The sequence below is a fragment of the Delftia sp. Cs1-4 genome (genome assembly GCF_000214395.1).
GTDB lineage: Bacteria > Pseudomonadota > Gammaproteobacteria > Burkholderiales > Burkholderiaceae_C > Comamonas > Comamonas acidovorans.
Map to the genome: position 1 here is coordinate 4512315 of NC_015563.1, position 57254 is coordinate 4569568.

The following is a 57254-nucleotide window of genomic DNA, read 5'->3' on the forward strand; positions in this document are numbered from 1 at the left end:
CGCCGCTTTGCGAGACCACGCCTATCGCGGGCCGCGCGGCATCGACATGCTGCGCGTCGATATTCACCTCGACAAAGGTCAGCGGCACGCGCTGCAGGTAGTTGATGCAGCCCAGGCAGTTGGGGCCTTCCACCACCATGCCGGCCTCGGCGGCAATGCGTGCGATCTCGCGCTGCTCGGCCATGCCGCGCTCGCCCGCCTCGGCAAAGCCTGCCGAGAAGATCACCGCCGCGCCCACGCGGCGCGCCGCCAGTGCGCGCACCGTGTCCAGCACAAAGGGCTGGGGGATGGCCAGCACGGCCACATCCACGCCTTCGGGCAGCTGATCGACCGAGGCCAGGCAGGCCCGGCCGGCGATCTCGCTGCGCTTGGGATTGATCAGGTGGATGTCGCCGGCAAAGCCGTTGCGCTCCAGATTGCCCAGCACCGATGCGCCCAGCGCACCCGGCGTGGCCGAGGCGCCGACGATGGCGATGGAACGCGGCCTCAGCAGCCTGCCGATGTCGGGCCGCAGGGCGGCCGCCATCTCTGTCGTTGTCATTCTTGTCTCCAATGATTAAAGCTGGGAGGCCTACCGCGCGTGGTGGACGCTGCCCAAGCGAGGGACACCGAGGAAGGGCCGCCCCGCACTGAGGGTGTCGTCCCCCTCCCTCGCGAAGCGAGTTAGAGAGGGGGAAGGCGCGAAGCGCCTCAGGGGGTGACTTGCTTGCTCAAGTCGTAGGTGCCCAGGCCAGGCTTGTAGGTCTTGTCGTCCAGGAACTGGCGCATGCCTTCCTTGCGGCCTTCGTTGTCGTAGCTGTTGGCGGCTTCCTGGGCGCGCACCAGGTAGTCCTCGGCGTTGTCGTAGCTCATGTCGCGCACGCGGCGGATGGCGTCCTTGGTGGCCTTCAGGGCGCTGGGGTTCTTCTGCAGCAGGGCCTCGGCCACTTCGGTGACGCGGGCCTGCAGGCGATCGGCCGGCAGCGACTCGTTGACCAGGCCCCACTCGGCGGCCGTGCGGCCGTCGATGTTCTCGCCCAGCATGGCGTGGTACATGGCACGGCGAAAGGACAGCAGCTCCACCGCCACCTTGGAGGCGCCGCCACCGGGCAGGATGCCCCAGTTGATTTCGGACAGGCCGAACTTGGCGTCATCCGAGGCAAAGGCCAGGTCGCAGGCGAACAGGGGGCCGTAGCCGCCGCCGAAGCACCAGCCGTTGACCATGGCAATGGTCGGCTTCTGGAACCAGCGCAGGCGGCGCCACCAGCCATAGCTCTCGCGCTGGGCCTTGCGGGTGCCGGCCAGGCCGGTGGCCTCGGTCTCGCGGAAGTACTCCTTCAGGTCCATGCCGGCCGTCCAGGCCGTGCCTTCGCCTGCAAGCACGACCACGCCCACGTCGTCACGGAACTCCAGGTCGTCGAGCACACGCATCATCTGGCGGTTGAGCTGGGGGCTCATGGCGTTGCGCTTTTCGGGGCGGTTGAATTTCACCCAGGCCACGCGGCCTGTGACGGTGCAGGACACGGTCTGTTCTTCGGTACGTTCGGTGCTCATTGCGCTTCCTTGTGCAAAGGGGAAATGGGGTTTTGGACACCGATGCTTCGGCTCCATAATCGTTATGATAAATAACTATTATTGAAGCCCGCAATACAGCGTTTACCCTAGCCCCCTCCCCCCCGCCAGCCTGCCGCGATGCGAATGCTTCTGCGTCGCGCATGCATGCAATGCGCCGTCCACGGGGAATTGCAGCGCGCGCTTTGGCCCAAGGGCCGGTTCACGCGATACTTGCGGCGTTCACACAGTCAGGAGAAGAAGAACATGCAAGGCCAACCAGAAGTCATCGAATGCCTCATAGAGTTGCTGCGCGGCGAGCTTGCCGCGCGCGACCAGTACTTCATCCACTCGCGCCAGTACGAAGACCAGGGCCTGCTGCGCCTGTTCGAGCGCATCGGCCATGAGATGGAAGAGGAAACCCAGCACGCCGACGCCATCCTGCGCCGCATCCTGTTCCTGGGCGGCCGCCCCGACATGCGCCCGCACGAATTCACGCCCGGCGAGACCGTCGAAGAGATGCTGCGCAAGGACCTGGCCACCGAATACCGCGTGCGTGACAGCCTGCGCTCGGCCATGGCCCTGTGCGAGCGCCACAGCGACTTCAACAGCCGCGACCTGCTGCTGGCACAGCTGCGCGATACCGAGGAAGACCACGCCTACTGGCTGGAGAAGCAACTGGGCCTGATTGAAAAAATAGGCCTGCCCAACTACCTGCAAAGCAAGATGGGCGAGCCGGCCTGAAGACAAGTCGCCCCACGATGAAAAGCAAACCGGCAGCCACGATGAAACGGCAAGCCGGTCGCCCCGCGATGAAACAAGAGCCCTCAAGGGCCTGAAAGAAGAGAAAAGAAAAAGGGATGGAAAGCCGCAAGGCCTTCCATCCCTTTTCATTTTCATCGGGTGCGCACCGCCGGGCGGCGGTGCTGCCCGGTGTCAGTCGTCCAGCAGGGACAGGTCGCGCACGGCGCCCTTGTCGGCCGACATCACCAGCTTGGCATAGGCCTTGAGCGCGGCCGAGACCTTGCGCGGGCGCGGCTCGGCGGGCTTCCAGCCCTTGGCATCCTGCTCGGCACGGCGGCGGGCCAGCTCCTCGTCGGAGACCAGCACGTTGATGCTGCGGTTGGGAATGTCGATGCGGATGCGGTCGCCGTTGCGCACCAGGCCGATGGCGCCGCCAGCGGCAGCTTCCGGCGAGCAGTGGCCGATGGACAGGCCCGAGGTGCCGCCCGAGAAGCGTCCGTCGGTCAGCAGTGCGCACTCCTTGCCCAGGCCCTTGGACTTGATGTAGCTGGTCGGGTAGAGCATTTCCTGCATGCCGGGGCCGCCCTTGGGACCTTCATAGCGCACGACGACGATGTCGCCGGCCTTGACCTTGTCGTCCAGAATGTTCTGCACGGCCTCGTCCTGCGACTCGGTCACGTGGGCCGTGCCTTCGAACACGTGAATGCTTTCGTCCACGCCGGCCGACTTGACCACGCAGCCGTCCAGGGCGATGTTGCCCGTCAGCACGGCCAGGCCGCCTTCCTTGGAGAAGGCGTGCTCGTAGGAGCGGATGCAGCCTTCTGCACGGTCCAGGTCCAGGCTGGGCCAGCGCGTGTTCTGGCTGAAGGCCACCTGGGTGGGAATGCCGGCCGGGCCTGCCAGGTAGAAGTGCCTGACGGCCTCGTCCTGGGTGGTGGTGATGTCCCACTGCGCCAGGCCTTCGCCCAGGGTCTTGGCGTGCACGGTGGGCACGTCGGTGTGCAGCTTGCCGGCGCGGGCCAGCTCGCCGAGGATGGCGAAGATGCCGCCGGCGCGGTGCACATCCTCGATGTGGTATTTCTGCGTGTTTGGCGCCACCTTGCACAGCTGGGGCACGGAGCGCGAGAGGCGGTCGATGTCGGCCATGGTGAAGTCGATCTCGGCTTCACGGGCAATGGCCAGCAGGTGCAGGATGGTGTTGGTGGAGCCGCCCATGGCGATGTCCAGCGTCATTGCGTTCTCGAAGGCCTTGAAGCCCACGGAGCGCGGCAGCACGGAGGCGTCTTCCTGCTCGTAGTACTCGCGGGCCAGTTCGACGATGCGGCGGCCGGCGCGCTTGAACAGTTCCTCGCGGTCGGCATGCGTGGCCAGCACCGTGCCGTTGCCGGGCAGGGACAGGCCCAGCGCCTCGGTCAGGCAGTTCATGGAGTTGGCGGTGAACATGCCCGAGCAGGAACCGCAGGTCGGGCAGGCCGAGCGCTCGACCTGGGCGACCTGCTCGTCGGTGTAGTTGGAGTCGGCCGCGATCACCATGGCATCGACCAGGTCCAGCTTCTTGAACTCCAGCTTGTGCGTGTTGGGATTGGCCAGCTTGGTCTTGCCCGCCTCCATGGGGCCGCCGGAGACGAAGATCACCGGAATGTTCAGCCGCATGGCGGCCATCAGCATGCCGGGGGTGATCTTGTCGCAGTTGGAGATGCACACCAGCGCGTCGGCGCAGTGGGCGTTGACCATGTACTCCACCGAGTCCGCGATGATGTCGCGGCTGGGCAGCGAATACAGCATGCCGTCGTGGCCCATGGCGATGCCGTCGTCCACGGCAATGGTGTTGAATTCCTTGGCCACGCCGCCTGCGGCCTCGATCTCGCGCGCCACCAGCTGGCCCAGGTCCTTGAGGTGGACGTGGCCCGGAACGAACTGCGTGAAGGAGTTGGCGATGGCGATGATGGGCTTGTCGAAGTCGCCATCCTTCATGCCGGTGGCACGCCACAGGGCGCGCGCACCGGCCATGTTGCGGCCGCCGGTGGAAGTCTTGGAACGGTATGCGGGCATGGGGAATCCAGTTGTCTGTCGTCTCGGTCCATCCCTGGTCCTGTGGGGAAGGCCAGGGTCTGGGCGAAGATTATGGCGCAGCGCCCGCCGCACCGCTGGGCCACAGGAATGCCCCGGCCGGCATGGGCCGCCCCTTTGCAGACCCCAGGCATCGCCTGCGGCGAAGCCTGCGCCGCCGTTCAAGGCCCCTCAGCGGCGCGAACGCGAGCGCGTGCCCGTGCCCATGGCTTCCTTGTTCTTTTCGATGCGCTTCAAGCGCCGCTGCTCGATCTTGTCGGCCGCGCGCCGCTTGGTGTAGCCAGAGGTGTCGGCCCAGGCCCACCAGGCTGCCGTCACGCCATAGGCGCCCAGGATGACGTACCAGGACCAGGAGGCCACAGGCTCGATATCGGCCAACTTCAGCAGGGTGAGCAGGACCGCGATTCCCAACAGATACATAACTTCTCCTTCACCAGACGGTGCTTCACACGAGGTAACGCATCAGGCATGCGCGCCCACTACAATGTTTCGCATAATTATTCCCGACAACCCCCAGGAACTCATGATGAAGCAGACATTGATCGCATTGGCCTTGACCGTCGTCACCGTGGCTCCCGCCATGGCCGACCAGGCTCTTGCCGCCTCCAAGAACTGCATGGCCTGCCACGCCGTGGACAAGAAGCTGGTGGGCCCGTCCTACAAGGATGTGGCCTCCAAGTACGCAGGCCAGAAGGACGCGGTGGACAAGCTGGCTGCCAAGATCATGAAGGGCGGCAGCGGCGTCTGGGGCCCGGTTCCCATGCCCGCCAACCCCCAGGTCAACGATGCCGACGCCAAGAAGCTGGCCGCCTGGGTGCTGTCGCTGAAGTAAGTTCCGCCGGCCTCCCGCCTCGGGGCCCGCAACGAAAAAACCGCGCAACGCAAGTCGCGCGGTTTTTTTCATGGTCCTCCCGTGAATCCGGGCGCGGGCCGCCTACCTGTAGTCCGGAGCGCCTGCGCCGGGCTGCTGGTACAGGCGAACCTGCTGCTCCAGCTGCCCCACATAGGCGGCCGTGCTGTTGTCCGACTCCTGGGCACGCTGCACCAGGTGCGCCTCCAGCCCGTCCAGCCGCGCCATCAGCACTTCCTTGTCACGCGCATGCAGGTCTTCCAGCACGGTGCGCAGTTCGGTGAAACGCGAGGCCTCGGCCTTGTCGGCCAGGTCCCGCTGGGCCTGCATTTCCTTGGCGTGGCGGCGCGCCTCCATCAGTACCGAGCCCTGCAGCCACAGCACATAGGCGACGAAGAACACGCCCAGCAGGCAGGTCAGCGCCAGCATCAGCACGCCCAGCGGCGCCTGGACTTCGGTCACGCCCAGCGACACGACGGAAGGCGCGGCCAGCGTGTTCCAGTTGAATGCCGCCAGCAGCGCAATCAGGGCCACGGTGATCAGCAGCGACAGGGTTCTCAGATTCATGGTGCAACGCCTCCCTCGGCAGTGGTGAAAACAACAGCTTCGGTTGTACTGCAACCATCATGCCTGAGCTGTCGGCCCACACAAAATAGGACTGCAAGACAGCGCGCCGCCCGCAGTCCAGCCAAGAAAAAACCGGAGCCTGTGCTCCGGTTCTTCATGGCGGGCGTGTCCGCCCTCAGTTCGTCTCGGCCAACTGGTCGAGGATGGCCGGGTTCTCCAGCGTGCTCGTGTCCTGGGTGATGGCCTCGCCCTTGGCAATCGAGCGCAGCAGGCGGCGCATGATCTTGCCGCTGCGCGTCTTGGGCAGGTTGTCGCCAAAGCGGATGTCCTTGGGCTTGGCGATGGGGCCGATTTCCTTGGCCACCCAGTCGCGCAGCTCCTTGGCGATCTGCTTGGCCTCCTCGCCCGTGGGACGCGAGCGCTTGAGCACCACGAATGCGCAGATGGCCTCGCCCGTCAGGTCATCGGGGCGGCCCACCACGGCGGCTTCGGCCACCAGGTCGGTCTTGGACACCAGGGCCGACTCGATCTCCATCGTTCCCATGCGGTGGCCCGAGACATTGAGCACATCGTCGATGCGGCCCGTGATGCGGAAGTAGCCACGGTCCTCGCTGCGCACGGCGCCGTCGCCGGCCAGGTAGGTCTGCCCGCCCAGCTCGGCCGGGAAGTAGCTCTTCTTGAAGCGCTCGGGGTCGCCCCAGATGGTGCGGATCATGCTGGGCCAGGGCTTGGTGACCACCAGCAGGCCGCCTGCGCCGTTGGGCAGTTCATGGCCGGTCTCGTCGACGATGGCAGCCATGATGCCCGGCAGCGGCAGCGTGCACGAACCCGGCACCAGCGGCGTGGCGCCCGGCATGGGAGCGATCACGTGGCCGCCGTTCTCGGTCTGCCAGAAGGTGTCCACGATGGGGCAGCGCTCGCCGCCCACATTGCGGTGGTACCACATCCAGGCCTCGGGATTGATGGGCTCTCCCACGCTGCCCAGCAGGCGCAGGCTGGACAGGTCCGAGTTCTTCGGATGCACGGCGGCATCGCCGTCGGCGGCCTTGATCAGCGAGCGGATGGCCGTGGGCGCCGTGTAGAAGATGGTGCAGCCGTGGCGCTCGATCATCTGCCAGAAGCGGCCCGCGTTGGGGAAGGTGGGCACGCCCTCGAACACGATCTGCGTGGCGCCAGCGGCCAGCGGGCCGTAGGCCACGTAGGTGTGGCCGGTGATCCAGCCGATGTCGGCCGTGCACCAGAATACGTCGCTGGGCTTGAGGTCGAAGGTCCACTCCATGGTCTGCTTGGCCCACAGCACATAGCCGCCCGTGCAGTGCTGCACGCCCTTGGGCTTGCCCGTGGAGCCGCTGGTGTAGAGGATGAACAGCGGGTGCTCGGAATCCACGGCCACGGGCGCGCACTCGGTGCTCTGGCCGGCCAGGATCTCGCCGAAGGTCTTGTCGCGGCCTGCCGTCATGGCACAGGCCGTGGCCGTGCGCTCGTAGACGAAGACATGGCGCACGGCCTCGCAGCCGCCCAGCGCCAGCGCATCGTCCACGATGGCCTTGAGCGGCAGCTCCTTGCCGCCGCGCATCTGGTAGTTGGCGGTGATCACGGCCACGGCGCCCACGTCCACGATGCGCTCCTGCACCGCCTTGGCCGAGAAGCCGCCGAACACCACGCTGTGCGTGGCGCCGATGCGCGCGCAGGCCTGCATGGCGATCACGCCCTCGATGGTCATGGGCATGTAGATCAGGACACGGTCGCCCTTTTGCACGCCCTGCGCCTTGAGCGCGTTGGCGAACTGCGAGACGCGCTCCAGCAGTTCGCGGTAGCTGACCTTGGTGACCTCGCCGCCATCGGCCTCGAAGATGATGGCCGTCTTGTGCTCGACGTCCGTGCCCATGTGCTTGTCCAGGCAGTTGGCGCTGGCGTTGAGTTCACCGTCGGCGAACCAGCGGAAGAACGGGGGATTGCTGTCGTCCAGCACCTGGGTGAAGGGCTTGGACCAGACCACGTTCTCGCGCGCCAGGCGGGCCCAGAAGCCCTGGTAGTCGTTCTCTGCCTCGGCGCACAGCGCCTTGTACTGCTCCATGCCGGAGATGCGGGCCTTGGCGGCGAAGTCTGCCGGCGGCGGGAAGACCCGGTTCTCCACCAGTACCGATTCAATGGGGGATGCTGTTGCGGTGCTCATGCTTGCTTGTCTCCTGGGCTGGCCAAATAAAAATTGTGGTGTGACTGTCGGGGGCCGGTCTTACATGCCACTGACTGAAACCCCCTTGGGCGCGTCTACCTGGGGATTCCCCGCAGTTCCCGGCTGCCACTGGCAATGGCCTGTTTCGCCGCTAAAATCGCGCGCCCGTTTTCCACGGCCATTGTCCCCTCCCATCCACGCTCCCACACCAGACAAGCGCGACCGACCACCATGGCCCGCCAGCAAAACTCCAATCGAGCCCCCGGCTCCCCCCTGCGTCCCCTGCCTTCCCTGATCTTCGCCAGCCGCTGGCTGCAGCTGCCGCTGTACCTGGGCCTGATCGCCGCCCAGGGCGTCTACGTCTGGCACTTCCTGCTCGAGTTGTGGCACCTGATCGAGGCCGCCTTCGGCAACCAGGAGGCGCTGCAGGCCCTGATCACCAGCATCGGCTACAAGCATGATGCGCCCATCGGAGCGCTCAACGAAACCATCATCATGCTGGTGGTCCTGGCGCTGATCGACGTGGTGATGATCTCCAACCTGCTGATCATGGTCATCGTGGGCGGCTACGAAACCTTCGTCAGCCGCCTGGGCCTGGACAGCCACCCCGACCAGCCCGAGTGGCTGGGCCACGTGAACGCCTCCATCCTCAAGGTCAAGCTGGCCCTGTCCATCATCGGCATCAGCTCCATCCACCTGCTCAAGACCTTCATCAACGCAGGCAGCTACGACGTCAAGGTGCTGATGTGGCAGACCATCATCCACGTCACCTTCCTGGCCAGCGCCCTGGCCATCGCCTATACCGACAAGCTGATCAACAGCACGGCCAGCAACCACTGAGCCGGCGGCATCCCGCACCGAAGCCCCGCAGCGCCAGCCGCTGCGGGGCTTTTTTCATGGGCGGGCGGCAGGCAACGGGTCGGACACCTGCTGGCGCCCGGCCGGCCAGCGCGCCGGGCACGCTTTTTGCCGCAGATCGGGCCTGAAGCTTTCCTCAAGCTGACGCTTGACCGATTTTATTCATCGATGACAGCATATGCCTTGTGAATAATGGCTCATCCGCTCTCATTAAGTGAGCAAATCCCGGCTGGATTGCAGTCCTCAAGGGCGTGAAACAGGCCAAAACAGGCCTTCTTCGGCTCATGCGTTTTGACGCAGTAAAACCTGTTTTATATAATTTCGGCTTCTTTACAACCTGCCAAGCAGGTCATCGGCACCGTCTTCACGGCCTGCCGATACACCCCGGCGGATCGTTGTGCTCCCGGCACAACCCCGTCAACCGGGCCGAAACTCGGTCCTGATGTTGTGGGGCATCGCGCTGGCTGATCTTCAGCCACGATGCCCGACTGAGACACCGCGCGCCTCGCCGCCGGCTGCTCTCGACTTCTGGCTCTTGCGCACCGCTTCGCGTGCCATCCGAGCCGCCTCGGGTGCTTTCGCACCTGTTTGAATCCCAGCAACGGGGGACGGCAGTCCTCTGCAGCGAACGGCATCAGGGCTTCATTTTTGGCTTGCGCGCCAGCGTCTTCGCCTGTCGAGGACGCTGGACTGTGTTCCATCTCACCCAAAAGGAGAACGCCACAGTGGCCAAGCAGATCATCATCGATCATGTGTTCAAGGTGTTCGGGGACGACCCCAAGACCGCACTCGACCTCGTCCAACAGGGCCTGAGCAAACAGGAGATCCTGGAGCGCACGGGCCAGTCCATCGGCGTGTTCGACGCCAATTTCACCATCGAGGCCGGCGAGATCTTCGTCGTCATGGGCCTGTCGGGCTCGGGCAAGTCCACCCTGGTGCGCATGCTCAACCGCCTCATCGAGCCCACGGCCGGGCGCATCGTGGTCGATGGCCAGGACATCAATGCCCTGAGCGAGCGCGATCTGCGCGCGCTGCGCCGCAAGGACATTTCCATGGTGTTCCAGTCCTTTGCGCTGATGCCGCACATGACGGTGCTGGACAACACGGCCTTCGGCCTGGAGCTGGCCGGCGCCGACAAGGCCGAGCGTCAGAAGCAGGCCCAGGCCGCGCTGGAGCAGGTGGGCCTGGGCGCCTGGGGCGCCAGCTACCCCGACGAGCTGTCGGGCGGCATGCAGCAGCGCGTGGGCCTGGCCCGGGCGCTGGCGTCCGATCCGTCCATCCTGCTGATGGACGAGGCCTTCTCGGCCCTGGACCCCATCATCCGCACCGAGATGCAGTCCGAGCTGCTGCGCCTGCAGCAGATCCAGCGCCGCACCATCGTCTTCATCTCGCATGACCTGGACGAGGCCATGCGCATCGGCGACCGCATCGCCATCATGAAGGACGGCCAGGTGATCCAGGTCGGCACGCCCGACGAGATCCTGCGCAGCCCTGCCGACGACTATGTGCGCAGCTTCGTGCGTGGCGTGGACGCGGCCTCGGTCTTCAAGGCCGGCGACATCGCGCGCCAGGCGCTGACCGTGGTGTCCGAGCACAGCGACCGCGGCTGCCGCGCAGCCCAGCGCCTGCTGGAAGACTCCGACCGCGACTACGCCTATGTGGTCAACGCGCGCCGCCGCTTCCTGGGCGTGGTGTCCTCGCAGTCGCTGCGCGACGCACTGCATGGCCGCCCGGGCATGCTGGGCCTGAGCCACGCCTTCCTGCCCAACGTCGAGCCGCTGTCTGCAGGCACGCCGGTGGCCGAGCTGTTCGGCCCCGTGGCCGCCGCGCCCTGCGCGCTGCCGGTGACCAGCGACGACGGCCAGTTCATGGGCGTGGTCAGCCGCACCACCATGCTGCGCTTCCTGGACCGCGACACGCCGCCCGTGCCGCCGCCGCAGGAGATCGTGCCGCCGGTCACGCTCAACCCGCATTTCCCGGCCTCCAACGCCCCCACCGTCGCGCCGACCGTGGAGCCGATCGAACAACGACAAGGAGATGCCGCATGAGCGATGCAACCAACAGCCTGAACCCGAACACCGCCGCTGCCGCCACCGATCCCTGGGCCAATGCGAGCGCAGCCCCTGCTTCCACCGATTCCGCAGCCTCTGCAAGCGCCGATCCCTGGGCCACCGCCGCCACGCCGGCACCCGATGCCTCGGCCGATCCCTGGGGCGCCGCCAGCGGCGGTGATGCCGCAGGCGGTGACTGGCTGGGCGCCTCGGCCGGCTCGGGCGTTCCCGACGACGCCCATGCCAGCCTCTGGCACCAATTGACCACCGACGGCCTGCCCGTGCAGGGCTGGATCAACAGCGGCCTGGAATGGGTGGTCCACCATTTCCGCCCCTTCTTCCAGGCCGTGCGCACGCCCATCGACGGCACGCTGTCGGGCATCACCGATGCCATGCTGGCGCTGCCCTGGCCGCTGCTGATCCTGATCCTGACCCTGGTGGCCTGGCAGTTCGCGGGCCGCGCCATGGCCATTGGCGCAGCCGTCTCGCTGGTGGTGGTCGCCATGCTGGGCATCTGGCCCGAGGCCATGGTGACGCTGTCCCTGGTGCTGACCTCGCTGGTGTTCTGCATGGTCATCGGCCTGCCCGCGGGGATTTTGCTGGCCTCCAGCGACCGTGCGCAGCGCTGGACACGCCCGCTGCTCGACGCCATGCAGACCACGCCGGCCTTCGTCTACCTGGTGCCCGTGGTGATGCTGTTCGGCATCGGCAACGTGCCCGGCGTGATCGTGACCATCATCTTCGCGCTGCCGCCGCTGATCCGACTGACCAACCTGGGCATCCGCCAGGTGCGCCCCGACCTGATCGAAGCCAGCCGCGCCTATGGCGCATCGCCCTGGCAGTTGCTGTGGAAGGTGCAGCTGCCGCTGGCCATGCCCTCCATCATGGCGGGCGTGAACCAGGCGCTGATGCTGTCGCTGTCCATGGTGGTGATCGCCTCCATGATCGCCGTGGGCGGCCTGGGCCAGATGGTGCTGCGCGGCATTGGCCGCCTGGACATGGGCCTGGCCACCGTGGGCGGACTGGGCATCGTGCTGCTGGCCATCGTGCTGGACCGCATCACCCAGGCCATGGGGCAGACGACCCGTGGCGGTGCGCGCTGGTGGCACAGCGGCCCCGCCGGCTGCATTGCCCGCCTGCTGGGCGCCGGCAACAAGCCGGTCCATCGCGGCAGCACCAGCTGAATGCCTTCACTGCGGCGCGGATGGGCCCACTGCCGCGCCGCCTTCCCGAAAAGCGGCCAGCCACGCTGGCCGCCCACTCCCCTTTCATCACACAACGGAGGAACCCGAGGATGAACCAAGCCCTGAACCACAATCGACTGCCAACTGCCGCTGCCAGCCACTGGCTGCGCACCGCCACGATGGCTGCCGGCATCGCACTGGCCTGCGCAGGCGCATCGGCCGCCAGCGACCAGCCCGGCAAGGGCGTGAAGGTGTCGCCGCTCAAGAGCTCCATCGCCGAAGAAAGCTTCCAGACCCTGATCGTCATGAAGGCCCTGGAGAAGCTGGGCTACGACGTGCAGCCCTTCCAGGAAGTCGAGTACCCCACGGCCCACGTGGCGATTGCCAATGGCGATGCCACTTTCTTGGCCACGCACTGGAACCCGCTGCACGCCGACTACTACAAGAACGCGGGCGGCGACGCCAAGCTGTTCCGCAAGGGCGTTTACTCGGACAACGCCGCCCAGGGCTACCTGATCGACAAGAAGACGGCCGACGAATACAAGATCACCAATATCGGCCAATTGAAGGACCCCAAGATCGCCAAGCTGTTCGACTCGGACGGCGACGGCAAGGCCGACCTCACCGGCTGCACGCCGGGCTGGGGCTGCGAGGCCGTGATCGAGCACCACCTGACGGCCTACAAGCTGCGCGACACCGTGACCCACAAGCAGGGCACGTACTCGGCGCTGATCGCCGACACCATCTCGCGCTACAAGGCCGGCAAACCCATCCTCTACTACACCTGGACGCCCTACTGGGTGAGCAACGTGCTCAAGCCCGGCAAGGACGTGGTGTGGCTGGAGGTGCCGTTCTCCTCGCTGCCCGGCGAGCAGGCCAAGTTCGATACCAAGCTGCCCAACGGCAAGAACTACGGCTTCGTGGTGAACAAGCAGCAGATCGTGGCCAACAAGGCCTTCACCGACAAGCACCCCGACGCCGGCAAGCTGTTCGAGCTGATGCAGCTGCCCGTGGGCGACATCAGCGCGCAGAACCACATGATGAGCCAGGGCCAGAACAAGCCCTCGGACATCAACCGCCATGTGGACGGCTGGATCAAGGCCCACCAGAAGACCTTCGACGGCTGGCTGGAACAGGCCCGCGCCGCAGCCCGCTGAACGCTGCGGGGGGGAGCCGCTACAGGCGTTCCCCCGGCTTCCTGCTTCAAAGGCCCGCTTCGGCGGGCCTTTTGAACATGCGCAGGGCGATGGCCGTGACCACCACGCCCGCCACCAGCGCCACCGCATACATGGCCACATGGGTCACGGCGTTGGGAATGGGCGCGACGAAGATGCCGCCATGCGGCACCTTCAGCTCCACACCCGCCAGCATGGACACGGCGCCGGCCACGGCCGAGCCCAGCACCAGGGCCGGAATCGTGCGCAGCGGATCGCGCGCCGCGTAGGGAATGGCCCCCTCGGTGACAAAGGCCAGGCCCAGCACGCCGGCCGAGGCGGCGCTGCCGCGCTCCTCGCGCGTGAAGCGGTCGGCAAACAGGCGCGTGGCCAGGGCCAGCCCAAGCGGCGGCGTCATGCCGGCGATCATGGCTGCAGCCATGGGCGTGTAGACCTGGCTCGCGATCATTCCCGTGGAAAACGCATAGGCGGCCTTGTTCACCGGCCCGCCCATGTCAAAGGCCATCATCGCGCCCAGCAACAGGCCCAGCAGCAAGGCGCTGGCACCCTGCATGCCGCGCAGCCAGGCGCTCAGCCACTGCAGCAGCTCGGCCACGGGCGCACCGACCAGATAGAACATCAGCAGCCCCGTGAACAGGCTTCCCAGCACAGGCAGGATCAGCATGGGCAGCAAGCCCTTGAGCGCCTGCGGCAGCCGGATGTGCGCCGCCATGAAGGCCACGCCGTAGCCGGCGATGAAGCCGGCCGCGATGCCGCCGATGAACCCCGCGCCCATGCTGGACGCGATCATCCCACCGATCATGCCCGGCGCAATGCCGGGCCGGTCGGCAACGGAATAGGCGATATAGCCGGCCAGCGCCGGCACCATCAGCGCAAAGCCGCCCTTGGCGCCGATCTGGAACAGCGTCCATCCCAGCGTGCCCTGGTGCGCATCGTCATGGACATAGATGCCGCCCAGCGCAAAGGCCATCGCGATCAGAATGCCGCCCGCCGTGACGAAGGGCAGCATGAAGGACACGCCGGTCATCAGGTGGCGATAGGCGCCGCCCCCCTGGGTCCGGGCCGGTGTGGGCGCGGCGCCGCCTGCAGCAGCGCCTACGGCGGCACCATGCACGGTGGCTTCGGCCAGCGCCCGGGTGATCAGCCCCGAGCCGTCGCGTATGGCCGGCTTGGTGCCGCTGCGCAGCAGCGGCTTGCCCGCGAAGCGCGAAAGATCGACCTCGCGGTCGGCGGCGATGATGACCAGGTCGGCCTCGGCAATCTCCTGCGGCGTCAGCGCATCGAGCGCGCCCACCGAGCCTTGCGTCTCCACGCGCATGGCATGGCCCAGCGCCGCCGCGCCGCGCTGCAGTCCCTCGGCCGCCATGAAGGTATGGGCGATGCCAGTGGGGCAGGAGGTGACAGCCACGATCCGCTTGCCCGTGCGCGTTGCTGCGGGACTGGCGGCAGCGCAGCGCGCAAGCACGCCGGCCGGATCGTCGAGCGCCTCGCGCAGGCTGCAGCGCTCGACGGCGGCCTGCACGAAGCGGGAGGCATCGGCGGCGGTATCTGCATCGTCATCGGTGCCGGCATCCCCCACGATCAGCAATTGCCCGGCCTGCGCGGCGGCATCGGCCGCATGCAGCCCGATCACACCGCCGCTGGCACGCACTTCCACGGCCAAGGGACGCTGTCCGGCCGCATGGCGCAGGGCCTCGGCGGCCAGCAGCGCTTCGGCGTCGTGCCCGGCGGCTGCGATCACCACAAAAAGAGGGTTCATGAGAGCTCCTGAAGAATGGGGGATCACGGCCACTGGCATGGCTCCAGCAGCACGCTGGCGGCCAGGGCCTGGACGCGGTTGGCATCGACTTCGCGCGCGGGCGCGGCCTGCAGCCAGGCCAGCGCGCTGGCCGTGGACAGGCGTGCGGTGTCCGCCAGATCCAGTCCGCGCAGCCGCGCGGCCACCATGCCCGCGACCATGGCATCGCCCGCGCCCACGGAGCTGCCGCGCGCGCGCTGCGGCGGCCGCGCAATCACCGCGCCTTGCGCGCTGGCAAACAGCGCGCCCTCCTCGCCCATGGACACCACGGCCAGCCCCAGCCCCCTGTCCAGCAGGCTGCGCGCGGCGGCCAGCAGCGCGTCGCGGCCGTCCAGGCGCTGGCCTGTGGCGGCCTGCAACTCCTCCCGGTTGGGCTTGATGGCCCAGGGCATGGCCGCATGGGGGGCCGTCGCCAGGGCGGCGGCCAGGGGGGCCTCGCTGGTGTCCAGCAGCACATCGGCACCGGCGGCCACGGCCTGGGCCTGGAGCCGGGCCCAGCTGTCCGCAGGCAGGCCGGCCGGCAGGCTGCCCGAAAGCACCACGGCCAGGCCGGGCCGCAGATACCGGGCCAGCGTGGACATGACGGCGTGCAGATGCGCTTCGGTCAACACCAGGCCCGGCAGGTTGATGTCCGTGGTCTGGCGCCCGCTGTCGGCCACCAGCTTGATGTTGGTGCGCGTCTGGCCCGGCACGCGCAGGCAGGCGTCGGCAATGCCGCGCTGGGCGAACAAGGCCTCGAACATGCCGGCGTTGTCACTGCCCAGCACGCCCAGCGCGGCCGTGGAAACGCCCAGGCCCGCCAAGGCGGCGGCAACATTGATGCCCTTGCCGCCCGGCGCCTGCACGCTGCCCAATGCGCGCTGCACCTGGCCGGGCAGCAGCGCATCCAGGGTCACAAGCTGGTCTATGGCCGGGTTCAGGGTCACGGTGATGGCTTGCGGGGCGTTCATGCCGTCACCTCCTTGGCCAGTGCCCGCACCTGCGCGGCATCCTCGCAGCCGAGCGCCCTGTCTGCGAGCGCCTGCAACTGCCGCAGGCTGGCCGCGCGCAGGCCTGCCTTGACACCGGCGATGTCGTTGGGCGTCATGGACAGCTCGCCCACCCCCAGCCCGGCCAGCAGCAGCGCACCGAACGGGTCGCCGGCCAGTCCGCCACAGACGCCCACGGGGCGCGCGCGGGTGGCAGCGCCCTGCACGGTGGCGCGCACCATCCGCAGCACGGCCGGATGCAGGCTGTCGGCCTCGGCCGCCAGCTGCGGGTTCTGGCGGTCCATGGCCAGCACGTACTGGGTCAGGTCGTTGGTGCCTATGGAGAAGAAGTCCGCATGGCGGGCCAGTGCGTCGGCCTGCACGGCGGCGGCGGGCACCTCGATCATGATGCCCAGCGGCAGGACCGGGGCGTCCAGTTCGGCACGCAGCCGTTCGCAGGCCGCGCGCAGCGCCAGCAGCTCCTGCACGCTGGTGACCATGGGAAACATCACGGACAGTCTTGCGCCATCGCGGGCCGCCCGGTACAGGGCGCGCATCTGGGGCTCCAGCAGGTCGGGGCGGCGCAGCAGCAGCCGCGCGCCGCGCACGCCCAGGAAGGGGTTGTCCTCGCGCGGCAGCTCCAGGTGGGCGACCTGCTTGTCGCCGCCGATGTCCAGCGCGCGAACGATCAGCGGCCGGCCCTCCAGCGCCTGCGCCATGGCGCGGTAGGTTTCGTACTGCTCGTCCTCGCCGGGCGTGCTGCCGCGCTCCAGGAACAGGAATTCCGTGCGCATCAGGCCCACGCCCTCGGCGACCTGGGACAGGGCCAGCGGCACCTGCTCGGGCAGGTTGACGTTGGCGCAGACTTCGATGCGCACGCCATCGGTGGTGATGGCAGGCAGGCTGCGCTGCGCGGACACGCGTTCCTGCAGCGCCCGCTGCTCGGCCATGTGGGCACGCGCCGAAGCCAGGTCCTGCTCCGAGGGATCAAGGTAGATGCGGCCATTGGCGCCATCGACGATGGCCAGGGCCCCATCGGCCATGCCCAGCACGCCGCCGCCTGCCGCCACGGCGGCCGGCAGCCCCAGCGTGCGCGCGAGTATGGCCGTGTGCGAGGTGGGACTGCCCTGCGCCGTGACCAGCGCGGCCACGCGCGCCGTGTCCAGCCGGGCGGTTTCCGAGGGCGAAAGATCGGCCGCGACCAGGATGCAACCGCTGTCGGGCAGGCCATCCGGTCCCGCCGCTGCCAGCGAGGGCTGCAGTTGCAACAGCACGCGCCGGCCCACGTCGCGCAGATCGGCGGCACGCGCAGCCAGCGCAGGGTTGTCCAGCGCCTGGAGACGGGCAGCGCCCTCCTCCACGGCCTGGTCCCAGGCCCAGGCCACGCCGTGGCCCTGGACCATGAACTGGCAGGCGCGCGTGATGAGTCCGGTGTCGCCCAGCCACTCGGCCTGCGCGCTGAAGATGGCCGCATCGCCTTCGCCCAGGCGGCGGCGGGTGTCGTCATGCAGGGCGCGCAGCTGGCCCTGTGTCTCGGCCAGCGCCGCATGCAGCCGCGCACCGCCCACGCTGAGCGGCTCAGGCAGGTCGGGAGTCTCGGCGGCCTCCACACGCCACTGGTGGATGCGCGCCACGGCCAGCCCCGGGCTGGCGCCCAGGCCCACAAAGGCAGGCCGCGCCAGCGGCGGCAGCCAGCCCGTGGCGGGCGATTCGGCCGCCTTGCGCGCAGCGGCGTCGGCATCGGCACGTTCCTGGGCCACCAGGGCCTGGGCCACGGCACACAGGCGCTGGACCGCGGCCCTGGCATCGGGGCCCTCTGCCGAGACGGTGACCTTGTCGCCTTCGCGCAGTCCCAGCTGCAGCAGGCTGGCCATCTGCCGCGCATCGGCCACCTCGTCGCCATGGCGCACCTGGATGCGCGAGGCAAAGCCGCGCGCCGCCTCCGCCCAGCGCGTGGCAGGCCGCGCGTGCAGGCCGTTGGGATAGGCAATGGTCCATTCGCGCGCCTCGGCCAGATCCACTGCCGCCGGGCGGGCGGCAGGCGGCGCCGGGTCCGCCTGCCCCTGGAGCACATCAATCACCTGCTGCGCATCGCCCGTGGTGAACAGCGCCTGCAGCCGCGGTGTCTGCAGCAGGCCGGCCAGGCGGCGCAGCAAGGTGATGTGGGCATCGGAGCGTGCCGCCACCGCCACCACCAGATGCACGTTCTGCCCGGCATTCCAATCCAGGCCCTCGCGCACCTGGAGCACGGCCACCGCGTCGCGCAGCACCAGGGCCCGGTCTTCGGCGCGGCCGTGGGGAATGGCCACGCCGTGGCCCAGAAAGGTTTCGGCCTGGGCCTCGCGCGCCTGCATGCCGGTGGCATAGCCAGGGGCCACGCAGCCACGGTCCTGGAGCAGCCGGGCCGCCTGGGCAATGGCGTCGGCCTTGTCGCGCACCCTGGCGTCCAGGCGCACGGCGATCTGCAGGCCCGCAGGGGCGGTGGGTGCAACCGCCGGGAGGGATGAATGGGCATTGATCATGGCGCGGATTGTGGGAACGTTCCCAACCATCAGTCAATCTGCACTGCAACATAACCCGGCCATAATCCGGCCATAACTCGGCATTTCTTTGGAGTTATCCTCTGCGGCAGACCATAACCAACGGGAACGATTGCATTGAGCATCAGCATCAACGATGTGGCCCGTGCGGCCGGGGTTTCCAAATCGACGGTATCGCGCGCGCTGGCGGGCGGCTCGGTCAGCGAGGAGGTCCGGGCGCGGGTCGCGGCCGCCGTGCAGGCCACGGGCTACCGGCCCAATCTGATGGCGCGCCGGCTGCGCGCGCGCGACGCTGGCCCCATGGGCGTGCTGGTGGCCGACATACGCAACCCGTTTTTCACGGCCCTGATCCGCGCGGTCGAGGCCGAGGCCTATCGCCAGGGCCGGCGCGTGCTGTTGTGCAATACCGACGAAGACCCGCAGCGCGAAGCCATGTACCTGCAGCTCATGCAGGAAGAGCGCATCGCGGGGCTGATCTTTGCACCCACCCAGGCCAGCCTGCACAAGCTGGAGCGCATGCAGCTGGAGTTTCCCGTCGTCCTGGTGGACCGGGCGGGCGCCCCGGCCTTCCATGACAGCGTGGTGCTGGACAACGCCCAGGCCTGCGCCACCCTGGTCAGGCATCTGGTGGACCAGGGCCGCCGCCGCATTGCAGGCGTCTTCGGCAGCACCAGCAGCACGGCGCGCGAGCGCTGCGACGGCTATCTGGCCGCCATGCGCGATGCGGGCCTGGAGCCCGACTTGCGCCAGTTGCCCCCAACCAGCGATGCCGCCGAGGCCGAGGTCGCGCAATGGCTGCGCCAGCCGCAGCGGCCCGATGCCTTCGTGGCCAGCAACAGCCTGCTGCTGGAAGGCTGCCTGCGCGCGATACGCGCCGCAGGCCTGCGCATCCCCGGCGATGTGGCGCTTGCCGGTTTCGACAACGAGCGCTGGACAGAACTGGTGGCCCCCGCCATCACCGTGATCGAGCAGCCGGTGGAGGCCATGGGCCGCGCCGCATTCGGCCTGCTCATGGAGCGGCTGCACACGCCCGACCTGCCGCTGCGCAAGGTGATCATGCAGGGGCGCTGCATCGTGCGCGAGTCCACCCAGGCGGCGGGCTGAGGCGCTGCGCCGGGGCGGGGATCACGCAGGGATCTGCAACTGGCGCACGGCGTCGTCCACGCTCCAGCCCGCATAGCTGGCGTGCGGCAAGGCCGGATTGCCCACGCGCGCCAGCAGGTCGCGCACGGGGTCCTTGACGCGGGCCAGGGCCAGCGGCACGCCCAGTTGCCGCAACTGGGCCGCGAAGTCGCACAGCGCCTCGACACTGGTGGCATCCAGATCGGCCGAATCTTCCAGGCTCAGCACCACGCCGCGGGCCGAAGGCAGGGATTGCAGCCGCTCCCGGATGGCCGCAAACACCGGGTCGGCATTGCCGAAGAACAGCGGCGCCTCGGGCCGCGCGATCAGCAGGCCGGCCGGCACCACCGCGTCGGGGTGGCGTGCGGCATCGACAAAGTCATGCGTGTCCCCCAGCCTGCCCAGCCAGCTCACATGCGAGCGCGACAGCGTTTGCAGCAGCATGAGCAGGCTGGCCGCAATGGCCAGCAGCAACCCGTCGAGCACGCCCAGCGCCAGCACGGCAAAGAAGGCCAGCACCACGATCAAGCGATCCCGCCGCCAGGCGAAGTAAAGGCGCAGCGCGGCAGGGTTCAGCGTGTGGCCCACGGCGTGGATGACGATGGCGGCCAGCAGCGGCTGCGGCGTGCGCTCTATCCAGGGCAGCAGCAGCCAGACGGCCAGGCCCACCACGGCGCAGGCCACCAGGCCTGCAGCGCGGCTTTGCGCGCCCGCCACCTCGTTGGCCGAGGTGGCCGAGTAGCCCGCGCCCACGGGCATGCCATGGAACACGCCCGACAGCAGGTTGGCCGCGCCCAGCGCCATCAGGTCGCGGTTGGCATCGACGCGGTCGCCATGGCGCAGCGCAAAGCTGCGGATGGAGCCGTAGGACTCGGCATAGAGAATGAGCGCCATCGCAAAGGCCAGCTCGCCCAGGCGCAGCCATTCGGCGCGCGACAGCGAGGGAATGCCGGGGTTGGAGAAATCCAGCCGTATCGGCCCCACGGCCGCAATGCCCCAGCGTGCGCACCAGCCGCCCGCATCCAGCGCAATGCCGGCCGCAATCACCAGCAAGGCCGCAGGCAGGCCACGCCAGCGGGCCAGCGCACGCATCAGCAGCAACGCCGCAACGGCCATGGCCAGACCCGCTCCATTCCAGTGCCGCCAGCCGGCAAGCAGCTCCCAGACAAAGCGCGGCAGATCGCCATGCACGGGCTGGAAGGCGACGGCATACGGGATCTGCTTGACCACGATGGTCAGCGCCAGCCCCAGCGCAAAACCGCGCAGCACGGGCTTGGCAATGAAATTGGAGACCGCGCCCAGCCGCGCCAGCCCCGCCACCACGAAGAACAGGCCCGTCAGCAGCACGATGCCCACGCCCAGCAGCATGCGCTGCTGCGGCGAGGTGCCGGCCATGGACGCCGTGGCCGCCAGCAGCACGGCGGCAGAGGAGGATGTGGCCGAGACGATGGCGAAGCGGCTGGTCCCCAGCAGGCCATAGGCCAGCAGCCCGGCGAACAGCGCAATCACCCCGGCCTGCGGCGGCAGGCCGGCGATGCCGGAATAGGCCACGGCCTCGGGCAGCAGCAGGCCGGCGATGGACAGGCCGGCGCCCCAATCGGCCAAGGCAGGCAGGCCAGGGGCACGCATCAGGATTGCGGGGCAACGACGCCGGACCAGCCCGGCAGGTAGCGCGCCTCGGCGCCGTGCGCCAGGCCCAGGGCCTCATGCAGGGCCTGATCGGGCAAGGCGACATCGCTCTTGCCACTGCGCAGGTCCTTGGGTGCAAAGCGCGTGCGGAAAAAATCGGCCCAGAGGAATTCGACGAAAGGCGCCGTGTCCTTGGCATAGCCACCGGCCTTGCGCACGGCGCCGGCCAGGCTGCGGTAGGGGTCGTCGCGCAGGCTGTCCAACTGCTCGGGCATCTTGGCCCAGTCGCAGCGGCGGCCGCGCTCGTCATCCGGATGGGCCCATTGGTGGAACTCCATCAGGCGCCAGAACATCAACGGATCGGCCTCGCTGAAATCGGCCAGCTGCATGACCCAGACCTGCTCCACGGACTCCTGCGTCAGCGCCAGCCCCAGGTGGTGGTGGTCAACGATGTAGTGCAGGCCACGCGGCCCCAGCACGGCCGGAAACCAGTGCGAGGCCAGAAGGCCTTCGCGCTCCTTGCGCCTGAGACGGCTCCACTGGGCGCGCTTGGTCTGCACTTCGGCGGCGCCTATGGTCATCTGCGTGGGACGCAGTGCGTCCAGCGGAACCCGGGTCAGATGCTGCTGTGCTCTCATCGTCCAACCTCCGTTGCATCAAAGGTGCGGACCCAGCGGGCTGCCCGGTCCGGCATCCAGAATACGCCTTCGGAGTTACAAATGGTCGCAACAACGGACTTGCACCCATAATCGCTCACAATTTTGTCCCGTTGACCTCATGAACCAGCCCCAACATCCCATCGTCCATGGCACGGAAGACGTGCTGATCAGCCTCTGCAACTCCGTCTCGCGCGTGCTCCAGGTGGCCACGCAGTGCCAGATCCAGTATTCGGGCATGGTGCAACGCATCACCAAGACCAGCCTCAAGCCCGACATCGGCTGCTTTGTCCTGGTGGACGGCGGCTTCTCGGGCCTGGTGATCATCAACTTCTCGGCCGCCGCCGCCATGGAGCTGTACCGCAGCTACATGCTGAGCATGGGCATGGGCGAGGACGACCTGGCCACCTCCTATACCTCGGACGATGTCAGCAACGTCATGGGCGAGCTGATGAACCAGGTGGTGGGCGACTTCACCAGCAAGGTCCAGCGCGAGCTTCAGACCTACATCACCCAGAGCCAGCCCAAGATGATCCGCCTGAACAAGCAGGTCAACCTCAGCGTGGACGCCAACCTCGACTCCCCCGAGGCGCGCCGCGTGACCTTCTACACGGGCAACAACAACATCTTCTATCTCGAACTGGCCATGGACCGCACCGAGTTCATCAAGGTCGTGGACTTCGAGCCCCAGGAGCGCCCCGATCCCGATGCGCTCATGGCCCAGACCGCCGCCAGCGCCCCGGCCGCAGCGCCCGCGCCGGCCGCCAGCACCGACACCGACGAACTGCTCAAGTCGCTGGGCATGTAACTGCCGGCACACGCCCCGGCTTACAACCCAGGCACACAGCCCCGGCACTGCGGGCAAGACCCTGATGCATGCGGATGTATCAGGGCAGCCCCGCAAACGACATCGTTGATATGCAGATAATTGGGATGCCAACTATTTGAATATCACCCGATGTCGTCCCCTTCCGCCCCCTTCCCGCTCACGCAGGCCGACCCCACCGCCGTGCAAAGGCATTTCATGTTCACGCTGGGGCAGGTGAACAAACAGTGGCGCCGCACGCTGGACCGGCTGCTGGCGCCCATGGGACTGACCCAGGCACTGTGGATGCCGCTGATGCACCTGGCGCGCTCGCCCGAGGCCATGCGCCAGAAGGATCTGGCCCACTCCCTGGCGCTGGACAGCTCCTCCGTCGTGCGGCTGGTGGACGGCCTGGCCGCCCAGGGCTGGATAGAGCGCGTGGACGACAGCGACCGCCGCGTCAGGAAAATCCAGCTCACGCCAGCCGGCCATGCCCAGGTCGAAGCCGTGCAGGGCCTGCTGCAGCAGGCGCGCGCCCAGGTGCTGGGCGCCGTGCCGCCCGAGGAACTGGGCGCGGCCTATGCCACGCTGCAGCGCCTGCTGGAGGCCATGGCCGCCGAGCCCGCCTGCGACACGGACCTGCCCGACGAGCAGGCTGCCTGAGATGGCGGCCGAGCACTCTCCGCTGCCACCCGCCCAGGGCCATACAGCGGCCAGCCGCAAGGCGCCGCTTTGGCTGCTGGTGATCGTGACCATCGTCGGCACGCTGGCCATGCACATGTTCCTGCCCGCCCTGCCCGATGCGGCACGCCAGCTCCAGGCCGGCGCCAGCCAGATGCAGCTGACCATCACGGTCTACATCCTGGGCCTGGGCGTGGGCCAGCTGATCTACGGCCCGCTGTCGGACAGCCTGGGTCGCCGCCCCATGCTGCTGGCCGGGCTCATCCTCTATGCGCTGGCCAGCCTGGCGGCCTTTCTCGCCCCGTCCGCCCCCTGGCTGATCGGCGCGCGGCTGCTCCAGGCGCTGGGCGGCTGCGCGGGCCTGGCCCTGGGCCGCGCCATTGCGCGCGATTCAAGCACGCCCGAGAACGCCGTGGGCAGCCTGGCGCTGCTCAACCTGATGATGATGATCGGCCCCGGCATCGCGCCGGCCATCGGCTCGGCCATCGACGACGCCCTGGGCTGGCGTGCCATCTTCGGCACGCTGGCCGTGGTCGGCGGCGTGACGGCCTTCGCCATCTGGAAGCTGCTGCCCGAAACCGGCCAGCCCACGGGCCGCCTGCACCTGGGCACCATCCGCGACGACTACCGCAGCCTGCTGCGCTCTCCTGCCTTCGTGGGCTTTGCCGTGGGCGGCGGCTGCGCCACCACGTCCATCTATGCCTTCCTGGCCGCGGCGCCCTTCGTCTTCATCGAGCAACTGCATTCCACCAAGCATGAGGTGGCCATCTACCTGGGCCTGCTCATGGGCGGCATGGCCGTGGGCAATGCGCTGGCCCGCCAGCTGATACGCCACTGGCCCCTGGAGCGGCTGATGCTCAACGGCAATCTGCTGAGCCTGGCCAGCGCGGCCATGCTGCTGTTGCTGGCCCTGTTCAACCAGCTCACGCCGGCCATCGTGGTGGGGCTGATGGTGCTGTTCGCGCTGGGCTCGGGCCTGACCAGCCCTGCGGCGCTGGCCAGCGCGCTGAGCGTGCATCCGCGCCTCACGGGCTCGGCCGCCGGGGTCTACGGCAGCACCCAGATGGCCGTGGGCGGCCTGTGCACGCTGGGCGCCAGCCTGGGCAGCAACCCGGCGCTGTCGGCGGCGCTGGCCCTGGTGGTGGCCTGCGTGCTGGGGCAACTGGGCTTTCGCAGCGCGCTGCGCCACGCGCAGCGGGCGCCCGGCTGAGGGGCGCCCGGGCGAGGGCCGCCCGGGCTGAAGACCACAGTCGCCCAGGCGACGGTCCGGCCGACTGCGGGTGCGAGGTGCGCAGGCCCTCGATTACATTGGCGCAGCCGTGGCCAGCCGCCACGGCCCACAGGAGACAAAAAACCATGCGCCAACTTTCCTTTTCCATCGTCCTGCGCCAGGCCGCCACCGGCACGCTGGCAGCCGCCGCGCTGCTGGCCGGTACAGCCGCCCAGGCCGGCTCCATCGAGGCCGCCGAGTTCAAGAGCGCCACGCTGCAGCGCAGCTGGACCTACAACGTCTACCTGCCCACGGGCTACGACGCCCAGTCCAGGCTGCGCTATCCCGTCATGTACCTGCTGCACGGCAATGACGGCCAGCGCAATGACTGGCCCGTCAAGGGCAATCTGCTGCGCACGGTGGACCAGCTGATCCAGAACGGGGAGATCCCGCCCGCCATCATCGTCATGCCCGACGCGGGAACGACCTGGTACGTGGACCTCAAGGAGCCCATGGAGACGGCCTTCTTCCAGGACCTTGTCCCCCATGTCGAGAAGAAGTACCGCACCCTCACCAGCCGCGATGGCCGCGTGATCGGCGGCCTGTCCATGGGCGGCTACGGCGCGCTGCGCTACGTGCTCAAGTACCCCGAGAAATTCCAGGCCGCCGCCCTGCTGAGCCCCGCCATCTACAACCCCGAGCCGCCCGCCGATTCCTCGGCACGCTCGGTCAAGGTCTTTGCCGAACCCAACACGGGCGGCCAGTACAGCACCACGGTCTGGAAGAGCTACAACTACCCCGTGCTGTGGGACAGCTTTCTCGCCCGCAAGATCAGCGTGCCCATGTACATCAACTCGGGCGACGACGATGAATTCATGATCGAGTCCGACGCCGCCCAGCTCTACGCCCAGCTGCGCAGGAGCAAGCAGCCTGCCGAGCTGCGCATCGTCAACGGCAAGCATGAATGGCCGGTCTGGGAAAGCACCATCGGCGACGCGCTCAAGTACGTGTTCCGCACCGTGCGCCGCCCGCAGGCGGACAACTGAGCCAGGCCAGGCGGTGAAGAAAAAAAGGGGAGCCGATCGGCTCCCCTTTTTGATTGCATCAGCAGGTCTTACAGATTGCCGACCATCTTGGCAGGGATCACCCAGGCGTCGAACTGTTCGCCGGTCAGGTGGCCGGAAGCCACGGCGGCTTCACGCAGGCTGGAGCCTTCCTTGTGCGCCTTCTTGGCGATGTAGGCCGCCTTGTCGTAGCCGATGTGCGGGTTCAGCGCCGTCACCAGCATCAGCGAGCGCTGCACCAGTTCGGTGATGCGCTCGCGGTTGGGCTCGATGCCCACGGCGCAGTGGTCGTTGAAGCTCTTCATGCCATCGGCCAGCAGGCGCACGCTCTGCAGGAAGTTGTGCGAGACCATGGGACGGAACACGTTCAGCTCGAAGTTGCCCGAGGCGCCGCCGAAGTTGATGGCCACGTCGTTGCCGAAGACCTGGGCCGCCAGCATGGTCACGGCTTCGCTCTGCGTGGGGTTGACCTTGCCGGGCATGATGGACGAGCCGGGCTCGTTCTCGGGGATGGAGATCTCGCCCAGGCCGCTGCGCGGGCCCGAGGCCAGCCAGCGCACGTCGTTGGCGATCTTCATCATGCTGGCGGCCAGCGTCTTGAGCGCGCCGTGGGCGTGGACCAGGCCGTCGCACGAGGCCAGGGCCTCGAACTTGCTGGGCGCCGTCACGAACGGGTAGCCGGTGAGCTGGGACAGCTCGGCCGCCACGCCCTCGGCATAGCCCTTGGGCGCATTCAGGCCCGTGCCCACGGCCGTGCCGCCCAGCGCCAGCTCGTACAGGTGCGGCAGCGCGGCGCGCACATGCTTTTCGCCATGGGCCAGCTGGGCCACCCAGCCCGAGATTTCCTGGCCCAGCGTCAGCGGCGTGGCGTCCTGCAGATGGGTGCGGCCGATCTTGACGATGTCGGCATAGGCCTCGCTCTTGGCCTGCAGCGTGTTGCGCAGCAGGGCAATGGCGGGCAGCAGCTTTTGCTCGATGGCCGTGACGGCAGCCACGTGCATGGCGGTCGGGAACACGTCGTTGCTCGACTGGCTCTTGTTCACGTCGTCATTGGGGTGGACCAGGCGCGATTCGCCGCGCTCGCCGCCGAGGATTTCGCTGGCGCGGTTGGCCAGCACCTCGTTGACGTTCATGTTGGTCTGCGTGCCCGAGCCGGTCTGCCAGACCACCAGCGGGAACTCGTCCGGGTGCTTGCCGGCGATCACCTCGTCGGCGGCGGCCAGGATGGCCTGGGTCTTCTTCTCGTCGAGCAGGCCCAGCTTGTGGTTGACGGTGGCCGAGGCCTTCTTGACCTGGGCCAGCGCGTGGATGATCTCGCGCGGCTGCTGCTCTCCGCTGATGTCGAAGTTCTGCAGCGAACGCTGCGTCTGCGCACCCCAGAGCTTGTCTGCGGGGACGGCTATGGGTCCGAAAGTGTCTTTTTCCTGGCGGGTCGCGGTCATTGGTGTGGACTCCTTGGTGAAAACAACGCGGCGCAGTTGGCTGGAGGCAGGTCGGCGGGCCGCGCAGGACGTGGCTCGGGGATATCTGGCTGGCAGGGCCGCAATGGCAAAAACCCGCTCATGGTAACTCCGTAAATGGGAACCTCTCGCATCCGTCCCCCACTGAGGTGTCGCCGAGGCGGGCTTGTCCAGGCAAACCCCTCGACTCTTGTACAAGACTGCGCCCATTGCGTGCACTTTTCCCCCTGCAGCGCCGATAATCGCCCCCGGGATTCCCCTCCCCTGTTCCCCCGATCAAAAAGACACCCCACCGATGACCACCACGATCCGCCAGCAGGACCTGATCGATTCGATCGCAGGCGCCCTGCAGTACATCAGCTACTACCACCCCGCCGACTACATCGCCCACCTGGCCCGCGCCTACGAACGCGAGCAGAGCCCGGCGGCCAAGGACGCGATGGCCCAGATCCTGACCAACTCCAAGATGTCGGCCACCGGCCACCGCCCGATCTGCCAGGACACCGGCATCGTCAACGTGTTCCTGAAGGTGGGCATGGACGTGCGCTGGGAAGGCTTCACGGGCGGCCTGGAAGACGCCATCAACGAAGGCGTACGCCGCGGCTACAACCACCCCGACAACACGCTGCGTGCCTCGGTCGTGGCCGATCCGCTGTTCGCCCGCAAGAACACCAAGGACAACACGCCTGCCGTCATCAACGTGCAGATCGTGCCCGGCGACAAGCTGGACGTGACCGTGGCCGCCAAGGGCGGCGGCTCGGAGAACAAGTCCAAGATGATCATGATGAACCCCAGCGACAACCTGGTGGACTGGGTTCTCAAGACCGTTCCGACCATGGGCGCGGGCTGGTGCCCGCCGGGCATGCTGGGCATCGGCATCGGCGGCACCGCCGAGAAGGCCGTGCTGCTGGCCAAGGAAAGCCTGATGGAAGACCTGGACATGTACGAGCTGCAGGCCAAGGCCGCGCGCGGAGAAAAGCTCGACCAGGTCGAGGAACTGCGCCTGGAGCTGTATGAGAAGGTCAACGCCCTGGGCATCGGCGCGCAAGGCCTGGGCGGCCTGGCCACCGTGCTGGACATCAAGATCAAGATGTACCCCACGCACGCGGCCTCCAAGCCCGTGGCCATGATCCCCAACTGCGCGGCCACGCGCCACGCGCACTTCGTGATGGACGGCTCCGGTGCGGTCTACATGGACGCCCCCTCGCTGGACCTGTGGCCCAAGATCGACTGGGAGCCCGACTACAACAAGTCGCGCCGCGTGGACCTCAACGCACTGACCAAGGAAGAAGTGGCCAGCTGGAAGCCCGGCGACACCCTGCTGCTCAACGGCAAGATGCTCACGGGCCGCGATGCCGCCCACAAGCGCATCCAGGACATGCTGGCCAAGGGCGAGAAGCTGCCCGTGGACTTCACCAACCGCGTGATCTACTACGTCGGCCCCGTGGACCCGGTCAAGGACGAAGCCGTGGGCCCCGCAGGCCCGACCACGGCCACCCGCATGGACAAGTTCACCGACATGATGCTGGAGCAGACCGGCCTGATCGCCATGATCGGCAAGGCCGAGCGCGGCCCGGTGGCCATCGAGTCCATCAAGAACCACAAGTCGGCCTACCTGATGGCCGTGGGCGGCGCCGCCTACCTGGTGTCCAAGGCCATCAAGAACGCCAAGGTCGTGGGCTTCGAGGACCTGGGCATGGAAGCCATCTACGAATTCGACGTGGTGGACATGCCCGTGACCGTGGCCGTGGATGCCGGCGGCACCAGCGCCCACATCACGGGCCCTGCCGAATGGCAAAAGCGCATCGCGTCCGGCGAGTTCAAGACCATTGAGATCGCCTCGGCCTGAGGCCGGCACCAAGCGCAAAGGGACCGCCTTCGGGCGGTCTTTTCATTGGTGCGGGCATTTGTGACAGACTGCCCGCTGCCTGCAACACTGCCCATTCAACATGACCATCGCGCTCGTCCTCATCGCCCTGCTGGCCGTGACCAGCCTGGCCTGGCGCCTGTCCTCCCGCCGCCATGTCCTGCCCTGCCCGTCCTGGCTGCGCTGGATGGTCGAGCTTGACAATCCCTTCGCGGCCAGCAACAAGGCCGCCTTCATCGTCGGGCAACTGCAGATCCAGCCGGGCATGAAGGTGCTGGACGCGGGCTGCGGCCCGGGCCGCGTCACCCTGCCATTGGCGCGTGCCGTTGGCGCGCAGGGACAGGTGCTGGCCGTGGACCTGCAGCCGGCCATGCTTGAACAGGTGGCTGCCAAGGCGCGCGCCCAGGGGCTGGAGAATGTGCGCACCCAGGCGGCTGCGCTGGGCCAGGGGCAGCTTGAAGCGCAGCAGCACGACCGCGCCGTGATGGCCGCCGTACTGGGAGAGATCCCGGACCGTCAGGCCGCGCTGGCCGATATCTTCCAGAGCCTGTGCCCCGGCGGCCTGCTGGCCGTGGCCGAACTGGTCTTCGACCCGCATTTCCAGCGCCGCACCAGCGTGGAAAAGCTGGCAGGCGAGGCAGGCTTCATCCCCCACTCCTTTCACGGCCATGCAGCCGCGTATCTGCTGGTACTGCAGCGCCCTCTCCAACCATGACCACCACACATTCCCCTGTAGCGACCCTGCGGACACCGCGCCTGATACTGCGCCAGTGGCAGGCCGGCGACCGACAGACCTTTGCCGCGCTGAATGCCGACCCACAGGTCATGGAGCACTTTCCGGCACTGCTCAGCCGTGAACAAAGCAATGCCATGGCAGACAGGATCCAGGCACTGATCGAGGAACGCGGCTGGGGCTTCTGGGCGGCAGAGCACCTTGCCAGCGGCGAGTTCATGGGCTTCATCGGGCTGCATACTCCCGCCGCGTCTTTGCCGTTCTCGCCCTGCGTGGAAATCGGCTGGCGGCTCGCCCGGCCTTTCTGGGGCCAGGGCCTGGCCAGCGAAGGCGCACGGGCGGCGCTGGAGCACGGCTTCGGCGCGTTGCATCGGGAGTCCATCGTCTCGTTCACCGCGCTGTCCAACCTGCGTTCGCAGGCCGTGATGCAGCGCCTGGGCATGGAACGCGACGCCCATGACTTCGACCATCCGGAGGTGCCGGCAGGCCATGCGCTGCGCAGGCATTGCCTGTACCGCCTGACACATGCCCAATGGCTGCAGCAGCAAGCCATGGCCGCAGCATGAACGCGCCCGAGCGGGCATACTGGGCGCCGCCTCCAAAAGCCTTTATCCGCATCTCCACATGACCTCCCCGGCCTCTCCCATCGGCGTCTTCGACAGCGGCATCGGCGGCCTCAGCGTGCTGCAGGCGCTGCGCCATGAACTGCCGCATGAGCGCTTCGTCTACCTTGCCGACAGCGGCAATGCACCCTATGGCGATGCGCGTGGCGATGCCTTCGTTCAGCAGCGCACGCGCACCATTGCGCGCCATCTGCGCGAGCAGCACCAGATCAAGGTGCTGGTGATCGCCTGCAACACGGCCACGGCAGCGGCCGTGGACATGCTGCGCGCCGAAATGCCCGAACTGCCCCTGATCGGCGTGGAGCCCGCCATCAAGCCCGCTTCGCTGTCGAGCCAGACCGGCCACGTGGGCGTGATGGCCACACGCGGCACGGTGAGCAGCGCACGCTTTGCGCGCCTGGTGGCCGACCATGGCCAGCGCGTGCAATTCCATGTCCAGCCCTGCGACGGACTGGCCAAGGCCATCGAGGAAAGCACGGAGCAACCCGTTCCCGCCGACCCCATGGCCACCGAGGTCGCGCAACTGTGCACCAGGTATGTGAATGCCCTGGGCAGCTTCGGACAGAAGACGGGTGAGATGGATTCCCTGGTGCTGGGCTGCACCCACTACATATTCGCCCGCGAGCAGTTGCGCACGCTGCTGGGGCCGGACATCCAGTTCATCGACACAGGTGCCCCGGTAGCCCGCCAGACGCGGCGCGTGCTGGACCGCCTGGGCACCCTGGCCAGCGAATCAGGCCCCTTGCCCGCAGCAAAGGGCCAGGTCCAGCTGATGACCACGGGATCGCTGCAGGCCCTGCAGTCCGCCGCATCGCGCTGGCTGGAGCTGCCTGCGCAATGCTGCTCGTCCGTTCAGGTCGGCGAATCCAGCGCCATTCCCACGGCCGCTTGAATCACGGCTGCGCCTGCCACAGGCGCCGGCCCGAGTGGTCCATCCAGCTCAGGTACAGGCGCAGCTCGAACTCCAACTGGTGATAGTCGGGTTCCATGTGCGTGCACAACTGGTAGAAGGCCTTGTCGTGGTCGGGCTCGCGCAGATGGGCCAGCTCGTGGACGACGATCATGCGCAAGAACGCCTCGGGCGCCTGCTTGAACAGTGCGCCGATGCGGATCTCGTGCCGTGCATTGAGGCGGCTTCCTTGCACCACGGTGCGGCGCGTGTGCAGGCCCAGGGCGTTGTGGACCACGTGGATGCGGCCGTCGTAGGCCACCTTGTTCAGCGTGCCGGCATTGCGCATGTGCCGGCCCTTGAGGGCATCCACGTAGTCATAGAGGCTCTTGTCCGTGCGCACGGCATGGGCCTCGGGATGCTTGCGCAGCAGCCAGGCCTCAGCCTTGTCATCGGCCAGCCAGCCACGCACCTGTGACTGCAGCGCGGCCGGGTAGGCGGACAGGTAGGGAAGCGGCAGCACGCCACCGGCCACCTCGCGCCGCTGCTCGCGCTGGCGGCGCACGGTCTCGGTGACTGCTCCGGAATACTTGGGCGTGCTGGCCTGTGCCGCCATGGCTGTACGCTGCGCGGGGCAGCGCCTTGCGCTCAATGCAGGTGGCGTGGGCGGCGGTTGCCGCCGTGGCCCGAACCCGATCCACCCATACCGCGCGGCGGCTTGCCGATCTCCAGCGAACTGACCAGGGCATCGAAGCGCTGGGAGAACAGCTTGTCGATCTCCTGCACCACGCCACCCAGCTCGGAGCCGTCGAAATGGCGCTCCATCAGGTTGACCACGTCCTGCACCAGCAGATCGCGCTGCACCTGCATGATGGCCGCGGGCGTCGGACCAACGAAGAGCATGACGAAGTCGTCGCGCGACTCGGCCTCTTCGGACTCCTCTTCCTCGTCGAACTCGGTGTCGTAGAAGGTCACCTCGATGGCCGCGCCCTGCTCGGCCAGCTCGTTGATGCCCATGCACATGTCGTCCAGCGACTGGCGGAAATCCTCGTCACCACGCACGGTCCAGCACACCTGGAGCAGGCGCTCCTTGGTATCGAACTGGATGCCTGGCTCTTCCTCATAGACGCTGCCAGCGCCATCGGCCAGGGAACGGGCCCCCGCATACTTCCACAGCGGACCCAGCGCTTCCTGCAACTGCTCGTAGGTCGTGTCGGGGCGCAGCAGCACTTGGCCGTGCACGTGGATTTCAAATGGAGCGTTGTAATTCGACATGTTCTCGTCTGGGATGAGTTTGGCCACACCTGTCACGCCGCACCATGTGCCACGATCAACGTCAACGGAACGCATGCAGGCATCGCCATCACTGTCTGCCCGAGCCGCGCCATCCAGGCAAGCAGCCCGGGGCCTGATGAATGGATTCTCGCACGTTATGCCAACGGGCAAGGTCTTGGCAAGGCATGGACACCGTGCAGCGCAGCAAGCGGGCAGGACCGTCGATGCACGTTGCGGCACGACGCCTGAATTTGCGGAACAGCAGGCGCCTTGGCTGCTTCAATCCGCTACCGTATAGATAGCAACAATGCCTAGTAGGTATTGGGTTGTGGTGCCCCGAGCCGGGATCGAACCGGCACGCCCCTGTTCGGAAGCGGCGGATTTTAAGTCCGCAGTGTCTACCAATTTCACCATCGGGGCCCTGCACCGCAGCGTCACAGGTCAGCGCGAACTGCTCACACCTGCAACTGCAGCACCAACGAAAAAGGGAAGCGTTACCGCTTCCCTTTTTCTGAATTGGAGCGGGAAAACGGGTTCGAACCGTCGACCTCAACCTTGGCAAGGTTGCGCTCTACCAACTGAGCTATTCCCGCGTATCTGTAAAGCTATGTGCTTCACAGAGCAGACTTGAATTCTAGCGCAGATTTTTGGTGCTACGGAAGAAGCCCGCAAAAAATCTGCACCAAGGCAGATCGCAGCCTGCCTTGCACCTTGCGGCGGCAGGCTGTTTCACCGTCGACGCCTACTTGCCGTCGATGCGATCCTGCATGCGCTTGGCACGCTGTTCGGACGGCGGATGGGAGCTCAGGATGGAGCTGCCGCCGCTGCCAGCGCTGAGCTTGGCCAGCTTCTGGAACGATGTGACCAGCCCCTGGCGGCTCATCTTCTTTTCCGTGAGCAGATCGAAGGAGTAGTCATCGGCCGCCGATTCCTGCGACTGCGAGAACTGGGCATTGATGAACTTCTCACCCAGATCACCCGCCTGCGAACGCGACAGCGAGGCCAGCGCCGAATTGCCGCTATTGGCCGCAATAGAGCGTGCAGCCGACGCCGCATAGGCCGTCTGCATGCGCTTCTTGCTGTGACCCAGTGCCACGTGCGGGCCTGTCTGAATTTTTGTGTGCAAGGCTCTCATTGACTTGCCCTGGTCAGCCGGAGTTGCATGAGACAACGACGGATACCTGGGCAAGTGGAGACTGCATCTTAAGCAGTCCTCCTGGTGAAGCGGTCCTCGTAGAGGATCGCGAACTGGTTCATTGCCTCCTTCCAATCCTTGGCCGCGCGGCCCCAGTCAGCCGTGATGTTGCGCAGGGCCAGCCAGATCAGCTTGGTGGCCGCGTCATCGCTGGGGAAGTGCCCGCGCGTCTTGATGATCTTGCGCAGCCTCGCGTTGATGCTCTCAATGGCGTTGGTGGTGTAGACCACGCGGCGCACGGCTGGCGGGAAGGCGAAGAAGGGGATCACCTTGTCCCAGGCCCGACGCCAGGCCGCCACCACGGTGGGGAACTTGTGACCCCAAGGGCCTTGCTCAAAGGCCTCCAGCTCGGCTTGTGCCGCCTCAGCACTGGGCGCCGTGTAGATGGGTCGGATGGCCTGCGCAAGCAGCTTGCGATCCTTCCAGCTCGCGTAGTCCAGGCTGTTGCGGATCAGGTGCACGATGCAGGTCTGCAGCGTGGTGGCCGGGAAAACCGCCCCCAACGCCTCGGCCATGCCCTTGAGACCATCGGTGACAGCAATGAGGATGTCGTTGACGCCCCGGGTCTTCAGGTCGTTGAAGACCTTCATCCAGAACTTGGCCCCCTCGGTGCCTTCGATCCACAGGCCCAGGATGTCGCGGCTGCCATCGGGCAGCACGCCCAGGGCCAGGTAGATGGCCTTGTTGCGCACCACCGCGTCCTCTCGGATCTTCACGCGCAGCGCGTCGAAGAACACCACCGGGTACATCGGTTCAAGCGGGCGGGCCTGCCAGGCGGTGACCTCGGCCATGACGGCGTCGGTGACCGAGCTGATGAACTCGGCCGAGACCTCTGTGCCGTAGCTCTCCAGCAAGAAGCCCTGGATCTCGCGCATGGTCATGCCGCGCGCGTACATGGCCACGATCTTGTCGTCAAAGCCGGTGAAGCGTCGCTCGTGCTTGGGGATGAGCACTGGCTCGAAGCTGCCAGCGCGGTCACGCGGCACCTCGATGCGCAGCGGGCCGTCGTCGGTGAGCACCGTTTTGCCCGTGCTGCCGTTGCGGTGGTTGGCCCCGGCCTCGGGCTTGGCACCCCCGGGGGCATAGCCCAGGTGATGGCTGAGCTCAGCGCCCAGCGCACGCTCGATCAGCGCCTTCTTGAAGGCCACCGTCGCGGCGTTGACCGCCTCGCCCGTCATCGGCCCGGTCACGAACTGGTCAATCAGTTCCTTGGGAATGGGCGGCAGCTTCGCCGCCGCAGCAGCGCTGGCCGCCGCCTTCTTCGTCGTCTTGCTTGGCATACATGCTCCTGATCGTCATGCTATGCCTCGCACACAAAATTCGGGACAGGCTCCCACGTGCCCGATCTCATGGCCAATCACGCCACGCAACTCGTCATCGTTCATCAGATCCATCAGGCCGCTGTAGACACGGATGCAGCCATTGGCCATGGCCCAGGCATTCACGTCCTGCGTCATATAGACCTTGTAGACAGCCTTCTTCCCATTGACAGCCTGCGGCATGCCGGCAATCACCTTGTTCAGCCGCAGCGTGTACTTGCTCTTTGCATCTGCCACCTTGTTCTGAGCATCCATGGCTGCGCAGGAATCATTGGACAGCGTGACCACGTCGTCATCCGTGAGCGTCATGGCCTTCATGGCCGTGGAGCCCGAATCCAGCAACCCGCCCACATCGGCAGACTCCATGGTTTTACAGCCCGCCAGCACCACGCCGCTGGCAACAATCGCCGTCAATAGCTTGATCTTCATAATCCCTCCCGATAAATGAAGCGCGCATCATATCCACGACCCGCCAATTCAATCTACCGGCAATGACAACCCATTTGCAATTTCTTGCAATTTCTCAATGGACAAGCAATGCCAAATTTCAATGACGACTGCTCATTAAAACAAATGGAAACAATTAAATTCACCAAATCAGCAATGAATGGCCAAAACAGGCATGCAGCCATGCTGCCGATGCACAGAGCGTGAAGCACCGTCATGGCACTGAATCGGAAGAGAAGAAGATGCGCCAGCCAAGTCGAGGCCGCTGCGGAGACATGGCACCAAGGACGAACAACGATCCGTGATGCAGAAAAAGAAAAAGGCCCCGAGGGGCCTTTTGAACACTGTGTCTGCAATGAATTTTTGGAGGCGCGAACCAGAGTCGAACTGGTCTAACCGGATTTGCAATCCGGGGCATAACCGCTTTGCTATCGCGCCAAGATCACTATCAAACATGCAGCATTGCTGCAGTTTTTAAAACTGGAGCGGGAAAACGGGTTCGAACCGTCGACCTCAACCTTGGCAAGGTTGCGCTCTACCAACTGAGCTATTCCCGCAAAAAATTCAAGCAACCAACCGTCACCTGAATCGGATGTGCACTAGGCACATCCAAAACTGGAGCGGGAAAACGGGTTCGAACCGTCGACCTCAACCTTGGCAAGGTTGCGCTCTACCAACTGAGCTATTCCCGCTTGAATCATCCATTCTGGCAGCCAACCGCCACCAGAACCGAACACGCCCGAAAGCATGTTCAAAAACTGGAGCGGGAAAACGGGTTCGAACCGTCGACCTCAACCTTGGCAAGGTTGCGCTCTACCAACTGAGCTATTCCCGCATTTCTACCGAAGCCTGACATTCTACAACGTCGTTTGCTGCGATGGGATGAATTGTAGCGTAGTTCTTGGAGGGTTCAGGAAAAACGCTACATTTTTTCATCTTCAGTGCTTGACGGCTGGCTCCACAGGCTTGGATTCCGCTGGTGGCGGCGCTGCGGCCTCCTCCTCGGACAAGGGCTCGGGCACGCGCTCCAGCGCCACCTTGAGAACCTGGTCGATCCACTTGACGGGGATGATTTCCAGGCCGCTCTTGACGTTGTCGGGGATCTCCTGGAGGTCCTTGACGTTCTCTTCGGGGATCAGCACCGTCTTGATGCCGCCACGCAGGGCCGCCAGCAGCTTTTCCTTGAGGCCGCCGATGGCGGTGACCTCACCGCGCAGCGTGATCTCGCCAGTCATGGCGACATCGGCACGCACCGGGATACCGGTCAGCGCAGAGACGAAGGCCGTCGTCATGGCCGCACCCGCGCTGGGGCCGTCCTTGGGCGTGGCGCCATCGGGCACGTGCACGTGGATGTCCTTCTTCTCGAAGGCCTCGTCCTTGATGCCGAGCATGCGCGAGCGGCTGCGCACCACGGTGCGGGCGGCTTCCACGGATTCCTTCATCACGTCGCCCAGGGAGCCGGTGCGCGAGATCACGCCCTTGCCGGGCATGATGGCGGCCTCGATGGTCAGCAGATCGCCACCGACCTCGGTCCATGCCAGGCCCACGACCTGGCCGACCTGGTTGTTGTGCTCGGCACGGCCGTAGCTGTACTTGCGCACACCCAGGTAGTCGGTGAGGTTGTCGGCATTGACGACGACGGTGGGCTCCAGCTTCTTGAGCTGCAGTCCCTTGACCACCTTGCGGCAGATCTTGGAGAGCTCGCGTTCCAGAGAGCGCACGCCGGCTTCACGCGTGTAGTAGCGCACGATGTCGCGGATGGCGGACTCGTCGACCTGCATTTCGCCGTCCTTCACACCGTTGTTGGTGAGTTGCTTGGGCAGCAGGTAGCGGATGGCGATGTTGACCTTTTCGTCCTCGGTGTAACCCGACAGGCGGATCACTTCCATGCGGTCCAGCAGCGCGGGCGGGATGTTCATGGAGTTGGAGGTCGCCACGAACATCACGTCGCTGAGGTCGAAGTCCACCTCGACGTAGTGATCGCCGAAGGTGTGGTTCTGCTCGGGGTCCAGCACTTCCAGCAGGGCGCTCGACGGGTCGCCACGGAAGTCCATTCCGAGCTTGTCGATTTCGTCCAGCAGGAACAGCGGGTTGCGCGTGCCGACCTTGTCCAGGCTTTGCAGCACCTTGCCCGGCATGGCGCCGATGTAGGTGCGGCGGTGGCCGCGGATTTCCGCCTCGTCACGCATGCCGCCCAGCGCCATGCGCACGTACTTGCGGCCCGTGGCCTTGGCGATGGACTGGCCCAGCGAGGTCTTGCCCACGCCCGGAGGTCCGACCAGGCACAGGATGGGCGCCTTGACCTTGTCCACGCGCTGCTGCACAGCAAGATATTCAAGGATGCGGTCCTTGACCTTTTCGAGGCCGAAGTGGTCGGCATTGAGCACGTCCTCGGCATTGGCCAGGTCGTGCTTGATCTTGGTCTTCTTGCTCCAGGGCAGGCCCGTGAGCACGTCGATGTAGTTGCGCACCACGGTGGCTTCGGCCGACATGGGCGACATGAGCTTGAGCTTCTTGAGCTCGGCCTCGGCTTTCTTGCGCGCCTCGGCGGGCATGCGGGCCAGCTTGATCTTCTTTTCGATCTCTTCGATGTCGGCGCCGTCTTCGCCCTCGCCCAGTTCCTTCTGGATGGCCTTGACCTGCTCGTTCAGGTAGAAGTCGCGCTGGTTCTTCTCCATCTGGCGCTTGACGCGGCCGCGGATGCGCTTGTCGACGTTGAGGATGTCGACTTCGCGGTCCAGTTGCTCGAAGAGGTTTTCCAGGCGTTCCTTGATGTCCACCAGGTCGAGCACGGCCTGCTTGTTCTCAAGCTTGAGCGGCAGGTGCGCGGCAATGGTGTCGGCCAGGCGGCCGGCATCGTCGATGCTGGCGATGGAGGTGAGGATCTCGGGCGGGATCTTCTTGTTGAGCTTGACGTACTGGTCGAACTGCTGCGTCACGGCGCGGCGCAGGGCCTCGATCTCGCTGGGCTTGTGGGTTTCGGCCTCGGGCGCCACGGGCACGACGGAGCCCACGAAGTGGGTCTCTTCGTCCATGACCTGCTTGACCAGCGCGCGCTGCTGGCCTTCGACCAGCACCTTGACCGTGCCGTCGGGCAGCTTGAGCATCTGCAGGATGGTGGACACGCAGCCGACATCGAACATGTCAGCGGCCGTGGGCTCGTCCTTGGAGGCGGTCTTCTGGGCCACCAGCATGATGCGGCGGTCGCCCTCCATGGCCAGCTCCAGCGCCTTGATGCTCTTGGCGCGCCCCACGAACAGCGGGATCACCATGTGGGGGAACACGACCACATCGCGCAACGGCAGCAGCGCCAGGTCTAGGGGGGTGGAAGGCAAAGGGGTATGTCCTGACATGGGAATCCTCGGTTTGTCAGCGGAAGATGGTCCGCACACCGGTGTATTTCAACCCTGCGGCCCGAAAGGATTTCGGGACGCAGGGACTTGCGCTGCCGGACCTTTGCAGGCGGCGGCGCATCAGGCCTTCTTGGCCGCTTCGCGGTAAACCAGCAGCGGCGCCTTTCCGTCTTCGATGGTGGACTCGTCCACCACTACCTTTTCGACATTGTCGGCATTGGGCAGCTCGTACATGGTGCCGATCAGAGATTGCTCCAGGATGGAGCGCAGGCCACGGGCACCCGTCTTGCGCGCCAGCGCCTTGCGGGCGATGGCCTTGAGCGCGGCAGGCCGGATCTCCAGCTCCACGCCCTCCATGGCAAGCAGCTTGCTGTACTGCTTGACCAGGGCGTTCTTGGGCTCGGTCAGGATCTGCACCAGGGCGTCTTCGCCCAGTTCGGCCAGGGCCGTGACCACGGGCATGCGGCCGACCAGCTCGGGGATGATGCCGAACTTGATCAGGTCTTCAGGCTCGATCTCCTGGAACACTTCCGAGATGGAGCGCTGCTTCTTGCTCTTGACCGTGGCGCCAAAGCCGATGCCAGACGCCTCGGTGCGGTTCTCGATGACCTTCTCCAGGCCCGCGAACGCGCCGCCGCAGATGAACAGGATATTGGTCGTGTCGATCTGCAGGAAGTCCTGGTTCGGATGCTTGCGGCCGCCTTGCGGGGGAACGCTGGCCATGGTGCCTTCGATGAGCTTGAGCAGGGCCTGCTGCACGCCCTCGCCAGACACGTCGCGCGTGATGCTGGGGTTGTCGGACTTGCGCGAGATCTTGTCGATCTCGTCGATGTAGACGATGCCGCGCTGTGCACGCTCGACGTCGTACTCGCAGCTCTGCAGCAGCTTCTGGATGATGTTCTCGACGTCCTCGCCCACGTAGCCGGCTTCGGTCAGCGTGGTGGCATCGGCCATGACGAAGGGCACGTTGAGCATGCGCGCCAGCGTCTGCGCCAGCAGCGTCTTGCCGGAGCCCGTGGGACCGATGAGCAGGATGTTGCTCTTGGCCAGCTCAATCTCGTCCTTGCCAGCCTTGTCCTTGTGACGCAGGCGCTTGTAGTGGTTGTAGACGGCAACGGCCAGCGTGCGCTTGGGCAGGTCCTGGCCGATCACGTAGTTGTCGAGGTTGGCCTTGATTTCGGCGGGCGTGGGCAGGTCGCCTCGGCCGTCCTTGGCCTCGGTGCTGGGCTGCTCGTCGCGGATGATCTCGTTGCAGAGATCGATGCACTCGTCGCAGATAAAGACTGACGGACCCGCGATCAGCTTCTTGACCTCATGCTGGCTCTTGCCGCAGAAGGTGCAATAAAGGTTTTTTTCGCTGGAGGAGCCTTTTTTCTCGGCCATGGGGTCGGTGCCTTGTTACAGAAATATGGAAAAGGATGATAACCAAATGGAAAGCGGCGTTTTCCGTAGGGGGAAAACGCCGCCCATTCTCATGCAGCCTCCGGACTTCAGGAGCGCTTGTTGATCACCTGATCGACCAGGCCGTAGTCCTTGGCTTCCTCGGCGGACAGGAAGTAGTCGCGCTCGGTGTCGTGCTGGATCTTTTCCAGCGGCTGGCCCGTGCGCTCGGCCAGGATCTTGTTCAGGCGCTCGCGGGTCTTGAGGATCTCGCGGGCGTGGATCTCGATCTCGGTGGCCTGGCCCTGCATGCCGCCCAGCGGCTGGTGGATCATGACCTGGGAGTTGGGCAGCGCAAAGCGCTTGCCCTTGGTGCCAGCGGCCAGCAGGAAGGCGCCCATGCTGGCTGCGATGCCGGTGCACAGCGTGGACACATCGGGCTTGATGAAGTTCATCGTGTCGAAGATGGCCAGGCCGGCGCTCACGGAGCCGCCGGGGCTGTTGATGTAGAACGAAATGTCCTTGTCGGGGTTTTCGCTTTCAAGGAACAGCAGCTGGGCCACGACGAGGTTGGCCGTCTGGTCATTGACAGGGCCCACCAGGAAGATCACCCGGTCCTTGAGCAGGCGCGAGTAGATGTCGTACGACCGCTCTCCGCGGCCGGACTGTTCGATGACCATTGGGATCATGCCCAAACCCTGAGTTTCCAATGCGCTCATGTTTTCTCCAGTACTAGGGGGCTACTTTAGCCGTATCCGGAAAGAAAATGGGGCTTGTGCGCCAAAGCACAAGCCCCGCAGATGCCAACCCGCCCGCCGATCTCACGAAGCGGCAGGCAGGCGGTGCTCAAACCCTCAGGCCTGGCCCATCAGTTCGTCGAAGGACACGGCCTTGTCGGAGACCTTGGCCTTGCCCAGCACGAACTCGGTCACGTTGTTTTCGATGACAACGGCTTCGACTTCAGCCAGGCGTTGGCGGTCGCCGAAATACCAGCGTGCCACGTCTTCGGGCTTTTCGTAGCTGGCGGCCAGCTCTTCCACGTGGGCCTTGATCTGGTCGGGCGTGGCGTGCAGCTCGTTGGCGCGCACCAGCTCGGCCACCACCAGGCCCAGGCGCACGCGGCGCTCGGCTTGGGGCAGGAACACGTCTTCAGGGATCTCGGCCTTCTCGGCGTCCTTGATGCCGCGCTGCTGCAGCTCGGCGCGGGCGCCTTCCAGCAGACGTGCGACTTCAGCCTGCACCGAAGCCTTGGGCAGTTCCAGCTCGGCCTTGGACACCAGAGCGTCCATCACGGCCTGCTTGTTGCGGCCTTGGACGCGGAACTTGACTTCACGCTCCAAGTTCTTCTTGATGTCGGCGCGCAGGCCTTCGACCGTGCCTTCAGCCACGCCCAGTGCCTTGGCAAAAGCCTCGTCCACTTCGGGCAGGTTGGCGGCTTCGATCTTCTTGACCGTCACCAGGAAATCGGCGGTCTTGCCGGCCACGTCCTTGCCGTGGTAGTCAGCGGGGAATGCCAGCGGGAAAGTCTTGGACTCGCCAGCCTTCATGCCGCGCACTGCGTCTTCGAATTCCTTGAGCATCTGGCCTTCGCCGACCAGGAACTGGAAGTCTTCAGCCTTGCCGCCGGAGAAGGTCTCGCCGTCGATCTTGCCTTCGAAGTCCACGGTCACGCGGTCGCCGTCCACGGCCACATCGGCCTGGGCGCGCTGCGCGAAGGTGCGGCGCTGCTTGCGCAGGATGTCCACGGTCTTGTCGATGGCGGCGTCGTCCACTTCGGCGGTCAGCTTCTCGACTTCGGCCGAGGTCAGGTCGCCGATCTTGACTTCAGGCATCACTTCGAAGATGGCTTCGAACTGGGCCTCGCCCTCGGGAGCGCCTTCCTTTTCGGAGATGCGGGGCTGGCCAGCCACGCGCAGCTTGGCTTCGTTGACGGCCTGTGCAAAAGCCTCGCCAACCTTGTCGTTGAGCACTTCGTACTGCACCGAGTAGCCATAACGCTGGGCCACCACGCTCATCGGCACCTTGCCGGGACGGAAGCCGTCCATCTTCACGGTGCGCGCCACCTGCTTCAGACGGTTCTCGACTTCGCTCTGGATGGAGTTCAGGGGCAGGCTCAGCGTGATCTTGCGCTCGAGCTTTTCAAGGGTTTCAACAGTAACGGCCATGTTTGTTCCTATGAGGGATTGGACCGTGCCGGCTGACATGCAGCCCGCACCGTATTGCGCAAAGTCACGGTGCATCGCGGACCGAAGCCAGTCGGCCGCGCGGCACCTCAGATTTCAAGGGCTTACATCGCATGCGCCTGGCCGCCTGGACCTCGCATGGTTCGCTCAACCCGTGATAAGCGAAGCCAAGTATTATAAACGAGGCGCTTTTCCCATCAGAAAGGCCGCATTGGGGATTTGCCCTCGGTTTTCAGTGTGCGGCAGCAGCGCGGGGCCCGCGCCTCCCCGCAGCACGACCCAGTTACCCGGTCACCCTGCATCGAAGCCCTGGCGCCCCCCTTAGATATCAATGAGCACATAGGTCAATTGAGGGGCTTCACCCGTGATCGCCTGCCCCTGGACATAGACGCTACCGCCCTCCTGGCTGCCCAGGGGATTGCGTACGCGCAATCGGCCATTGCCAGGCAGATCGACCGTGGCTGTTCCGTCGCCATGCACCGCGCTGATCCGTCCGGTGAGCACAGGCTCGTCAGGCAGCAGTTGGACAAGACGCTTGAAGAGATTGACGGTGCTCATACGGTTGCGCGCTCCACGGTAATCTGCTGCCGCACCACGGGCATGGCAGCGCTGAGACGGGTTCCACGGACCAGACCGCGCCAGGATTCGTCGGTATCGACGACTTCGATCAATTGGCCGGGCCGGATCAGGCCTGGTGCCGTCCCACCGGAAAGCAAGGGCATGGTGATGGACTGGACCAGCTTGTTGCCCGATGCTCCCAGCACGGCCTCGCCACGCTGGCGTGCGGCCACGGCCTCGGTGATCAGGGCATCCGTGACCTGGGGAGCCAGGCTATTGCCCGCCGTCCCGGCTCGGCGCACGTGACCGAGGATGCCGCCCGCCTGGCCGCTGACATAGATCGCGTTGTAGGCGGCACGCGGCTCGGGCCGCAGCTCGTCTGTCACAATGACGTCCGCCGGCATGCGCACGTCCGGCGTCGCATCCGCCCACTTCCATGGCAGATGTGCGAAGCGCGGCGCGACGATCAGGCGCTCCTGCGTCCGATGGCTGCTCACCACCGCGCCAATCGAAGCAGCCACACGCATCACGGCCGACAACGGCGTGCCACGGTGACTCCAGGCGCCGGCCGGCACCAGCCAGTCCGACACCTTCCAGTCCAGTTGCACGCCGGTGAGCTCCAGCGCATTGCGGATCAGTTGCTGAGCCGTGGCCGGCGCCGTGTTCAGCCAGGTCTGCTCCGGCATGTAGGGACTGCTCAGCAGGGCGGTGGCACTCACGCCCTGTACGGCCACGCGGTGGTTGCCGAAGCTGCGCGTGCGGCTCAGGCTTTGTACGACAAAGACGAAGTCGATGCCATCGACCACCACGCGCAGCCGTGCAGGCAGTCCCCCGGACGGCGCCAGTTGATCCAGCAGGTGTTCCGGACCATTGGCCGAAAAGCTCCATCCGAAGCCGTCGTCATCGCTGGCGATCGTCACATCGCTCAGCGCAACGGCTTCCATGCCCGGCAGCAGGGCTGCCTCCATCGTGTGTACTGTCATGTAAACCTTCAGTTGCGGGATGACATAGCGGGGTGGTTGGGGATCTGTGCCCGGCCTGCAGCAGATGAACACGAGTTCGGAGCTTTCGCTCCAGACGCTCGAGAACGCCAGCTCGACGGCCCCACCCGGCGGCGGCCGATAGCACGGTGGCGGCTTGGGCGGATCGACAGGGCGGCCCGGCGTGACGCCGGGCAGCGGCGCCATGGCGTCCTGATGGCGGGCACCGCCCATCACGATGCCCAGCACCCGGGCATCGCCCATGCTGCTGGCGTGCCAGGCACCTTCGCAGAGGCCGTCGCTGAAAGCCTGCCGTATGGCACGGCGCAAAATGATGCCCTCCTGGAACCTCTGCAGCACAACCGCCTGGCCAGCCAGTGCGTTGGCCAGGCCCTGGCGCGTGGCCAGGCGCAAGCGCATACCCTCTTGCCAGGCTTGGGCCGTGAGTCCCCCCACGTCCATGGCAAAGCCCATGCCTTGGCGCGTGGTCAGGCGCAGGCGCGCCGAGTCCTGCCAGCGCTGCACGGTGGCCGCGCCTGCGTGCAGCGCTCGCCAACCGCGAATCTGCGTGACCCTGTCGGCAATGGCCGCCTGCTGGTAGACAGACACCAGGCCGCCCTGTGCCAGGGCGGCCTCTTCAAATCCCGACAATGTGCCCCCCACGGCCGGCCTGTCGGTGCGCGTCTGGTACGCCGCTCCAAGCGCCATGCGCGCCCCAGGCAGGCGAATGCCGGCGCCAGCGGCCTTGCGACGCAAGGCACCGATGGCCACGCTCGTCCCCGGCAGCCGGATGGCCATCCGTGCGACTGCGTCCTGAGTCGAGCCCGGGTCCGAATCGTCCTCGTTGCCGAACACCATCTGGCTGGGTGAGCCAGCGGCTGGTGGGCGATGGAAGATCAGCTCGATGCGTGCCATGGCGCTACTCGATGTAGCTGGTCGGCGCCAGCGTCAGATAGCCGCCCGCGTACAGCTGGGTGCTGTCCGGGATCTGGATCTGACCCTCGCCACCTTCGATCGACACATCCGCGTCGAGCACCAGCGCACCGCTGGCCGAGACGACGCGGCCCCAGGTGGCGATGCCGGACTCCAGGATCATGGCGCCGGCCGCATCACGGGCCAGCAGCCGCAGCCGGCCGGCCACGATCTCGCCACAGGGTCTGGCCAGCGGCAGCTCCACCAGCATGGGCAGGGCCGAGGGCTCGCCGAAGGCGGGCCGCTGGGCGTCCGCAAAGAAGCGCACGCAGGCCGTGCCCGGACCCATGTCCAGCAGCAGATCGCGCAGGCCCTGCAAGCGGGCCTCGTTGGCCTGCACCGTAATTTCAACACTGCGCTGTGTCATGGCATGGCCTCCGGCGTGACGCGGTCGGCGACCACGGCGCGGAAGTCGCCCTCATGGTCGTAGCTGAGCACGGTGTATGCGGTGGTGCTGTCGATGCGCGCGAACTCGTAGTCGCCCTGGGCGTTGCTCCAGGCCTCGCGGACCAGCAGGCCGTCGCGGTCGCGGTACAGACGCACGCGGCGCGAGACAGGCACCTTGGGACTGTTCTTGTCTTCCTGCTCGACTGTGCGGCCGCGCACGCGGCCCAGGCCGTTGCCGCCCAGCACGTAGTCCAGTTGGCTCGCTCCAGGCCGCTGGACGACATACGCGCCCCGGTAAAGTTCTCGCCCACCCAGGCCCACGACTGCCGTGGGCTGGAACAGGCTGGTTGGATAAGACAACTCGGCCATACCGTTAGCGCCAAGGCCCTGTGATATCGATGAAGCCAAAGCCTGCCGGGGAGGATGCAGAGGAGCTATGCGGAAGGGCCAGGAGGCGGCGACCGCTTACGGCTTCGATCAATGTTGAGTCACGCTCGAAATACTGGGCTACCTGCGACTGCGGCACATACCTGTATCCCGGCACAACAGCACGCGGCGTATTGGTGGAAACCGGCGAATTGCTTAAATACAGCTGCGCGAGTTTCAACTCACCGTCAACGTCACTCGGAAAATTCCCAAGCGCGGAGTCAGAACCAGATCCTGCGGTCGCGGTTGATGCGAAGCACCTGAGATCTGGCGCTACGCTGCCCCCTAGACTTGTAACGGCCCTCGGCAAGAAGTACCAACCGCTGGATGCTGAATCAATAGCTCCATTGTTGGGAGTGTTCGCGACGTTTGACTGGGATACGCCGCCACAGAGCAGACAGGCGTATGCATCCCCCGCCTTGCGCAATGCCAGCAAGTCACCAAATACCCTCGTCCCGCCCGCCGTATTCGTAGCTGACATTGGCGATGATGGTGCCGAGTTGTCGAAGAAAATCCGGCTATCACCCACAATCGTCCAGCGTGTAGGGCTGGCATTCGCTGAATTGCTCTTGACCCACCAGGCGCCGTCAGCTCGCTGCGCAGCGCTGGGAAACGGTCCGGTCCCCATATCGATGGCCGACATGCTTTCGTAGCCGCGCATGGATACAGCGGTCGTTGTGCGGTCGTCGACATAGAGGTACATGCCATAGCTCTGCGGGTCGGTGGACTGATACACGGCCTGGTTGGTCCCAGAGAACGGTTTGGCCCAGCCCAGCGCCGCAAACTTGAACGTGATGCCTGTGCCGTTGTCCACGCTGTCGGGCGCGGCCGTGCGGAACTTGAACACACCGCTGGCCGACTCGGTCACGCGCTGTTCCCCGTTGAGCAGGGCCTGCGCAGCGCCGGTGATCAGCAGCACGCTGTCTGGCGTGGGAGGCTGCGAAGCGCCCACGGAAAACTCCACCGTGGCGACGCCAGCTGCCACAGTGATCCGCGTCGCCGCGCGCAGGCCGAAACCCGTGACCAGGCAGGCGTCGAGCACGGCAATCTTGCTGCCGGCCAAGCCGTTTTGCACGGGGGCGCCGTACATGCTGTAGAGAAAGTGCTTGACGCTGGTATCGACAAGGGATGCCATAAGTGATCTCCAAAAAATCAGGGACGGTCGACGCTGCCGCGCACCAGGTGCTCGAACTGGTAGTCGTCGGCCACAGCCTCGCTGGGCTGCACGGTGCGGATGAGGGCATGGGGTGCGATGCCGCCCTCGGTGTTGATGCGCAGCACGTTGCCTGCGCGCCAGCCCTGGCCCCAGCCCAGGGCGCGGATGGTGATGTAGGGCACGCCGCTGATGGGGTTGATGGGCGCGAAGTCCGCATTCGTGGAGCCGGGGCCCAGGTTGCCCACGTGCTCTCCGATGAACTCGAACGTCGTGGCGCTGGTGAAGCGGCACATCCAGCGCTCGGGCAGCGCGCCGGCGTTGGTCACGATGAGAGGAGCAATGGTGTCGTTGTAGCTGGCCAGGGCCTCGGCTCCATCCACCGTGTCCTGCCATCGGTTGCCCCAGTTGTCCTGATCAAACATGAGGCTGACACGCGCGCGCAGCGTTCCGGCCATCAGCGCGCTGGACACCACGCTGCCCACGGGGAACTCGTGGCTCAGCTGCTTGGTGATCGCCAGCATGCCGTTGATCTGCACATCGCTGACGCGCGCCATCTCCTCGATGCGGTGCTGGAACGTGACCGGCTGGGCCCAGCCCGTGATGTCGCTAACCGTGATCTTGCCGGCCTCCAGATCCACGCTCCAGCCCTGCTGGATACGCTGGCCATCGGCGCCGATGACATAGGCACGCGAGAGCCGCACGCGGCCGCAGTTGATGACCTGGCCGTTGGCCACGGTGACGGGGCCGACCGTGCCTGTGTGGCCGATCACGATGTAGCTGCCCACCCGGTAGATGGGCACGCGGCCATCGGGCGGCAGGCGCACCGGGTCCAGGCCGATGACATCAGCGTCCAGCGGCAAGTAGAAGTAGCTGACGCTGTTGTAGCGCAGCGTGGTCGGGTCCACGGGCCAGGGGCGCCAGATGCGGTTTGGCTGGACGGCGCCGATGTCATCGGCCGAGTACCACCATTCCGTCTTCTGGGCAGCGGTCAGTGAGGTGTCCAGCACATAGTCGCCGAACTGCAGCTCGACCACGCCGCTCTGGTAGTCGATCTTGCCGCGCAGGTGTGTGCCCGAGATCACGCCGTCGATGCCGGCCGAGGCCGTGATCTGCTCGCCCGTGGCATCGGACAGGTTCATGACAAAGCCGGAGGGCTTGATGGGCGCGGCGGCCGTGCGCATGAAGATGCTGGCCGTGGTCCAGTTCTGGCGCACGGTCCACAGGCTCTCGACCACCAGGTCGGTGGCCGGACCATCGACCACATAGTCGAAGATCCGCGCCACGCCGCTGGAGTAGTCCAGCGCGCCAGCCACGATGCCCAGCGCCGTGGACGTGCGGTCGCGCACCAGCACGCCGTCGTAGTCCTCGTAGACATGGCCCATCCACCGAAACCGCACGCTGCCCGGCACGATGTAGTCGGTGGTGTAGGGGCACAGGTCCAGCACCACGGGCTCCGGTGTGAAATTCATCACATGGTGCTGCGCGCTGGTGAAGTCCTCAGCGTAGGTCACCGTCACCGTGCTGGCCGCCAGCAGTTCTTCGCTTACCGAGGTATCGCGGCGGTCACCGCCCTTGGACATGGTGGAGAAGCTGGGGTCGCTGCCATTGCCGCCCATCGTGGTTTCTTCAAAACTCAGGGCGTTTTCGTAGTCACTGTTGTAGCCCTCGGTCTTGCTGTCCAGCTGCACGAACTTGATGTTGAGGAACTTGCCCGCGTAGTTGATGGTGCCGTCCGGGCCGAACGTGCCCTGGCCGTCATCGGTCAACAGGTGGCGCACCGTGTCCTGGGTCTTGCTTGTCTGGTAGCTGGACCGGCTGTGTGTTGACGATGAGCTGGCCGATGTCTTGGTGGTCTGCAAGACGATGCCTGCGGAAACTCCTGCCATGGTTTTTCTCCTTTGTTTGATCAGGCGCCCCAGCGCCGGTATTCGACGCCGCCGATGGACTTGACGCCCGCCGTGTACTCGGCGTCGGTCCAGACCACGCCATCGACGTCGGGCGGCACGTAGTGGTTGCCCTCGGGCGAGCTGGTGGCGCCAACCTCGATATAGACGGCCCCGCCGCTGGCGCGCGCGCCGCCCTGGGCCATGTACTTGCCTGTGGTCGATCCATCGGATAGAGGCACACGCGAAGTGATGACGGGCGCAGGCGCCGGGGGCACCTGGGGCAGGTAGCTGAATTTGCCGCTGCCGCCGTTTTTCGAGGCCGAGGTGCCGCCAGACGAGGCGCCGGAGCTGGCCGACAAATTGCGCACGGTGATCCATGCCACGGACACGGTGCCGGGCGCAGGGATGGTGTCCAGGGTGATCGCGCCGTAGCCGCCTGCGTCGAGGACGACCGAGACGTTCTTGCTCACCGTCACGGCATAGTCGTACTCGATGGCGAACTGCCCGCCTGCGTCGATCATGAATTGCGGGCGCAGCAACAGCGCGGCTGATGCGTAGTTGATCTCGCCCGTGGCGGCGCCCTGCAGGTCACCCTGGCCGTTGTCCGTGGCCGTGCGCAGCACGCCGCCCGAGGTCCACTTGATGACCAGCGAGCCCGGCTTGATGCCCTGGTGCGGCAGGCGCATGGCGTGCTCGGGCAGTCGCCAGCCCGTGGCGCTGGAGCGGTTGACGAAAGCCGAGGCCTCGCCCCACTGGAAGATGATGGAGCTGCCAACATCAGGCAAAGCGGGCAGCGTCACGGACACCGAGCCATTGGCATAGTTCACCGTGCCCACGGCCGAGCCCGTCAGCCCGCCCTGCCCGTTGTCGGATGCGGTGTACCAGACGCCCATCACCTGGAAGGACACCACAAGCGTGCCGGGCGCCGGAAAGGGCTTGAGGATGGCCACCCAGCTGAAACCACGGTTTTCCTGGCCTACCTTGATTCGCCTGGTATGCGGGGAATTGGGCACCCGGATCTCGCGCGGCGAGGTAGCGAGCACCAACTGCCGCACGCCGGCCGGGCGCTGATCCAGGGCCGCTGTCTCGGTACGCGAGTTGGGCACCAGCTGGGTATGGATGCCGGCCACGCGCAGCATGCTCTCGCCCAGTTGTGCGGCAGCGGTCAGCGGCTGGGCACCGAAAAAGCTGGCCGCATCCGCCACGGTGGTGTCCCGGATGCGAGTCTTCGTGGTGTCCAGGACATAGTTGCGGTTGGGTGCCGTGCCGGGGAAGGCGCTGCGCAGCCGGGGGGTGACCTCACAGGTGGTGACACTGGCCTGATAGTCCACAAAGCCGTTGCCGCTGTGTGTGAAGGTCTGCGTCTCCGTCTCCGCGCGCAGCACACGCACGTATTGCAGCACTTGGCTGGCCAGACCCTCGTTGTGGACGAGGATCAGCGTGCGACCAATGGTCGGTGCAGGGGTTCCGGGACGATGGAATATCTTGATCGAGGCCTGTCCCTGGACGTGGTTTTCCAGCAGGAAACCGCTCCACTCCGTGCCCGGGATCAGGTAGGCGGCGATGGCTGCCGCGATCTCCGAGCGGCGCGCGAACACACCACAGGCCGCTATGGTGATGGATACGTTGGGATCACTGGGTACTGCCGAGACGATGATATTGGTATCCATCAGTGCCTCGGTCGTCGGCGTCTGCACGGCCGCATGCACCTGACGGATGCTCACGTCGCCGCCGGCGCGGTCCACTTCGGTGATGTCCTCGAAGATGCCATTGCTCTTGCCCCAGGCGATGACGTTGCCCGTGGGGCCGCCGCCGCCATTGGGGTCATCGGTCATGACCTTGGACTCGAGCAGGCGGATATCGCCGTCTCTGACTGTCATATTTTCAACTCCTCAAACTGTGATGAGCCGCAACGTTGCGACATAGGGATTGGCGAGCGCGGGAAGCTCGGGCCTGCCGACGGGCCGGGCCGTGATGGGTTCGTCGCCGGAAAACTGCACGTCGAAGGCGCGGCCATCCGCCAGCCGCAGGCTGTAGACCTGGCCTGCGGCGCCAGCCATCTGCAGCAGCACGAGCAAGGTGGCGCGGCGGATCCAGCCATGGGACTCATCCCCCTCCAGAGTGATCGGACGTCCCGCAGACTTGCCGGCTTCGTCCACGATCAGCGCCCCCGTGATGCTGCGCGCCGTACTGCGCGCCACGGCGGACCATGTGAATTCATCCGTCCAGGTCATCCCGCGGGGAATCTCAAGCGTTCCCAATAGGTGGTTCTTGGCTGTCATCGTCATATTCCGGAAAGGTTCTTGCTTCGCTCAAGCTCCGACAGCAGGCGTTCGATCGCCCGTTCGCCATCGGCGTCGGTCCTTACATTGCCCAGCGAGCTGCCGTTGATCCGCAGGTCGATGACCCGAGCTGCGGCCCCAACCGTGGACGTGTTGGTGGGAGACTCCAGCGGTGCCCTCTGCGCTTGGGCAACCTTGTCCCTCGCCTGCTGCAAAACAGCATCGGCGATAGCCCTGTTCACCTCGTTCGGATTCACGCCGCCCTGGATCCCGCCGAAAATGCCGGCGGGTTTGTCGTACTGCTGCTCGAACTGGTCCACGACGCGCAATGCGGCCGCGTCATCCAGCCCCTGGCCCTTGGCCATTTCGAGCACGGCCGTGCGCGAAAGAATGGTGAGTGCCACTCGCTCGCCTGCGGTGTTCAGGCTGTGGCCTTCCTTGTCGATATTCCATTTCTTTCGGTACAGCTCCAGTTCTCGTTCCTTGAGCTCGTTGGCCTTTTCCTGCGCGGCGATCTCTCGCTCACGCTCGGCATTCAAGCGCTCCAGTGCAGTACGCTGGTCGTTCACGGCACGGGTTACCTGATCGTTCGAACCTTTCGTCTTGTCGGCAGCGTCTTTCAGGTCCCTGGTGCTTTTCCCTGTCTTGTCCACCTCGGACTTGAGACCTTGCAAGGAGGCTTTGCCCTTGTCCAGGCCCGTATAGGCTTCATCCACCGCCTTGGCCGCCTGCTGCGCGCTCTGAGCGGACTCGGGAAGCGCCTTCTGGATCTTGTTGATTTCCTCCAGCTTCTCTGCAGCGGCCTGCAGGTTGCCCGCCTCCATCAGTTGCCGATATTCGGAACGCAACTGGCTGACGCTTTGTGACGCGGTGGCCGTCGACGCAGCCGTACTCTCCAGCGCCACCTTGGTTTCCATGCTCTTTCGGCCGGTCTCCTCGATGGAAGCAGCCATCTGCCGGAAGGCGCGCTCCGATTCGCCGCTCGCCGTACTGGCCTCCTGGGAGCCTTGCACCAGGCCGGTGAATCCATTGCGCGCCGTCTGCGCGGCATCGGCCACGGCCTGCAGGGACTCGGCGGCCTTGTCGCGCATGGCCTGGGCCGAAGCCCCGAAGCCGCCCGCCATCACCTCGGCGTCCTGCGCGGCCAGCTTGAAGGATTGGGACAGTTGGCCGAACGTCACGGCGGCCAGACCTTCGCGCAACTTCGCCACTCCGGTCATGACAGCGCTGGCGATCTCGGCGAACCCCGCGCCCAGGCCATAGATGACGGTCATCACGCCATTGACGCCAGCGCTTATCGTGCCCCAGGCAATCTTCAGCACGTTGCCGGTATTCGTGCCGTACTCCTGCACCCGCGTCAGGGCGTCCTTGGCCTGGTCTGCGAAGGCCTGCAGCTTCTCGCCCACGGCCTTGAAATCGATCGTGGAAATGAAGCCCTTGGCGAATTCCAGGCCGGAGCGGAAGGCCTCGGCAATCGATTCGCCGAAGCGCCCGATGGCGCCGTCAGCAACGGCAGTGCGGAAGCCCTCTGCCACCGCATCCACCGCCTCCTTGAGAACAGGCAACACGGGCGTGCCCAGCGAGGTCTTGACACCCTCCCAGACATTTCCGAACCCCTTGACCGAGCCATTGAGGTTGTCCGACATGGTTGCTGCCATGTCGGCGGCACTGCCGGAGGCATTGCCCAGCGTGGTGGAAAGAGCATTCAGTGAGCCCATGCCCTGGCTGAGCAGCCCGGACAGCACGGGACCGGCCTCCGTCCCCAGTGCCTTGATGGCCTGCGCGCCTTCCGGGCCCTTGCCGGCCAGTTGCTGCAATGCCTGCTCGAAATCGTCGGTGACAATGCCGGCCTCGCCCAGCTCCTTGCGGAACGCGCTGGCCGGATCCGCGAACTGGCCCAGGATGGTGTTGAACGCCGATCCGGCCTTCCCCGCATCGGTCCCAGCCTGCGAGAACTGGCCGATCATGGCCACCGTGCTCTCCAGGCTCAGTCCCACGCGTCCGGCAGCAGGGCCCACCGTGCCCAGGGTCTCGGCCAGGCTGCCGATACTGGTGCCGGTGAGCACCGACCCTTTGGCCAGCACATCCGCCACGCGCCCTGCATCCTCGAATTGCAGGCCCATGCCCGAGACCGCCTTGGTCACGGCTTCGCTGGCGGCGGACAGTTCCATGCCGCCGGCCTGCGCGAGGTTCAGAACCGCCGGCAAAGTGGCGATGCTCTCCTGGGCCGTCAACCCCGCCTGGGCCAGGCTTTCCAGCGCGCCGGCAGCCTGCACGCCCGAGTACTGCGTGGTGAGTCCGGCATCCGTGGCCGCCTTGGTCAGCGCGGCCATCTCCTCGGCCGAACTGCCGGTGGCGACCTGGACACGGTCCATTGCCGACTCGAAATCCGCCGCAGCCGTGACGGCATTTTTGAAGGTCTCTCCAGCCGAAGCACCAAAGCCCTTGAGCATGGATGCCCCCACCTCGGACAGTTTGGTGGCAAGACTGTCCAACGAGGCCGCGCCCCGGCTCACCATCCCGCTCACCGCAGAGCCGGCCGCCGTGCCGAGCGCCATGAAGGACTGGGCTCCCTGGGCGCCCTTGTCCGCCAAACTTTGCAACACGGCCTGCACACCGTCCATCACCGTCTGGAAATTGCTGAGCGCTTTGGCCGCGCTGTCGAAAGCAGACCTGGCCGCAGCACCAAAACTCTGGAGCATTGATGTGCCCACCTCGGCTGCCTTGGCCTTGAGGCTATCGAACGCCTTCTCTGCGGCGTCCTTGGCGCGGGTGAGCCTGGAAATGGGTTTCTCGTCCATGATTCAGGGTTCTTTTGTAGGCATGTCTGGTTGGCGCTGCCGCCTGTCCAGGCGGCAGGGCGAACCACCCGGCACGCGGCCAGGTGGGATGGTTCACATCAGGGGATGGACACGGGGCGGCCGTCGCGGTAGATGGCCTGCGCGTTGGGCCCCTTGAGAACTTCCAGCGAGAACTGCATGCTCACGGGCTTGGTGTCCTCGGTGATCAGAGGCATCTCGCCCGTGGGCGTGAGCGCCACCAGCGGCATGTACCAGTCGCTGTCCAGGCCGGCAGCGCTGTCGGACACGATGCGGATCGCACAGGTCATGTCGGACTTGGCGCCCGTCATCACGGACTCGAACTGGCCGGCCACGGGCGTGTAGCCGAAGACCACCTTGCCGGCGGCGATCTGGCCGCCTTCGATGATCTGGACGCGGCCGGTCTCCAGGCTCAGGTTGTAGTCGCGGCCCGCGACGTAGCTGGTCTGACCGTCCTCGCTCTTGATGGACACGGTGGAGACGTTGCGAACGCCCAGAGGATTGGCAGCGGTGGCGCCCAGCTGGTACTGGCGGCCGGGTACCACGGCGCGGCTCTCGTTGTCCACGGGGGTGGCGTCCTGTGTCTTCAGCGCATGGGTGCCGGACAGCCAGGAGGCCACATTGCGCGCGCTGATGTTGTCGCAGGTCAGGGCGCCGGTGCGGGTGACCTTGATGGGCCAGCTGCCGTCCTTCTCGGACATGCCCTCTTCGCTGCTGAAGTGCTCAGCCTTTTCTGCCGCGACGGTGAGGGTGAAGCCAGGGCAGTTGCCCATGGGAATCTCGCCCGTCAGTTGCTCGTTGGCGTCATAGAGGTCGATGTAGACGCGGCCTCGCGGAATCTGGTAGTCATTTTTCGGGTGTGCAATCGGCATGTCACTGCTCCAATCAAAGGTAAGAAATCACGGCTGGCCGTCAAACAGGGCCGTGGTGGTGAATGCGGCCTCGTACCCCACGAGGCCTGGGTCGGGAAAAGCCGCCTCCTGGATGGAGACGAACTGGAAGGGGGTCCAGAAGCGGTCATCGACCGCTCCCGGCGACCAGTTGTGCAGTGCTTCGACCAAGGCCCCGAGTGCCTCGCCCAGCGCGGCGGCAGCCTGTGCGCCGCGCGGCACCATCAGCGCGGCAACCCAGGTCGGCTGCAACTGCGCCGCGGTCCTCATGGCGGCCACCCCTGTGGCAGATGCCATGCGCACCTGCGCAGCAGGCACAGCCGAGCGGTCGACGGACTCGCTGGCTCCGCTGACGCGCCAGCCCCCGAAGGCCGGCAACGACTTGAGGCGGGAGGCCAGGATGGATTCGAGCTGAAGCATCAGGCGCGCGCTCTGGTGGCGGCCGTCTGGCTGCGGATACAACCGTCCGCTGCATCTGGCAAGCCTGCGACCGGGGCCACAGTGTTGAAGGTGTTGTTTCTCGAGTGGGTGAACATAGGAAAAAGACCGCCTGTATCCTTGGGTTCCATTGCGCCCTGCTGGGCGTGTTCAGACAGTTTCTCTGTCCTCGCGTCTCATTTCCTGCCGACAAATGAGACTGTTTTCAAGCACATGCCAGGCGCAGCAGCGGTCGCCGTCCGCCGCTGCGCTGCACGGCTCAGCCCGCTACGGAAAGCGATGTCTCCGGAGGGGAAACACCGTTGCGAACCGCGCCTGGCCGCTTGCCCAGGATGCGGTACAGCTGAGCCCGCTGGAGTCCATATTTGGTCTGCAACTGTTTGCGGTTGACCCCGTTGAATTCCTGGCGGATGGCTTCGTTGCGCTCCTTCTTGCTGGGCGCGGGCACGTAGATGGCGGCGCCGCGTGCGCCCATGCGCATGCCGCCATAGCGCTTTCGCAACCCGCGCAACATGGCCTGGGCAACGGACAAGGCCTGGGGGCCGCTCAGCCCAAGCTCCTGCTCGGCAATCTCCAGCAGCTCGCACTCCAGCAGCTGCGCCGCCGAGTCCTCGGGCGGGCTGACGGATTCAATGGATGTCGTCATGGTGTGCAACGTCCCGGGTCGGCGACTCCTGCCCCGAGCCCCGCGTCACTGCCCGGAGCCCACATCGCCGGACTCGCCCTTGTCCATGCCGGTGCGGGCCTGCGCGTCCACCCTCTGCCGCTGCGCATCGGCTTCGGCGCGTGGCGCAGCGACGGCGGCGGGCAGGCCGTTGCCATCAGGCTGCCCGCCCCGCCGCACCCAGTCGCGGGCAGGCAGGATGAAGTCCTCGATGATCCTGGCGTCGGACATCGCCATGGGCCTGATGGACGGCAGTTGAGCCCGCAGCCGCAAGCGGACCGCCTCGACCGCCTTTCGAACGAACCCCGCCTGCGGCGACTGCTCGGCCATGGCCGCCAGCACATCCTGGGCGGCGGCACGCCGACCCTCCCGGCCCTCGGCCAGTCCGTGCTCCTGGGCCTTCTCACGCACATCGCGCGGGCGCGCTGCGACGATCTGGTCGAGCACGGCATCCATCCCTTCGCCAAACGCCCCCTGAAGACCATGCTGGCCTAGCGCCTGCCGGTATACGACCCGCGCAACCTGGGCCGGCGTATGGCTTGCATTGGCAAGCAGGTGGAGCTGACCATCGGCATAGAAACCGCGCGGCCCCTGCGTGCCTCCATCGGCCCCCGGTTCCCGGCCGGCATCACGCATTGCCTGCGCCAGGCGGGGCTCCTTCAGGTCGAACATGACGCGCACCGGAGGTCCCTTGGTCCATGAGGCACTAATGGCATCAGCCACCTCTTTCACCTTGCCCATGGAGGCATCAGGCGCCGGGCTTGCACTCTTGTCTGCATCCTGGCGCGAAGCTGGCTGCGCCGCAGCAGGCGCTGTATCGGGTGCCGAGGCGCCATCGCCCGCACCGACCTTCACTGAAGCTGGCAACGCGGCGGGCAGTTCTCCATCCGGATGGGGCCGTTGCGCCGCAGCGGCGGGCGGCCCGGAGGAGTCCTGTGCACCAGAAGCCTCATCCGCAGTAGGCTCCCCACTCCGCCGCACACCCGGGGCAGGTTGCATGGATGCCTTCTCGCTGCCCGGCACCGGTGCGCTGTCTTCAGCGACAGGGGCGGCGGGCGCATTCTCGTCGCCCGGTGCACGGACCGTGGCATCCTCCAAGGGCGCTGTGCGGCCAGCCGAGGCGTCCCTGCGTGCAGCCTGCACGGCTTTCCAGTCATCCTGCAGCAATTCCCAGGCAGGCGTACCCCTGCGCAGCCTGCCGATGTTCTCGCCGCGCTCGGACACGAACTGCAGCCAATTGCGGGCCTGCACCGTGGCTGGGTCGAAGGCTGGCGCATCGCCATCAGCGAAGGCATCGGCCGGCACTTGCCCGCGCTGCCTGGCGCCTTGCGGCTTCGCCTCGCCATCGGCTCCACGGCCGGATTCTGCAGGCACCGTACTGACGGCCTTGTCCG

48 protein-coding genes, 6 tRNA genes and 1 pseudogene (2 of these 55 cut by a window edge) are annotated in these 57254 nt (G+C 66.2%); 15 read left to right on the top strand and 40 right to left on the bottom strand.

Features of this window, described 5'->3' with window-relative positions; translation table 11 throughout:
* A protein-coding gene (locus DELCS14_RS19730) for an acetate--CoA ligase family protein (RefSeq protein ID WP_013803240.1) crosses the window boundary here: on the bottom strand, positions 1-541 show its start. Its footprint begins 1649 nt before the window's first position; the window shows 541 of its 2190 coding nt (coding positions 1-541); its start codon is at positions 539-541; its stop codon lies beyond the left edge, outside the window.
* A 149-nt stretch (positions 542-690) separates the two neighbouring features.
* Positions 691-1533 carry a p-hydroxycinnamoyl CoA hydratase/lyase gene (locus DELCS14_RS19735; RefSeq protein ID WP_013803241.1) on the bottom strand — a complete coding sequence of 281 codons (843 nt, stop codon included), beginning with the start codon at positions 1531-1533 and terminating at the stop codon, positions 691-693.
* Positions 1534-1797: 264 nt separating this feature from the next.
* Between DELCS14_RS19735 and bfr the strand changes: the two genes are divergently transcribed.
* A complete protein-coding gene (gene bfr / locus DELCS14_RS19740; protein WP_013803242.1) occupies positions 1798-2274 on the top strand; it encodes a bacterioferritin in 477 nt (158 codons plus the stop codon).
* Between the two features lie 192 nt (positions 2275-2466).
* Here bfr and ilvD read toward each other — a convergent pair whose 3' ends face one another.
* Both ilvD and DELCS14_RS19750 read right to left on the bottom strand, forming a co-directional pair.
* On the bottom strand, positions 2467-4326 hold the full coding sequence (ilvD, locus tag DELCS14_RS19745) for a dihydroxy-acid dehydratase (RefSeq protein WP_013803243.1): 1860 nt from the start codon (positions 4324-4326) through the stop codon (positions 2467-2469).
* 189 nt (positions 4327-4515) lie between these two features.
* Entirely contained in the window at positions 4516-4764 is a 249-nt protein-coding gene (locus tag DELCS14_RS19750) for a TIGR04438 family Trp-rich protein (protein WP_013803244.1), read from the bottom strand.
* Positions 4765-4870: 106 nt separating this feature from the next.
* Here DELCS14_RS19750 and DELCS14_RS19755 point away from each other — a divergent pair, with 106 nt between their 5' ends.
* A complete protein-coding gene (locus DELCS14_RS19755) occupies positions 4871-5176 on the top strand; it encodes a c-type cytochrome (RefSeq protein ID WP_034398318.1) in 306 nt (101 codons plus the stop codon).
* A gap of 102 nt (positions 5177-5278) precedes the next feature.
* Here DELCS14_RS19755 and DELCS14_RS19760 read toward each other — a convergent pair whose 3' ends face one another.
* Positions 5279-5761 carry a hypothetical protein gene (locus DELCS14_RS19760; protein ID WP_013803246.1) on the bottom strand — a complete coding sequence of 161 codons (483 nt, stop codon included), beginning with the start codon at positions 5759-5761 and terminating at the stop codon, positions 5279-5281.
* Positions 5762-5936: 175 nt separating this feature from the next.
* Positions 5937-7937: an acetate--CoA ligase gene (acs, locus tag DELCS14_RS19765; RefSeq protein ID WP_013803247.1), complete on the bottom strand. Its 2001-nt coding sequence runs from the start codon at positions 7935-7937 to the stop codon at positions 5937-5939.
* A 231-nt stretch (positions 7938-8168) separates the two neighbouring features.
* On the opposite strand from acs, the gene DELCS14_RS19770 reads away from it, so the two are divergent.
* The 4 genes from DELCS14_RS19770 (at position 8169) to proX (ending at position 13187) form a co-directional block, all read left to right on the top strand.
* Positions 8169-8777: a TIGR00645 family protein gene (locus DELCS14_RS19770; RefSeq protein WP_012204594.1), complete on the top strand. Its 609-nt coding sequence runs from the start codon at positions 8169-8171 to the stop codon at positions 8775-8777.
* Between the two features lie 743 nt (positions 8778-9520).
* On the top strand, positions 9521-10843 hold the full coding sequence (proV, locus tag DELCS14_RS19775) for a glycine betaine/L-proline ABC transporter ATP-binding protein ProV (protein WP_013803248.1): 1323 nt from the start codon (positions 9521-9523) through the stop codon (positions 10841-10843).
* Positions 10840-12030 carry a glycine betaine/L-proline ABC transporter permease ProW gene (gene proW / locus DELCS14_RS19780; RefSeq protein WP_013803249.1) on the top strand — a complete coding sequence of 397 codons (1191 nt, stop codon included), beginning with the start codon at positions 10840-10842 and terminating at the stop codon, positions 12028-12030. The genes proV and proW overlap by 4 nt, the downstream gene beginning before the upstream one ends.
* Before the next feature lie 110 nt (positions 12031-12140).
* Positions 12141-13187 carry a glycine betaine/L-proline ABC transporter substrate-binding protein ProX gene (gene proX / locus DELCS14_RS19785; protein WP_012204550.1) on the top strand — a complete coding sequence of 349 codons (1047 nt, stop codon included), beginning with the start codon at positions 12141-12143 and terminating at the stop codon, positions 13185-13187.
* 46 nt (positions 13188-13233) lie between these two features.
* Here the strand turns inward: proX and DELCS14_RS19790 are convergent, their stop codons facing one another.
* From DELCS14_RS19790 to ptsP, 3 genes are read right to left on the bottom strand one after another with little or no spacing between them, the layout of a single operon-like run.
* On the bottom strand, positions 13234-14964 hold the full coding sequence (locus tag DELCS14_RS19790) for a fructose-specific PTS transporter subunit EIIC (RefSeq protein WP_013803250.1): 1731 nt from the start codon (positions 14962-14964) through the stop codon (positions 13234-13236).
* 23 nt (positions 14965-14987) lie between these two features.
* A complete protein-coding gene (locus DELCS14_RS19795; protein WP_013803251.1) occupies positions 14988-15953 on the bottom strand; it encodes a 1-phosphofructokinase family hexose kinase in 966 nt (321 codons plus the stop codon).
* Complete coding sequence (gene ptsP / locus DELCS14_RS19800; RefSeq protein WP_013803252.1) at positions 15950-18493, bottom strand: phosphoenolpyruvate--protein phosphotransferase; 2544 nt, start codon at positions 18491-18493, stop codon at positions 15950-15952. Before ptsP ends, DELCS14_RS19795 begins: the two co-directional genes overlap by 4 nt.
* Before the next feature lie 135 nt (positions 18494-18628).
* Between ptsP and DELCS14_RS19805 the strand changes: the two genes are divergently transcribed.
* On the top strand, positions 18629-19615 hold the full coding sequence (locus tag DELCS14_RS19805; protein WP_013803253.1) for a LacI family DNA-binding transcriptional regulator: 987 nt from the start codon (positions 18629-18631) through the stop codon (positions 19613-19615).
* Between the two features lie 21 nt (positions 19616-19636).
* Here DELCS14_RS19805 and DELCS14_RS19810 read toward each other — a convergent pair whose 3' ends face one another.
* On the bottom strand, positions 19637-21262 hold the full coding sequence (locus DELCS14_RS19810; protein ID WP_013803254.1) for a SulP family inorganic anion transporter: 1626 nt from the start codon (positions 21260-21262) through the stop codon (positions 19637-19639).
* On the bottom strand, positions 21262-21900 hold the full coding sequence (locus DELCS14_RS19815) for a ParB-like protein (RefSeq protein ID WP_013803255.1): 639 nt from the start codon (positions 21898-21900) through the stop codon (positions 21262-21264). The genes DELCS14_RS19810 and DELCS14_RS19815 overlap by 1 nt, the downstream gene beginning before the upstream one ends.
* Positions 21901-22039: 139 nt before the next feature.
* Here DELCS14_RS19815 and DELCS14_RS19820 point away from each other — a divergent pair, with 139 nt between their 5' ends.
* From DELCS14_RS19820 to DELCS14_RS19835, 4 genes are all read left to right on the top strand, one after another.
* A complete protein-coding gene (locus tag DELCS14_RS19820) occupies positions 22040-22726 on the top strand; it encodes a DUF3334 family protein (RefSeq protein WP_012204543.1) in 687 nt (228 codons plus the stop codon).
* Between the two features lie 150 nt (positions 22727-22876).
* Positions 22877-23386 (top strand): MarR family winged helix-turn-helix transcriptional regulator, encoded by a 510-nt coding sequence (locus DELCS14_RS19825; RefSeq protein WP_013803256.1) that lies wholly within the window; start codon positions 22877-22879, stop codon positions 23384-23386.
* Between the two features lies 1 nt (position 23387).
* A complete protein-coding gene (locus DELCS14_RS19830) occupies positions 23388-24614 on the top strand; it encodes a multidrug effflux MFS transporter (RefSeq protein ID WP_013803257.1) in 1227 nt (408 codons plus the stop codon).
* 146 nt (positions 24615-24760) lie between these two features.
* On the top strand, positions 24761-25660 hold the full coding sequence (locus DELCS14_RS19835) for an alpha/beta hydrolase family protein (RefSeq protein ID WP_013803258.1): 900 nt from the start codon (positions 24761-24763) through the stop codon (positions 25658-25660).
* Positions 25661-25728: 68 nt separating this feature from the next.
* Here the strand turns inward: DELCS14_RS19835 and fumC are convergent, their stop codons facing one another.
* Complete coding sequence (fumC, locus tag DELCS14_RS19840) at positions 25729-27120, bottom strand: class II fumarate hydratase (protein WP_013803259.1); 1392 nt, start codon at positions 27118-27120, stop codon at positions 25729-25731.
* Between the two features lie 313 nt (positions 27121-27433).
* Here fumC and DELCS14_RS19845 point away from each other — a divergent pair, with 313 nt between their 5' ends.
* The 4 genes from DELCS14_RS19845 (at position 27434) to murI (ending at position 31253) form a co-directional block, all read left to right on the top strand.
* Positions 27434-28987, top strand: coding sequence for a fumarate hydratase (locus DELCS14_RS19845; protein WP_013803260.1), 1554 nt, complete (start codon positions 27434-27436; stop codon positions 28985-28987).
* A gap of 100 nt (positions 28988-29087) precedes the next feature.
* Positions 29088-29720: a methyltransferase domain-containing protein gene (locus DELCS14_RS19850; protein WP_013803261.1), complete on the top strand. Its 633-nt coding sequence runs from the start codon at positions 29088-29090 to the stop codon at positions 29718-29720.
* Positions 29717-30304, top strand: a complete 588-nt coding sequence (locus tag DELCS14_RS19855; RefSeq protein ID WP_013803262.1) for a GNAT family N-acetyltransferase — start codon at positions 29717-29719, stop codon at positions 30302-30304. The genes DELCS14_RS19850 and DELCS14_RS19855 overlap by 4 nt, the downstream gene beginning before the upstream one ends.
* Before the next feature lie 58 nt (positions 30305-30362).
* Complete coding sequence (gene murI / locus DELCS14_RS19860; protein WP_013803263.1) at positions 30363-31253, top strand: glutamate racemase; 891 nt, start codon at positions 30363-30365, stop codon at positions 31251-31253.
* Between the two features lies 1 nt (position 31254).
* Here the strand turns inward: murI and DELCS14_RS19865 are convergent, their stop codons facing one another.
* The 28 genes and pseudogenes from DELCS14_RS19865 to DELCS14_RS20000 all read right to left on the bottom strand — a co-directional run.
* The gene (locus tag DELCS14_RS19865) at positions 31255-31866 is read right to left on the bottom strand and encodes a YgjP-like metallopeptidase domain-containing protein (protein ID WP_013803264.1); all 612 of its coding nucleotides are present in this window, start codon (positions 31864-31866) and stop codon (positions 31255-31257) included.
* Between the two features lie 32 nt (positions 31867-31898).
* The gene (locus tag DELCS14_RS19870; protein ID WP_013803265.1) at positions 31899-32525 is read right to left on the bottom strand and encodes a DUF6806 family protein; all 627 of its coding nucleotides are present in this window, start codon (positions 32523-32525) and stop codon (positions 31899-31901) included.
* 329 nt (positions 32526-32854) lie between these two features.
* A tRNA-Leu gene (locus DELCS14_RS19875) sits at positions 32855-32945 on the bottom strand.
* Between the two features lie 97 nt (positions 32946-33042).
* A tRNA-Gly gene (locus DELCS14_RS19880) sits at positions 33043-33118 on the bottom strand.
* Between the two features lie 149 nt (positions 33119-33267).
* A pseudogene (locus DELCS14_RS19885) lies at positions 33268-33636 on the bottom strand (M48 family metalloprotease); the annotation flags it as partial.
* A 92-nt stretch (positions 33637-33728) separates the two neighbouring features.
* Entirely contained in the window at positions 33729-35000 is a 1272-nt protein-coding gene (locus tag DELCS14_RS19890) for an IS256 family transposase (protein WP_013801385.1), read from the bottom strand.
* Between the two features lie 15 nt (positions 35001-35015).
* Positions 35016-35468, bottom strand: coding sequence for a M48 family metalloprotease (locus DELCS14_RS19895; protein ID WP_228676797.1), 453 nt, complete (start codon positions 35466-35468; stop codon positions 35016-35018).
* A 382-nt stretch (positions 35469-35850) separates the two neighbouring features.
* A tRNA-Cys gene (locus DELCS14_RS19900) sits at positions 35851-35924 on the bottom strand.
* Between the two features lie 43 nt (positions 35925-35967).
* A tRNA-Gly gene (locus tag DELCS14_RS19905) sits at positions 35968-36043 on the bottom strand.
* A gap of 59 nt (positions 36044-36102) precedes the next feature.
* Positions 36103-36178: transfer RNA gene (locus DELCS14_RS19910), tRNA-Gly, on the bottom strand.
* Positions 36179-36245: 67 nt separating this feature from the next.
* Positions 36246-36321 (bottom strand) — tRNA-Gly (locus tag DELCS14_RS19915).
* 103 nt (positions 36322-36424) lie between these two features.
* Positions 36425-38839 (bottom strand): endopeptidase La, encoded by a 2415-nt coding sequence (lon, locus tag DELCS14_RS19920; RefSeq protein WP_012204531.1) that lies wholly within the window; start codon positions 38837-38839, stop codon positions 36425-36427.
* 120 nt (positions 38840-38959) lie between these two features.
* Positions 38960-40222, bottom strand: coding sequence for an ATP-dependent Clp protease ATP-binding subunit ClpX (gene clpX, locus DELCS14_RS19925; RefSeq protein ID WP_012204530.1), 1263 nt, complete (start codon positions 40220-40222; stop codon positions 38960-38962).
* Between the two features lie 107 nt (positions 40223-40329).
* Positions 40330-40938 (bottom strand): ATP-dependent Clp endopeptidase proteolytic subunit ClpP, encoded by a 609-nt coding sequence (gene clpP / locus DELCS14_RS19930; protein ID WP_012204529.1) that lies wholly within the window; start codon positions 40936-40938, stop codon positions 40330-40332.
* Positions 40939-41073: 135 nt separating this feature from the next.
* Complete coding sequence (tig, locus tag DELCS14_RS19935; protein ID WP_012204528.1) at positions 41074-42384, bottom strand: trigger factor; 1311 nt, start codon at positions 42382-42384, stop codon at positions 41074-41076.
* Between the two features lie 339 nt (positions 42385-42723).
* Positions 42724-42960, bottom strand: coding sequence for a hypothetical protein (locus DELCS14_RS19940; RefSeq protein ID WP_013803266.1), 237 nt, complete (start codon positions 42958-42960; stop codon positions 42724-42726).
* Positions 42957-44855 (bottom strand): hypothetical protein, encoded by a 1899-nt coding sequence (locus tag DELCS14_RS19945; protein WP_013803267.1) that lies wholly within the window; start codon positions 44853-44855, stop codon positions 42957-42959. The genes DELCS14_RS19940 and DELCS14_RS19945 overlap by 4 nt, the downstream gene beginning before the upstream one ends.
* A 4-nt stretch (positions 44856-44859) precedes the next feature.
* Entirely contained in the window at positions 44860-45279 is a 420-nt protein-coding gene (locus DELCS14_RS19950) for a hypothetical protein (protein WP_013803268.1), read from the bottom strand.
* Positions 45276-45668, bottom strand: coding sequence for a hypothetical protein (locus DELCS14_RS19955; RefSeq protein ID WP_013803269.1), 393 nt, complete (start codon positions 45666-45668; stop codon positions 45276-45278). The genes DELCS14_RS19950 and DELCS14_RS19955 overlap by 4 nt, the downstream gene beginning before the upstream one ends.
* Positions 45669-45672: 4 nt before the next feature.
* Entirely contained in the window at positions 45673-46860 is a 1188-nt protein-coding gene (locus tag DELCS14_RS19960; protein WP_013803270.1) for a hypothetical protein, read from the bottom strand.
* A 17-nt stretch (positions 46861-46877) separates the two neighbouring features.
* On the bottom strand, positions 46878-48767 hold the full coding sequence (locus DELCS14_RS19965) for a hypothetical protein (RefSeq protein WP_043796392.1): 1890 nt from the start codon (positions 48765-48767) through the stop codon (positions 46878-46880).
* A 20-nt stretch (positions 48768-48787) separates the two neighbouring features.
* Entirely contained in the window at positions 48788-50647 is a 1860-nt protein-coding gene (locus DELCS14_RS19970) for a hypothetical protein (protein ID WP_043796394.1), read from the bottom strand.
* 12 nt (positions 50648-50659) lie between these two features.
* Positions 50660-51049 (bottom strand): hypothetical protein, encoded by a 390-nt coding sequence (locus DELCS14_RS19975; RefSeq protein WP_013803271.1) that lies wholly within the window; start codon positions 51047-51049, stop codon positions 50660-50662.
* 2 nt (positions 51050-51051) lie between these two features.
* On the bottom strand, positions 51052-53850 hold the full coding sequence (locus DELCS14_RS19980) for a phage tail tape measure protein (RefSeq protein WP_013803272.1): 2799 nt from the start codon (positions 53848-53850) through the stop codon (positions 51052-51054).
* Between the two features lie 98 nt (positions 53851-53948).
* Positions 53949-54740: a hypothetical protein gene (locus DELCS14_RS19985; RefSeq protein WP_013803273.1), complete on the bottom strand. Its 792-nt coding sequence runs from the start codon at positions 54738-54740 to the stop codon at positions 53949-53951.
* A 27-nt stretch (positions 54741-54767) separates the two neighbouring features.
* A complete protein-coding gene (locus tag DELCS14_RS19990; protein ID WP_013803274.1) occupies positions 54768-55178 on the bottom strand; it encodes a hypothetical protein in 411 nt (136 codons plus the stop codon).
* A 277-nt stretch (positions 55179-55455) separates the two neighbouring features.
* Positions 55456-55842: a Mor transcription activator family protein gene (locus tag DELCS14_RS19995; protein WP_013803275.1), complete on the bottom strand. Its 387-nt coding sequence runs from the start codon at positions 55840-55842 to the stop codon at positions 55456-55458.
* A gap of 45 nt (positions 55843-55887) precedes the next feature.
* A protein-coding gene (locus DELCS14_RS20000; RefSeq protein WP_013803276.1) for a hypothetical protein crosses the window boundary here: on the bottom strand, positions 55888-57254 show its 3' portion. Its footprint extends 1117 nt past the window's final position; the window shows 1367 of its 2484 coding nt (coding positions 1118-2484); the start codon falls outside the window, past its right edge — the gene reads right to left on this strand; the stop codon is at positions 55888-55890.

What these genes read in the sequence shown, in the direction of transcription:
- DELCS14_RS19835 (WP_013803258.1), top strand. Translation starts at nt 24,761, where the DNA reads ATGCGCCAACTTTCCTTTTCCATCGTCCTGCGCCAGGCCGCCACCGGC.
- DELCS14_RS19945 (WP_013803267.1), bottom strand. Translation starts at nt 44,855, where the DNA reads ATGGCACGCATCGAGCTGATCTTCCATCGCCCACCAGCCGCTGGCTCA.
- DELCS14_RS19755 (WP_034398318.1), top strand. Translation starts at nt 4,871, where the DNA reads ATGAAGCAGACATTGATCGCATTGGCCTTGACCGTCGTCACCGTGGCT.
- DELCS14_RS19795 (WP_013803251.1), bottom strand. Translation starts at nt 15,953, where the DNA reads ATGAACGCCCCGCAAGCCATCACCGTGACCCTGAACCCGGCCATAGAC.
- DELCS14_RS19810 (WP_013803254.1), bottom strand. Translation starts at nt 21,262, where the DNA reads ATGCGTGCCCCTGGCCTGCCTGCCTTGGCCGATTGGGGCGCCGGCCTG.
- clpP (WP_012204529.1), bottom strand. Translation starts at nt 40,938, where the DNA reads ATGAGCGCATTGGAAACTCAGGGTTTGGGCATGATCCCAATGGTCATC.
- DELCS14_RS19965 (WP_043796392.1), bottom strand. Translation starts at nt 48,767, where the DNA reads ATGGCAGGAGTTTCCGCAGGCATCGTCTTGCAGACCACCAAGACATCG.
- DELCS14_RS19790 (WP_013803250.1), bottom strand. Translation starts at nt 14,964, where the DNA reads ATGAACCCTCTTTTTGTGGTGATCGCAGCCGCCGGGCACGACGCCGAA.
- DELCS14_RS19950 (WP_013803268.1), bottom strand. Translation starts at nt 45,279, where the DNA reads ATGACACAGCGCAGTGTTGAAATTACGGTGCAGGCCAACGAGGCCCGC.
- fumC (WP_013803259.1), bottom strand. Translation starts at nt 27,120, where the DNA reads ATGACCGCGACCCGCCAGGAAAAAGACACTTTCGGACCCATAGCCGTC.
- DELCS14_RS19820 (WP_012204543.1), top strand. Translation starts at nt 22,040, where the DNA reads ATGAACCAGCCCCAACATCCCATCGTCCATGGCACGGAAGACGTGCTG.
- DELCS14_RS19995 (WP_013803275.1), bottom strand. Translation starts at nt 55,842, where the DNA reads ATGACGACATCCATTGAATCCGTCAGCCCGCCCGAGGACTCGGCGGCG.
- DELCS14_RS19760 (WP_013803246.1), bottom strand. Translation starts at nt 5,761, where the DNA reads ATGAATCTGAGAACCCTGTCGCTGCTGATCACCGTGGCCCTGATTGCG.
- DELCS14_RS19845 (WP_013803260.1), top strand. Translation starts at nt 27,434, where the DNA reads ATGACCACCACGATCCGCCAGCAGGACCTGATCGATTCGATCGCAGGC.
- DELCS14_RS19830 (WP_013803257.1), top strand. Translation starts at nt 23,388, where the DNA reads ATGGCGGCCGAGCACTCTCCGCTGCCACCCGCCCAGGGCCATACAGCG.
- DELCS14_RS19825 (WP_013803256.1), top strand. Translation starts at nt 22,877, where the DNA reads ATGTCGTCCCCTTCCGCCCCCTTCCCGCTCACGCAGGCCGACCCCACC.
- DELCS14_RS19985 (WP_013803273.1), bottom strand. Translation starts at nt 54,740, where the DNA reads ATGCCGATTGCACACCCGAAAAATGACTACCAGATTCCGCGAGGCCGC.
- DELCS14_RS19940 (WP_013803266.1), bottom strand. Translation starts at nt 42,960, where the DNA reads ATGAGCACCGTCAATCTCTTCAAGCGTCTTGTCCAACTGCTGCCTGAC.
- tig (WP_012204528.1), bottom strand. Translation starts at nt 42,384, where the DNA reads ATGGCCGTTACTGTTGAAACCCTTGAAAAGCTCGAGCGCAAGATCACG.
- DELCS14_RS19870 (WP_013803265.1), bottom strand. Translation starts at nt 32,525, where the DNA reads ATGTCGAATTACAACGCTCCATTTGAAATCCACGTGCACGGCCAAGTG.
- lon (WP_012204531.1), bottom strand. Translation starts at nt 38,839, where the DNA reads ATGTCAGGACATACCCCTTTGCCTTCCACCCCCCTAGACCTGGCGCTG.
- DELCS14_RS19815 (WP_013803255.1), bottom strand. Translation starts at nt 21,900, where the DNA reads ATGAGAGCACAGCAGCATCTGACCCGGGTTCCGCTGGACGCACTGCGT.
- ilvD (WP_013803243.1), bottom strand. Translation starts at nt 4,326, where the DNA reads ATGCCCGCATACCGTTCCAAGACTTCCACCGGCGGCCGCAACATGGCC.
- proX (WP_012204550.1), top strand. Translation starts at nt 12,141, where the DNA reads ATGAACCAAGCCCTGAACCACAATCGACTGCCAACTGCCGCTGCCAGC.
- DELCS14_RS19960 (WP_013803270.1), bottom strand. Translation starts at nt 46,860, where the DNA reads ATGGCATCCCTTGTCGATACCAGCGTCAAGCACTTTCTCTACAGCATG.
- DELCS14_RS19990 (WP_013803274.1), bottom strand. Translation starts at nt 55,178, where the DNA reads ATGCTTCAGCTCGAATCCATCCTGGCCTCCCGCCTCAAGTCGTTGCCG.
- DELCS14_RS19890 (WP_013801385.1), bottom strand. Translation starts at nt 35,000, where the DNA reads ATGCCAAGCAAGACGACGAAGAAGGCGGCGGCCAGCGCTGCTGCGGCG.
- DELCS14_RS19750 (WP_013803244.1), bottom strand. Translation starts at nt 4,764, where the DNA reads ATGTATCTGTTGGGAATCGCGGTCCTGCTCACCCTGCTGAAGTTGGCC.
- ptsP (WP_013803252.1), bottom strand. Translation starts at nt 18,493, where the DNA reads ATGATCAATGCCCATTCATCCCTCCCGGCGGTTGCACCCACCGCCCCT.
- bfr (WP_013803242.1), top strand. Translation starts at nt 1,798, where the DNA reads ATGCAAGGCCAACCAGAAGTCATCGAATGCCTCATAGAGTTGCTGCGC.
- DELCS14_RS19955 (WP_013803269.1), bottom strand. Translation starts at nt 45,668, where the DNA reads ATGGCCGAGTTGTCTTATCCAACCAGCCTGTTCCAGCCCACGGCAGTC.
- proW (WP_013803249.1), top strand. Translation starts at nt 10,840, where the DNA reads ATGAGCGATGCAACCAACAGCCTGAACCCGAACACCGCCGCTGCCGCC.
- DELCS14_RS19975 (WP_013803271.1), bottom strand. Translation starts at nt 51,049, where the DNA reads ATGACAGCCAAGAACCACCTATTGGGAACGCTTGAGATTCCCCGCGGG.
- DELCS14_RS19735 (WP_013803241.1), bottom strand. Translation starts at nt 1,533, where the DNA reads ATGAGCACCGAACGTACCGAAGAACAGACCGTGTCCTGCACCGTCACA.
- DELCS14_RS19850 (WP_013803261.1), top strand. Translation starts at nt 29,088, where the DNA reads ATGACCATCGCGCTCGTCCTCATCGCCCTGCTGGCCGTGACCAGCCTG.
- acs (WP_013803247.1), bottom strand. Translation starts at nt 7,937, where the DNA reads ATGAGCACCGCAACAGCATCCCCCATTGAATCGGTACTGGTGGAGAAC.
- DELCS14_RS19895 (WP_228676797.1), bottom strand. Translation starts at nt 35,468, where the DNA reads ATGAAGATCAAGCTATTGACGGCGATTGTTGCCAGCGGCGTGGTGCTG.
- murI (WP_013803263.1), top strand. Translation starts at nt 30,363, where the DNA reads ATGACCTCCCCGGCCTCTCCCATCGGCGTCTTCGACAGCGGCATCGGC.
- DELCS14_RS19865 (WP_013803264.1), bottom strand. Translation starts at nt 31,866, where the DNA reads ATGGCGGCACAGGCCAGCACGCCCAAGTATTCCGGAGCAGTCACCGAG.
- clpX (WP_012204530.1), bottom strand. Translation starts at nt 40,222, where the DNA reads ATGGCCGAGAAAAAAGGCTCCTCCAGCGAAAAAAACCTTTATTGCACC.
- DELCS14_RS19770 (WP_012204594.1), top strand. Translation starts at nt 8,169, where the DNA reads ATGGCCCGCCAGCAAAACTCCAATCGAGCCCCCGGCTCCCCCCTGCGT.
- DELCS14_RS19980 (WP_013803272.1), bottom strand. Translation starts at nt 53,850, where the DNA reads ATGGACGAGAAACCCATTTCCAGGCTCACCCGCGCCAAGGACGCCGCA.
- DELCS14_RS19970 (WP_043796394.1), bottom strand. Translation starts at nt 50,647, where the DNA reads ATGACAGTCAGAGACGGCGATATCCGCCTGCTCGAGTCCAAGGTCATG.
- DELCS14_RS19855 (WP_013803262.1), top strand. Translation starts at nt 29,717, where the DNA reads ATGACCACCACACATTCCCCTGTAGCGACCCTGCGGACACCGCGCCTG.